The sequence below is a fragment of the Variovorax sp. YR750 genome, assembly GCF_900109805.1.
In the GTDB taxonomy this organism is placed as follows: Bacteria; Pseudomonadota; Gammaproteobacteria; order Burkholderiales; family Burkholderiaceae_C; genus Variovorax; species Variovorax gossypii.
In genome coordinates this window covers 1-55,348 of sequence record NZ_FOBJ01000007.1, presented here as the reverse complement: position 1 = coordinate 55,348, position 55,348 = coordinate 1, and the positions used below count along the sequence as shown (strand labels likewise).

Sequence of the window (55,348 nt, the reverse complement as noted above, 5' to 3'; positions counted from 1 at the left end):
TAGCCGTCAATACTGTGTGTTACGAGTTGGTCTGGCGACTCGTTCTGCGTAGGCGCAAAGCGCTCCCCGATAAGGTGAGCGGCAGGGTGCAACGCACCGATTGAAGCTCCCACATCAGCATCGGACTGCCGCCCGGATCAATGCAACCAGCGCCTCGCACGCCATGCATGCACTATTCAAGATAGCCCTGGTGATCGGCTCCCTGGTTATTGGAGGCTGGCTGCTTCCAATGTTGGTTTGCTCACTTCCCGGAATTTCGGATTCGCTGGTTTGTGGTCACAATTTTTGGATATTGATCCTGCCCTGCGCGCTGCTTGGCGCGATTGCTGCATGGCTCGTTGTGCTGCGAATCCGATAGTGCGTCTTGCAACCCGGAGCAATCCGAACTCAGCGGATTCACCGGTATTGCTTGCATGTGCACTCGGTAGCATCGCAGCAGCTTTCAAGGGGTTGTTCTCATGCAGGTCCTGATTCTCGGCAGCGGCGTCATCGGCACCTCGATCGCGTACTACCTGGCACGCGCCGGGCACGAGGTGACGGTGCTGGAGCGCCAGCCGGCGCCCGCGCTCGAAACCAGCTTCGGCAATGCGGGAGAGGTCTCGCCCGGCTACTCGGCGCCGTGGGCCGGGCCCGGCGTGCCGGTCAAGGCCATCAAGTGGATGCTGATGCAGCACAGCCCGCTGGTCATCAAGCCCATGCTCGATCCGGCCATGTGGCGCTGGGGGCTCGCGATGCTGCGCAACTGCACGCAGGCGCGCTACGAGATCAACAAGAGCCGTATGGTGCGGCTTGCCGAATACAGCCGCGATTGCCTGAAGGCGCTGCGCGCCGACACCGGCATCGCCTACGACGAGCGCATGCAGGGCACGCTGCAGCTCTTTCGCACGCAGCAGCAACTCGACGGCACCTCGAAGGACGTCGAAGTGCTCCAGGCCTCCGGCGTGCCCTACCAGCTGCTCGACCGCGAAGGCTGCGTGCAGTACGAACCCGCGCTCGCGGCGGTGAAGGAAAAGTTCGTCGGCGGCCTGCGGTTGCCGGGCGACGAGACCGGCGACTGCTTCAAGTTCACGCAGGCGCTGGCGAAGCTGGCTGAAGCCGAGGGCGTGAAGTTCCGGTTCGGCGTGAACATCCAGGCTCTCGAGCACGATGCGGTCAAGGGCGTGACGGCCGTGCGCACCGACGCCGGCAGCTTCACCGCGGAGCGCTACGTGGTCGCGCTCGGCAGCTACTCGCCGGCGCTGGTCAGGCCGCTGGGCATCCGGCTGCCGGTCTACCCGGTCAAGGGCTTCTCGATCACCGTGCCGATCACAGATGCCGGCGGGGCGCCCGAATCGACGGTGATGGACGAGACCTTCAAGGTCGCGGTCACGCGCCTGGGCGACCGCATCCGCGTGGGCGGAACCGCGCAGCTCTCGGGCTTCGACCTGCGGCTCAACGAGCGCCGGCGCGACACGCTCGAGCATGTCGTGACCGATCTCTTCCCGCGAGGCGGCAACGTGCGCGACGCCTCCTTCTGGACCGGACTGCGGCCCATGACACCCGACGGCACGCCGGTGATCGGCGCCACCCGCGTTCCCAACCTGCTGCTGAGCACCGGCCACGGCACCCTCGGCTGGACCATGGCGGCGGGCACCGGTCGCGTGATGGCCGACCTGATCGGGGGCAGGGCGCCCGCGATCGACATGGAAGGCCTCACCGTGGCGCGCTACGGCGGCTGACGCTTCGCCCCTGCCCCTCGACGCCAACACAGGGCGGCCCCGAAAAGGCCGCCCTGTTTTCGTTGTGACACAAGGATTCGGGTTTTCCCTTAGTCATGAAGTTGTCTTCTTCGATATTCTTCGTGGCGTTCCATTAATAAATCGTTGTTTCTTTAGTGAAACAAACCTCGATCATACGGACACGATGAAACAGACACGCCGCCATGCCATCGCCGCTGCCATTTCCATGGCCGCCGCTTGCGCCTCCGGACTCGCCTGGGCAGCCGACAGCTACCCAGCCAAGCCGATCACGCTGGTCGTTGCCTATCCGGCCGGTGGCGACACCGACGCGCTGGCACGGCTCTTCGCCGAGAAGCTGTCGACGCGCGTCGGCCAGCCCGTGGTGGTCGACAACCGTCCCGGCGCCAGCGGCATCATCGGCAGCGCCTACGTGTCGAAAGCCACGCCCGACGGCTACACGCTGCTGCTCGCGCCCAGCACCTTCTCGATCGCGCAGCTGGTGCTGAAGACCAACGGCTCGGGCTACGACGTGCTGAACGGCTTCACGCCCATCGTGCAGACGGGCAGCCAGCCGCTGTTCCTGGTGGCCGGCGGCAACAGCGGCTTCGCCGGGCTGAAGGACGCCGTGGCGGCCGGCAAGGGCGGCAAGTCGCTGAGCTACGCGAGCCCGGGCAGCGGCTCGCCGATGCACATCCTGGGCGAGATGTTCGCCCGCGCCTCGGGCGCCAGCCTCGCGCATGTGCCCTACAAGGGCGTGGCGCCGGCCATCAACGACGTGCTGGGCGGCCATGTGCCCGTCACCTTCATCACGCTGGGCCCCGTGGCGCCGTACCTCGCCAACGGCAAGCTGCGCCCGCTGGCCGTGGCCTCGGCCCAGCGCTCGCCGCTCGCGCCCAGCGTGCCGACGCTGGCCGAGCAGGGCTTCAAGGACGTCGAGGTGACCGCCTGGAACGGCCTCTGGGGCCCGCGCAACCTGCCGCCCGAGATCGTGAAGACGCTCAACGGCCACTTCAACGAGATCCTGAAGATGCCCGAGATCGTCTCGCGCATGGCCGTGCTCGGCACCACGCCCGTGGGCGGCGACGCCGACGTGCTCGGCAAGACCAATGCCGCCGACTACGCGCGCTTCGGCAAGGTCATCAAGGAGCTCGGCATCCAGGCCGACTGACCCGCACGACCGATCCACGCACCTCACTCTCATGACCGAACTCAAAGCCATCGCCGACCCGTCCAGCCTGCAGGCGCTGCTGGCCGAACTGCCCGCCAACCTGCTGGCCGGCCGCCGCGTGCTCGTGACCGGCGGCGCGCGCGGCCTGGGCCTCGCCTTCGCCCAATGCATCGCCGCGGCGGGCGCGAGCGTGGTGCTGGCCGATATCCTCGGCGAGCTGGCCGAGACCGAGGCGAAGGCCCTGCGTGACGCCGGCCGCACTGCCCACGCGCTGCCGGTCGACCTGTCGAATCCAGATTCGATCGTGGCCTGCGCCGACGAGGCGATCCGCCTGCTTGGCGGCCTCGACGGGCTCGTCAACAACGCGGCCATCACCAACTCGGGCGGCAAGGACGCGCACCAGCTCGAGATCGACATGTGGGACTGCGTGATGAACGTCAACGTGCGCGGCAGCTGGCTCATGGGCCGGGCCTGCCGCGCCGCGCTGGCCGAGAGCGGCCGAGGCTCGATCGTCAACCTCGCCTCCGACACCGCCCTGTGGGGTGCGCCCAACCTGCTGGCCTATGCGTCGAGCAAGGGCGCCGTCATTTCCATGACGCGCTCGCTGGCGCGTGAATGGGGCGGCGACAACATCACCGTCAACGCCGTGGCGCCCGGCCTCACGCTGGTGGAAGCCACTGAATACGTGCCGATGGCGCGCCACCAGAAATACCTCGAAGGCCGCGCCATTCCGCGCGAGCAGCAGGCCGCCGACGTGTGCGGCGCCACCGTCTTCCTGCTTTCCGGCCTCGCGCGCTTCGTGACGGGCCAGTTGCTGGCCGTCAACGGCGGCTTCGCGATGCACTGAAAGCACGCCCCGATTTTTCCGACCAAGGAGTGAACCCGATGAGCGATCTGTCCGAACAGCAGAAGATCAACGAAACCGCCGCCAGCAGCCTGGCGCAGCCCGAAGGCAGCAGCCTCGCGGAGTGGATGAACACCCGCATCGCGCGCTACGAAACCCGCAAGTACGACTGGGACGCGTTGAAGTTCCAGGCCGACTTCGACCCCAAGTTCCGCCGCGCGCAGATGCGCTACGTGGGCACCGGCGGCACCGGCGTCGCGAAGGACGTCAACACTGTGCCCGCCGAGCACTTCACCTTCTCGACCATGGTTATCCCCGCCGGCCACGAAGGCCCGCCGCACCTGCATACCGACGTGGAGGAAGTGTTCTTCCTGATCCGCGGCAAGCTCAAGGTGGTGATCGAGAAGGACGGCGAGCGCTTCGAGACCATCATGACCGACCGCGACCTGATCTCGGTGCCGCCCGGCGTGTACCGCGAGGAGATCAACATCGGCGACGAGGACGCGCTGATGTGCGTGATGCTCGGCGCGAAGAAGCCGGTGACGCCGACCTATCCGGCCGATCACCCGCTGGCCAAGATCAAGCGCTGAACGGGCAGGCCATGATCGACGCCGCCGCATCCGATGCACTGACCCTGCCGGCCTCCGAGCTGGCACGGCTCGACGCCCGCTTTCCGGCCCGCGATGTCGCGGTCGGCGGCGGCGCCGTGGTGTCGGTGCGCGAATGCGGGCAGGGCCCGGCCATCGTGTGCCTTCACGGCATCGGCTCGGGCGCTGCGTCGTGGATCGACACCGCCGCGTTGCTCGCACCGCTGGCCCGCGTGATCGCGTGGGACGCTCCGGGCTATGGCGCATCGACGCCGCTCGAGGCCGACTCGCCGGCCGCCGCCGATTACGCGGCACGCCTGGGCGCCTTGCTCGATGCGCTGGAAATCGACTCGTGCGTGCTGGTCGGCCATTCGCTCGGTGCCATCACCGCAGCGTCGGCCGCGCGCGGCGATTCTCGAATTCGCCGCCTCGTGCTCGTCAGCCCGGCCATCGGATACGGCGCGCCGGCCCGCGCGGAAGCCCGCGCCAAGGTCCGCACCGAGCGCCTCGCCACGCTCGACGAACTCGGCATCGCCGGCATGGCCGCGAAGCGCTCCGGCCGGCTGGTTTCCGACAGGGCCACCGACCACGCCCGCCAGTGGGTGCGCTGGAACATGGCCCGGCTGAACGACCGCGGCTACCGCCAGGCCATCGAGCTGCTGTGCAACGCAGACCTGCTGTCGGACCTGCCGCCGCCCATGCCGGTGCGCGTGGCCTGCGGCGCGCTCGACGTGGTCACGCCTCCGGCTGCCTGCGAGGAAGTCGCGCGCAAGTGCGGAGTGCGGCTCGAATTGGTGGACGATGCGGGGCACGCCGGCTATGTGGAGCAACCGCAGGCCGTCGCCAAGCTGCTGCGCGAATCGCTCGCCGGCTGACCGCAACCCACACAGAGACATCCGAGAAGGAACCACAGGCATGGCTAACAACAACGACGGCAACGAAGCGATGGAAGAGGGCGCCGACCGCTACAACGTACCCGCGCTGGAGCGCGGACTGCGCGTGCTGTGCGAGTTCAGCCGCGAAAGCCGCACGCTCTCGGCGCCCGAGCTGGCGCGCCGCTTCGACCTGCCGCGCTCCACCGTCTTCCGCCTGCTCACCACGCTGGAGAACATGGGCTTCCTCGAGCGCGCCGAGGGCGGGCGCGACTACCGCCTGGGCCTGGCCGTGCTGCGCCTGGGCTTCGAATACCTCGCTTCGCTGGAACTCACCCAGCTCGGCACGCCGCTGCTCAACCGCCTGTGCGACGAGCTGCGCACGCCCTGCAACCTGGTGGTGCGCGACGGCCGCTCCATCGTCTACGTCGCCAAGGTGGCGCCGCCCACGCCCTTCGCGAGCTCGGTCACCGTGGGAACGCGGCTGCCGGCCCATGCCACGGTGCTGGGCCGCATCCTGCTCGAAGACCTCACGCTGCCGCAGCTGCGCGCCCTCTACCCCGAGGAAAAGCTCGAGACCTTCTCGCCGAGCACGCCCAAGACCGTGAACGAACTTTTCGACATGGTGCAGGCCGACCGCCAGCGCGGCTACGTGCTGGGCGAGGGCTTCTTCGAATCGAACATCTCCAGCATCGCCGCGCCGGTGCGCGACCACAGCGGCCACATCGTGGCTGCACTGGGCGCCACCGTCACCGCCAGCCACATCGAGGAAAGCCGAATCGACGAGATGGTGCAGCGCGTGCGCGTCACGGCCGACGAGATCTCCGGCCTGCTCAATTACTCGCCCGCGCGCACCGCCAACGTGGTGCCGCTTCGCTCCGCATGACCCCGGGACCATGACAACCCAAGCTCTTCCTTCCTTCTTCGCCGCCGATGCGCTGGCCGGCCGCGTGGCCGTGGTCACGGGCGGTTCGTCGGGCATCGGCCTGGCCACCGTCGAGCTGCTGCTCGGCTGCGGCGCCGCGGTCGCGCTGTGCGGCCGCAATGCCGAACGGCTCGACGGCGCCGTGGCCGGCCTGCGCACGCAGTTCCCGGACGCGAATCTTTTCGCCCAGCCCTGCGACGTGCTCGACGCCGCCTCGGTCCGCTCCTTCGCCGCCGCCAGCGAAGCCGCGCTCGGCCCGGCCTCGATGCTGGTCAACAACGCGGGGCAGGGCCGTGTCTCCACCTTCGCCGACACCGACGACAAGGCCTGGACCGAGGAGCTCAACCTGAAGTTCTTCTCCGTCATCAACCCGACGCGCGCCTTCCTGCCGCAGCTTGCCGCGCAGCGCACCGTACTGGGAGATGCCTCCATCGTCTGCGCCAACTCGCTGCTGGCTCGCCAGCCCGAGCCGCACATGGTCGCCACCTCGGCCGCGCGCGCCGGCCTGCTGAACCTCGTGCGCTCCATGGCCACCGAATTCGCGCCGCAGGGCGTGCGCGTCAACGGCATCCTGATCGGACTCGTGGAGTCGGGCCAGTGGCGCCGCCGCTTCGAGGCGCGCGAAGACAAGTCGCTCGACTGGGCCGCATGGAGCGGCCAGCTCGCGAAGAACAAGCACATCCCGCTGGGTCGCCTGGGGCTTCCATCCGAAGCCGCGCGCGCGATCCTTTTCCTCGCTTCGCCCCTCGCGTCGTACACGACGGGCAGCCACATCGACATCTCCGGAGGCCTGTCACGCCATGCATAACCCCAACAACACCGTCACCGTCGGCGCCGTCGTCGCCGCCTTTCTCGAACAGTGCGGCGTCAAGGCGGCCTTCGGCGTGATCTCGATCCACAACATGCCGATCCTCGATGCCTTCGCGCAGCGCGGCACGGTGCGTTTCATCTCGGCGCGTGGCGAGGCCGGCGCGGGCAACATGGCCGACGCCTACGCGCGCTCCACCGCCAGCCTGGGCGTGTGCATCACCAGCACGGGGCCTGCCGCGGGCAACATCGCGGGCAGCATGGTCGAGGCCCTGACGGCCGGCGCGCCGCTGCTGCACATCACCGGGCAGATCGAGACGCCGTACCTCGACAAGGGCATGTCGTACATCCACGAGGCGCCCGACCAGCTCACGATGCTCAAGGCCGTGTCGAAGGCCGCGCTGCGCGTGCGCAGCGTCGAAACGGTGCTCGGCACGCTCAAGCGCGCGGTGCAGCTCGCGCTGACCGCGCCGACCGGCCCGGTCAGCGTCGAGATCCCGATCGACATCCAGTCGGCGCTGACCACGATGCCGGCCGACCTGTCGCCGCTGCCCATCGAGCGCCCGGTGCCGTCCGCCGCCGCGCTCGACGCGCTGGCCGCGCGCCTCGCCGTTGCCCGCCGCCCGATGCTGTGGGTCGGCGGCGGTGCCCGCCACGCCCGCGCCGCCATCCAGCGCCTGCAGAAGCTCGGCTTCGGCGTCGTCACCACGACGCAGGGCCGCGGCACGGTGCCCGAGGACGACGCCGGTTCGCTCGGTGCCTACAACATCCAGAAGCCGGTCGAAGCCCTGTACCAGACCTGCGACGCGATGCTCGTGGTCGGTTCGCGCCTGCGCGGCAACGAGACGCTCAAGTACGAACTGAAGCTGCCCCGGCCGCTGTACCGCATCGACGCCGACGCCGCCGCCGAAGGCCGCTGCTACGCGTCCGAAGCCTTCGTCTGCGGCGATTCCGCGCTGGCCCTCGAAGGCCTGGCCGACCGCCTCGAAGCCGCCGGGTACAAGGCCGACCCGCAACTGCTGGTCGACCTGCGCGCCGCGCACGACCAGGCGGTAGCGGCGCTGCGCGACGGCCTCGGCCCGTACGCCGAACTCGTGCGCCAGCTCCAGTCGGCGGCCGGTCGCAACTTCAACTGGGTGCGGGACGTGACCGTCTCCAACAGCACCTGGGGCAATCGCGAGCTGCGCGTCTTCGAACCGAGCGCCGGCGTGCACGCCACGGGCGGCGGCATCGGCCAGGGCATGCCGATGGCCATCGGCGCGGCCATCGGCGCGGCGGTGACCGGCTCGGGCCGCAAGACCTTCTGCCTGGCCGGCGACGGCGGCTTCATCCTGAACCTGGGCGAGCTGGCCTGCATGGTGCAGGAGAAGGCGCCCATGGTGATCGTGCTCATGAACGACAAGAGCTACGGCGTCATCAAGAACATCCAGGACGCGCAGTACGGCGGCCGCCAGTGCTATGCCGAGCTGCACACGCCCGACTACGACCTGCTGTGCAAGTCGATCGCGCTGCCGCATGCCCGCGTGCAGGACCTGTCGGACCTGCCCGCCCGCCTGGGCGAGGCGCTGGCGACCGAAGGTCCGTTCCTGCTGGAGATCGACATGCTCTCCATCGGCAGCTTCAAGACCACCTTCGCCGGCCCGCCGACCAACACGGTCACGCAGATCCCGGCTCTCGGCACGGCCGGCAAGTGAGCGAAGCCCGTTCCATGTCTAGCCCCACGCGCATCGCACTCGTCGGCTGCGGAGCCATCGGCACCTCGGTGCTCGAACTGCTCCGCGGCGATCCCGCCCTGAAGGTGGTGGCTGTCGTCGTGCCCGCCGACGCCGTTGCCGCCGCGCAGAAGGCGGCACCCGACGCGCAGGTGGGCAGCGCCTTGCCTTCAGCCGGCATCGACCTCGTGGTCGAGACCGCCGGCCATGCCGCCATCGAGCAGCATGTGCTGCCCGCGCTGGCACGCGGCACGCCCTGCGTGGTCGCCTCGGTCGGCGCGCTGTCGGCTGCCGGCTTCGCCGAGAAGCTCGAAGCCGCGGCCATCGCCGGCAAGACGCAGGTGCAGCTGATTCCGGGCGCCATCGGCGCCATCGACGCGCTCGCCGCCGCCCGCATCGGCGGCCTCGACAGCGTGCGCTACACCGGCCGCAAGCCGCCGCAGGCCTGGAAGGGCACGCCGGCCGAACAGGGCCGCGACCTCGGCGCGCTGGCGCAGGAGACCGTGATCTTCGAAGGCAGCGCGCGAGAAGCGGCCTTGCTCTATCCGAAGAACGCCAACGTCGCGGCCACCGTCTCGCTCGCGGGCCTGGGGCTCGACCGCACGATGGTTCGCCTCATCGCCGACCCGGCTACCGCCGAGAACGTGCACACCGTCGAAGCCGAAGGCGCCTTCGGCAGCTTCGAGCTGACCATGCGCAACAAGCCGCTCGCGGCCAACCCCAAGACATCCGCGCTGACCGTGTACAGCGCAGTGCGTGCGCTGCGCAATCGCGTGGCCGCGCTCGCCATCTGAACCCGCTGTTTCCCATGATCTCCTCCGAACTCCTTCCGATCTGCATCGCCGGCGAATGGCGCCTGGGCGGCGGCGACGTCTACGAAAGCCTCTACCCGGCCACCGGCGAGCCCATCGCGCGCCTGCGCGCTGCGAGCCTTGCCGATGTCGAGGAAGCCATTGCCGGCGCCGACCGCGCATTCCGCACCAGCGGCTGGGCGCAGCGCCTGCCGCACGAGCGCGCGGCCGTGCTGCATCGCGTGGCGCAGCTGATCCGCGAAGAGAGCGAATCGCTCGCGCAGAAGCAGCGCCTGGACAACGGCAAGCCCATCAACGAAACCCGCAACCTCGTGGCCAGCGCCGCCGGCACCTTCCAGTTCTTCGCCGCCGCGCTGGAGACTCTGGAGGAAACCATCACGCCGTCGCGCGGCGCCTTCGTCACCATGAGCGTGCACGAGCCCATGGGTGTGGTCGCTGCCATCACGCCGTGGAACTCGCCCATCGCCAGCGAGGCGCAGAAGCTGGCGCCCGCGCTGGCCGCCGGCAATGCGGTGGTGGTCAAGCCCGCCGAGGTCACGCCTTTGATGGCGCTGGAACTGGCGCGCATCTGCGAGAAGGCCGGCGTGCCCAAGGGCATCGTCAGCGTGCTGCCGGGCAGGGGCTCGGTGATCGGCGATGCGATCACCAAGCATCCGCTGGTCAAGCGCGTGTCGTTCACCGGCGGCACGACCACCGGCAAGCACATCGCCCACATCGCGGCCGACAAGATGATGCCGGTGTCGCTGGAGCTCGGCGGCAAGTCGCCGACCATGGTGCTCGACGATGCCGACCTCGACCACGCGGTGAACGGCGTGCTCTACGGCATCTTCAGCTCGTCGGGCGAGTCGTGCATCGCGGGCTCGCGCCTGTTCGTGGCGCGCGGCATCTACGACGAGTTCCTCACGCGGCTGGCCGAAGGCGCCAACGCGCTGCGCGTGGGCGATCCGGCTTCGGAGCGCACGCAGATGGGGCCGCTCATCACCGCGAAGCATCGCGAGGGCATCGAGCGCTACGTGGACCTCGGCGTGTCCGAGGGCGGCCGGATTCGCACGGGCGGCGTACGCCCGCATGGCGACGGCTATGACCGGGGCTACTTCTACAAGCCGACCATCATCGAAGGGCTGGACAACAGCGCCCGCATCAGCCAGGAGGAAATCTTCGGCCCGGTGCTCGTCGCCATGCCCTTCGACAGCGAGGAAGAGCTGATCGTGCAGGCCAACGACAGCGTCTACGCGCTGGCGGCGGGCGTGTGGAGCCGCGACTTCAAGCGCGCCTGGAAGCTGGGCCGCGCGGTGCAGGCCGGCACGGTCTGGGTCAACACCTACAAGCAGTTCTCCGTGTCCACGCCCTTCGGCGGCTGGCGCGACAGCGGCCTGGGCCGCGAGAAGGGCCGCGAAGGCATCTTCCAGTACATGGAGCAGAAGAGCATGTACTGGGGCACCAATGAACAACCGCTCCCGTGGGCGAACTGAAGAGGACCGCACCATGAGCGTACTTGGCATCGACCAGATCACCTACGGCGCGGACGACCTGCCCGCATGCCGCCAGTTCTTCCAGGACTGGGGCCTTTCGCTGAAGTCGGAGGCCGCCGACGAACTCGTCTTCGAGTGCCTCAACGGCTGCAAGGTCGTGGTGGCCGCGCTGGACAAGCCCGGCTTGCCGCCCGCGATGGAAGAGGGCCCGACGCTGCGCGAAGTGGTGTGGGGCGTGGAGAGCGACGCGGACCTCGACCGCTACGCCGCCGCCATCGCGCAGGATCCGGCCTTCTTCGACACCGCGGTGGACGGCGCGCGCCGCATCGGCTGCATCGACCCGAACGGCCTGGCCGTGCGCCTGCAGGTCAGCCGCAAGCATGCGGTGCAGGTCGACTGCGGCGCCATGAACACCTGGAACGCGAAGCTGCGCATCAACCAGCCCGCGCCCATCTACGAACGCGCCACGCCCATCGAGGTCGGCCACGTCGTGTTCTTCGTGAGCGACGTGAAGGCCACCAGTGCCTTCTATGCCGAACGCTTCGGCTTCGTGGGCTCCGACAGCTATCCGAACCGCGGCGCATTCATGCGCTGCGCGGCCGAGGGCGGCCACCACGACCTGTTCCTGCTGCAGATTCCTTCGGGCAAGCGCGGGCTGAACCACGTGGCCTTCACCGTGCGCGACATCCACGAGGTGTTCGGCGGCGGGCTGCACTTCTCGCGCTGCGGCTGGGAAACGCAGCTCGGCCCGGGCCGCCACCCGGTGTCGTCGGCGTACTTCTGGTACTTCAAGAACCCGGCGGGCGGCCTCATCGAGTACTACGCCGACGAAGACCAGCTCACCGCCGACTGGCAGCCGCGCGAGTTCGAGCCGGGCCCCACGGTCTTCGCCGAATGGGCGGTGGACGGCGGCCTCGATGGCAACACGCGCCGCCAGAAGAACGCGGAAGGCCCCAAGGGTGCCTTCCTGACCGAAAAGAAATGACTCACCCGACCGACATGCAACGACGTTTCTCCTTCTCCGTCCTGTTCGCCGCGCTCGCGGCCTTCACTCTCGCCGCGCCGGTGCATGCGCAGCAGAGCGAGGCCCAGAAGCAGCTCTCGAGCGAGCGCTTCACCATCATCTCGCCGTTCCCGCCCGGCGGTCCGGTCGACACGCTGGCTCGCGTGCTCTCCGATGGCCTCGCCAAGCGCTACGGCCAGGCGGCGGTGGTAGACAACCAGGTCGGCGCGGCCGGCAACATCGGCATGGAGAAGGTCAAGCGCGCCAAGGGCGATGGCCACACGCTGCTGGTGATTCCGGCGGGCAACGTCACCATCAACCCGACGCTGATGCCCAACTTCCCCTTCGACATGGCGAAGGACTTCGTGCCGGTCACCATGCTCGCGAAGGCGCCCAACGTGCTGGTCGCGTCGCCGGCCTCGGGCATCAAGAACGCGAAGGACCTGGTGGCTCAGGCCAAGGCCAAGCCAGGCACGTTGTCGTATGCCTCGCCCGGCGTGGGCAGCGGCCTGCACCTGGCGGGCGAGCTCTTCAAGCAGCAGGCCGGCATCGACATGCTGCACGTGCCCTACAAGGGCACGGCGCCCGCGCTCAACGACGTGCTGGGCGGCTCGGTGCCGCTGATGTTCAGCAACCTGCCGGCGACGCTGCCCTTTTTGAAGAACGGCAAGCTGGTCGCCATCGGCGTGACCGAGGCCAAGCGCAGCGCGGCGGCGCCGGATATCCCGACGCTGGCGGAGCAGGGCATCCAGGGCGTGACCGTGACCTCGTGGTACGGCCTGATGGCGCCCAAGGGCACGCCGCCCGCCGTGGTCGAGCAGCTCGCCAGGGACGCGGCCGAGATGCTGTCGAAGCCCGACGTGCGCGAGCGCCTGAAGCTGCAGGGCATGACCGACGCGGCCATGAAGCCCGCCGAGTTCGCCGCCTACATCCGCGACGAGACGGCCGTGTGGGCAAAGATCATCAAGGCCCGCAACATCGTTGCCGAGTAAGCCGGCGCAGGCACGAGGGGACAGACTCATGAAGACCACCAGCGAATCCACCATCGGCATCGTCGGCGCGGGCATCGGCGGCCTCGTCGCGGCCATTGCGCTGCGGCGCGCGGGCCACGACGTGATCGTGTTCGAGCAGGCGAAGCAGTTCGCCCGCGTCGGCGCGGACATCAACCTCACGCCCAACGCCGTGCGCGCGCTCGACGGCCTCGGCGTGGGCGAGGCGGCCCGCGTGACGGCGGCCCGTCCGTCGCACCGCATCAGCCGCACCTACGACACCGGCGAAGAGACTTCGCGCCTTGAAATGGCCGACACCGCCGAGCAGCGCTACGGCGCACCGCAGCTCACCATCCACCGTGCCGACCTGCTGGCGGCGCTGGCCGACATGTTCCCGGCGGAGCAGGTGGCGCTCGGCAAGCGAGCCGAGACCATCGCGCCGGACGACAAGGGCGTGAGCATCTCCTTCTCCGACGGCACCAGCGCCCGCTTCGGCGCGCTGATCGGAGCCGACGGCATCCACTCGTGCGTGCGTACCGCGATGTTCGGCGCCGAAAGCCCGCGCTTCACCGGCATCGTGGCCTACCGCGCCGTGGTGCCTGCCGAGCGCGTGGCTGGCGTGCCCAACCTGGGCGCCTTCACCAAGTGGTGGGGGCCCAATCCGCAGAGCCAGATCGTCACCTTCCCGCTGAACCGGGGCAAGGACGTCTTCATCTTCGCGACCACGCCGCAGGACAGCTGGCACCTCGAGTCGTGGACCGCGCCGGGCAGCGTCGACGAACTGCGCGAGCAGTACGTGGCCTACCACCCCGAGGAGCGCGCCTTGCTCGACGCCTGCGACACGGTGCTCAAGACCGCGCTGTACGAGCGCGACCCGATGCCCGCCTGGACCAAGGGCCGCATGGCGCTGCTGGGCGATGCCGCGCATCCCATGCTGCCTTTCATGGCGCAGGGCGCCGGCATGGCCATCGAAGACGCGGTGGTGCTGTCGCGCCATCTCGAAGGCGTGGCGATGGCCGACGTGCCTGCCGCGCTGCAGGGCTTCGAGACGGCGCGCATCGAGCGCGCCAGCCAGGTGCAGCTCGGCTCGCGCGGCAACAACTGGCTGCGCGAAGGCGGCAACGCCGACTGGGTCTACGGCTACGACGCCTGGGCCGCGCCGCTCGCAACCCCGGCCATGGCGGCCGCCGCCTGATTCTTCAATTCATTCCGCCCCACGGAGGCACACGATGCAAACCCAAGACCGCTACCTGCAACCGCACCAGGCGCGCCGGCGCCCCGCGACCACCTACGAAGACCTGCTGGGCGACGTGATCGAGCGCGCCTTTGCGGACGGCATCCACGACCTGTCGGGTCTGGTGCAGCGCCTGAACGACAGCGGCCTCGCCACGCCGGGCGGCCAGCAGTGGACCGAGGAGCTGTATCGCAAGGAGATGGCCGCGCTGGCGGCCTGAGAGGAACGAACATCATGACCATCGCCATCCAACCCGTTCCCGCTGATCCGGTCGACCACCTGCTCGAGATCGGCCTGAAGGACCTCTGGTACCCCATCTGCCCCTCGCACTTCATCAAGGAGAACCCCATCTCCCTGCGCCGCCTCGGCCGCAAGCTCGCGCTGTGGCGCGACGGCGAAGGCGTGCTGCATGCGCTGGAAGACCGCTGCCCGCACCGCGGTGCGCCGCTGTCGCAGGGCGTGGTGCTGGGCGACCGGCTCTCGTGCCCTTACCACGGCGTCGAAGTGCGTCATGACGGCGTCGTCACCCGCGTGCCCGGCAGCCCGGGCTGCAAGCTCGAAGGCTCGAAGGCCACGCGGCACTTTCACGTGCAGGAGCGCGCGGGCGCGGTATTCATCTACAACTCGAAGGAGCCCGTCGACGTGCCGCCGCCGCTGGTGCTGCCCGAGCAGCTGACCGACGATGCAGAGTACAGCAGCTTCCTCTGCTACACCGAGTGGAAGGGCGACTACCGCTACGTGCTCGACAACGTGATGGACCCGATGCACGGCACATACCTGCACAAGCAGTCGCATTCCATGGCCGAGGGCGATTCGAGCGCCAAGTTCGGCATCCGCCAGACCGACATCGGCTTCGTGTTCGAGAAGGAAGGCCAGCGCAACGTCAACTTCGACTGGACCGAATGGGCCGACACGGGCATTCACTGGATGCGCCTGGAGATCCCGTATCCGAAGACCGGCGGCCCCGGCGGCAACTTCATCATCATCGGCGCCTTCTCGCCGATCGTGAAGGGCATGACGGCCACCTTCTTCTGGCGCGTGCGCAAGCTGGAGCCGGGCTGGCAGCGCGACACATGGCGCTTCCTGTACCGCAACCGCCTGGAAGCGCGCCACTGGCACGTGCTGGAGCAGGACCGCGTGATGCTCGAAGAGATGGAAGCCGACGCCAACCAGCACGAGAACCTGTACCAGCACGACCTGGGCATCGTTCGCCTGCGCCGCCACATGCGCAATCTGGCGCAGGCGCAGCTGGCGGAAGCCGGTGCGAGCGCCGTAGCTGCCTGACAGGGGAGAGAGCTTCGCCATGTCTTCTCCAACGCTCAACGCCCTGGTGCACACCATGCGCTACGAGGCCGACGGCATCGTGAGCGTCGAATTCCGGCCGGCCACGCCCACGGTGGACTTCCCCGCCTTCGAGGCCGGCTCCCACATCGACCTGCACCTGCCCAACGGGCTGGTGCGCAGCTACTCGCTGTGCAACCCGTCGAGCGACCGCCAGCGCTACGTGGTGGGCGTGCTCAACGACCGCAAGAGCCGCGGCGGCTCGCGCTACGTGCACCAGCAGCTGCGCGTGGGCATGACGCTGCCCATCTCGGCTCCGCGCAACAACTTCAGGCTGGAAGAGGGGGCCGAGCGCTCGGTGCTCGTGGCCGGCGGCATCGGCGTCACGCCCATCTGGTGCATGCTGCAGCGGCTGGTGGCCATCGGCAAGCCGGTGGAGATCGTCTATTGCGCCCGTACCCGAAAGGAAGCGGCCTTCTGCGACGCCATCGAGGCATTGGCGAAGGAGAAGTCGGTGCAGCTCACCTGGCACTTCGACGACGAGAAGGGTGCGCCGCCCAACCTCGTCGAGCTGCTGTCGGGCAAGGGCGCCGCCAGCCACTATTACTGCTGCGGCCCCACGCCGATGCTCGATGCCTTCGAGAAGGGTTGCGAGCAACTGGGCTATGCCAACGCGCACATCGAGCGCTTCGCCGCCGTACAGGTGGAGGCAGGCGCCGCCGCGCAGGCCTGCGTGGTGGAGTGCGCGAAGAGCGGAAAGAGCGTGGAAGTGCCGGCAGGCAAGTCGATCCTCGACAGCCTGATCGACGCGGGCCTCAACCCCGACCACAGCTGCAAGGAAGGCGTCTGCGGCGCCTGCGAGACGGCCGTGCTCGAAGGCGAGGTCGACCACCATGACGGCATCCTCACCAAGATCGAACGTGCGTCGAACAAGACCATGATGATCTGCGTCTCGCGCTGCAAGGGCGCGCGGCTGGTGCTGGACATCTGAACAGGGCCCCAGGCCGACAGAAGAAAACCAACCGAGACAAATCAATGAAAAAGTACCTGATCGCGCTGGCTGCGGCCAGCGGGGCTGGCGGAGCGCTGGCCCAATCTTCCCTCACGCTCTTCGGCGTAGTCGATGCGGCCGTCACCTACACCAAGGGCAGCGGCCCCGGTTCGGCCCACAAGACGCAGCTGACCAACAGCGGCAACATGTTCAGCCGCCTCGGCTTTCGCGGCACCGAAGACCTGGGCGGCGGCTACTCGGCCAACTTCTGGCTCGAGATGGGCCTGCAGAACGACAGCGCGCAGGGCTTTCCGTCGAACACCAACAACCAGGCCAGCGGCAACGGCCCGGCGGGCGTGCTGAGCTTCAACCGCCGCTCCACCGTGAGCCTCGCCGGTCCCTTCGGCGAAGTGCGGCTGGGCCGCGACTACGTGCCGGCCTTCTGGAACACCGCCATCTTCGATCCCTTCGGCACGGGCGGCGGCATCGGTGCGAACCAGATCTACTTCTCGGGCCTGGGCGGCCTCGTCGCGCCCACGGGCACGCGTGCGTCGAACAGCATCGGCTACCTGCTGCCGGCCAACCTCGGCGGCTTCTACGGGCAGGTGATGTACGCGATGGGCGAGAACGACTCGAACTCGGTGCTGCCCGGCACGCGTGTGTCGAACAGGCACGACGGCGATCACACCGGCGCGCGCCTGGGCTACCAGAGCGGCGGACTCAACATCGCGCTGGCCACGGGCCGCACGCGTTACGCAAGCGGCGACCTGCGCGTGACCAACCTCGGTGCCTCCTACACCTTCGACGCCTCGCTCATGAACCTCAAGCTCACGAGCGAGCTGTACAAGGAGTCGAAGGGCACGACCGATGCCAAGGGCGTTCTGGTCGGCTTCCAGCTGCCCATCGGGCCCGGCGAGATCAAGGCCTCGTACGCGCGCTACCGGCTGGAGCCGGCCGGCGCGGTGCTGAAGCCCACTTCGTCGAAGCTGGCCATCGGCTACGTGCACAACCTTTCGAAGCGCACGGCGCTGTACGCCACCATCGCGCGCATCAGCAACAGCAACGGTGCATCGCAGGCCCTCTCGGGCGCGATCACCGCGCCGAACCGTGCCTCCAGCGGCACCGAGTTCGGCATGCGCCACATGTTCTAGGCGCACGCCTTCATCACCTTCACCCCGGCAGGACTGGCCATGCAGAGCAGCAGCAACAACAACAGCGGCAAGAGCTTTCGTTGGTACGGCGTCATCACGCTGTTCGTGATCGTCGCCATCTCCTACGTGGACCGCATCAACATCGCGGTGCTCATCACCGACGCGGCCTTCCTGAACCACGTGGGCCTCGCGGCCACCGATCGCGTGAGCCAGGGCTTCCTGGCGACGGCCTTCATGCTGGGCTACGGCGTGTCTGCCTTCGTGCTCACGCCGTTCTGCTCCGCGCTCTTCGGCGTGCGGCGCAGCCTGGTCTACGGGCTGATCCTCTGGGGAGTGGTGACCTGGGCCTCGCCGATGTTCGACAGCTACGGCATGCTGCTGGCGTCGCGCGTGCTGCTGGGCGTGTCGGAGGGGCCGCTCTTCTCGCTGGCCTCCGCGTACATCAAGGCGCATTTCCGAAGCGACGAGAACGGCAAGCCCAACGCCTTCGTCAACATGGGCACGGGGCTGGGGCTTGCCATCGGCTATCCGCTGGTCGGCTGGCTGCTCACGCAGTTCGCGTGGGACAGCTCGTTTCACGTGCTCGGCGTGCTCAACATCGTGCTGGGCATTCCGCTGGTGCTGGCCTTCGTGCGCATGCCGCCGGGGCATGCCGACGGCGTGAAGCCGTCCTCGTTCGGCGAAGCGATGGCGCGCGTGGGCGGCATCGTGAAGGGCGCGCTGCAGACGCGGCACCTGTTCGTGGTCACGCTGCTCACCTCGGCCGCGCTGGCCTATCTCTGGGGCAGCAGCAACTGGCTGCCGACCTACCTGCGCGAGGCGCGCGGCTTCTCGATGCGCGAGATGGGCTGGCTGGCATCGCTGCCGCAATACGCCACCGTGCTCGCGGTGTTCGTGGGCGGCGTGCTCATCGACAAGGTGGGGCGCGAACGCGTGCCCTTCATCTTCATGGGTGCGAGCGTGGGCGTGGCGCTGTCGGTGCTAATGGCCATCAACGCGCGTGACCCGTATGTGGCGGCGTGCTGCCTGGTCGCGGCCAACTTCTTCTGGGGTCTGCAGAGCCCGGCCATTCCGAGCACGGTGCAGTACTGCTCGCGGCCCGAGCACACGGCCAGTGCGTTCGGCGTGACCAACGGCGTGGGCAGCCTCGTCGCGGGCTTCATGCCCGCGCTGATGGGCGGCGTGATCGGCGCGATGTCGCATGGGGCAGGTGCGGGCCCCACGGCCGCGGCTTCGTCGGCCTCCGGTTTCTTCGCGGGCTTCGCGCTGCTGATCGGCACGCAGGTCGTGGTGTTCGGCTGCGGCTTCATGCTGTGGCTGCGCGACCGCTCGCGCAGCGCGCACACAGTCTCTGGTTCACAGCTTTCATAGGCTTTTCGAAGGCTTGTACCTTCGTACTGTCGTGGTCGGGTCACAGTGCGGCGACCCGATTTCCGTCATCTGCGTGAGCAGGTGTTTCGGCGGCGGAACCATCTTCGTATTGCATGGCGTGCGTTGCATGCCATGACGCCATTCGGCCTATCGCGCGCGAACATTTTGAGAAAGAAAAGTTCCGCGATTCGTTGAGCACGCAGCGGCCATCAGCTACAACTGCGTGACATCAATGGACGAGGGAATGCGCGTGAAATCAACGACAAGAGCCGCAGCAAGTCTTGCCATCGCCAATACGGCCAGCACTGTTTCCGCTTCGAGGAAGTGCGTCGCGCCGACGATGCGCATGCACTGACGAAGGCCTTCGCGCTACAAGCCCGCCTCCGCACCCATCACCCCGCGATTGCCGGGAATGGAACCTCTTACGCCACGAATCCTGGGACCGCCGCCTCGCGAGCGGTGTGACCCTGCATGACTGTGTGGTCCTGACGAACGCCTGAGTTCGCCGGGAGGGCACCGTGTTGCCCGTTTCTTCCGATTCCCCCGTTGTTCATCTCACTCATCACCGCGCGCGTCATGCGCATCGCAGGCTATCCGCCGGCGCATGCGGGACGGCGCATGTTTCTTCTTACCAAGAGTACTCAGAGGCGATCATGAAAAGATTCAATACACCCGTGGTCAATCATCTTGCCATCACCGCAGTGACCCTTGCCGTCCTCACGGCTTGCGGCGGCGGCGGAGACAGTGGTGGCGCTTCGTTGGGCGGTGCAGGCGTTGGCCTCAGCGCACCTTCGGACCAGGTCGTTTCCGCTCCCGTGTCCGATCCCTCCGCCAAGGCACCGGACGACGGAGTGCCCAACTCGGCGAACAACGCGGTCGCCGCCGTCGACCGTTCTGCCAGGCCGATGGAACTGCCCGACACCGTCTGGCCCAGCAACTACAAGCTGTGGTTCCGTCCCGATGCCGCGCTCAAGACCTTCGTGGGCCGCGGCGACGTGGAGATAGAAGTGCTCAAGCCGGTCGACGCCATCGTCGTCGCGGCGCACAACCTGAACTTCGCGAAGGGCCGCACCACGCTGCGCAAGGTGTCGAATCCTTCCGAGGCGATACCGCTGATTCCCACGCCGCAGACGCTGGGCGACTTCGTGCAGCTGCGACTGAACGACGGCCAGATCGCGAAGGGCAAGTACCTGCTGCACATGGAGTGGGACGGCAAGATCCAGTTCTCCGACGCCGAGTACTGCCCGCCGGCCGAGGTGGCACGCAACCCGTTCTGCTCGGCTGCCACCGGCATCTTCAAGGTGGGGCTCTCCACGCCCGAAGGCGTGAGCAGCGATGCCATCGTGACGCAGGGCGAGACCAACTACGCACGGCAGTGGTTTCCGGGCTGGGACGAGCCGGCCTTCCGCCATACCTTCGAGATTTCGGCCGAAGTGCCGGGCGACTGGAAGACGGTGTCCAACGGCGCGCAGATCGAGGCGACGAAGCTGCCCGACGGCTACCAGCGCGTGGCTTTCGAGAGGACGCCCTCGATGCCGATGTACCTGACCTTCTTCGGTGGCGGCAAGTTCGACATCCTGGCCGACAAGTTCAAGAACCCGCTCGACGGCAGCGAGATGCCGCTGCGCTGGTTCACTCCGCCGGGCCGCTCCGACTGGGCCAAGTTCGCGATGGAGTGGACCAAGGTGTCGATGGACTACTACTACAACTACACCGGCATTCCGCTGCCGTTCAAGAAGTTCGACACCGTCGCCGCCAACGACAGCTACGACAACAAGCCCAACACCGGCTTCGGCGGCATGGAGAACTGGGGCTCGATCTTCGAGTTCGCCGACTCGGTGCTCACCAAGCCGGGCGACACGCCCACGCTGTACTCGGTGACGGTGGTGACGCACGAGGTGGCGCACCAGTGGTTCGGTGACCTGGTCACGCTCGACTGGTGGGACAACGTGTGGCTCAACGAATCGTTCGCGCGCTGGTTCGAAAGGCGCACCACGATCAAGTTCCACCCCGAGTACTACAGCTTCTCCGACTACGTTCTGGACAAGCACAACGTGATCGTGGCCGACCTGAAGAACACGGCCGTGCCGGTGCAGCGCAACCTCAACGACGCGGGATCGTTCGGCTTCATCAGCCCGTCGATCTTCGTCTACAACAAGGGCAGCCACGTGCTGGAGACCATCCAGAACTACATCGGCGAGGAGGCGATGCAGAAGGGCCTGCGCATCTACCTGAAGGACTACGCCTTCGGCAACGTCACGCCCTCGCGCCTGTGGAGCTCGCTGGAGAAGGCCAGCAACGGCAAGAAGGTGAGCGAGATCGGCGACAGCCTGATCCGCCAGACCGGCATTCCGCTGCTCACGGTGGACGCGCAGTGCGCGGGCAACAGCACCTACGTGAACATCACGCAGGAGTCGTTCCCCAACCAGAACCTGTATCCGGCCTCGACGTGGACCATTCCCGTGACGCTGGCCTACGGCGACTCGATGGAGCAACGCAAGACCTTCGTGATGTCGAACAACAGCACGCAGCTCGAACTGCCGGGATGCACGGCCGTGCTGGCCGGCCCGACCGGGCAGGACTACTACGTGAGCAACTACAGCGCCCAGTCGTGGAGCGCGCTGCTGGCCAAGGCGCAGAACTTCGCGGGCAACAAGCCGCTGCTGCTGAACATCGAGCGCGACGCGTTCCGGCTGCTGGGCGTGGGCCGCATCACGCAGGCGCAGTACGACCAGATCAAGGGCGTGCTGAACCTGCCCGCGCCGCTGCTGGCCAAGACGCAGGTGAGCGAGCAGAAGATGGCGGCGGTGGCCACCGGTGCGGAGAAGGAGGAGTACCCGCATGCGCTGCGCTTCCAGGGCAGCCTGAAGCTGCGCGACAACGAGAAGCGCTGAGCTGCGTAGCCTGAAACCGGCGCGCGCCGCCCGCACCGCGGGCGGTGCGCGCCCTCTGGACAAGGACAGTCATGAACACAGCATTGAAATGGATGGCCGCCGGGGCGGCGGCCCTGTTGCTGGCCGGCTGCGGAGCGGACAGCGGCAGCAGCAGCAGCAGCGCACCCGAGGCCGAGCTGGTCGGTACCTACGCCGTGAAGCAGAACGGCGCGCTCAAGGAGCTCATCAGGATCGAGAAGCAGGGCGACGGCTACGTGATGCGCGACAAGGTACGCACGGCCGAATGGAGCGAGCCCAAGATGACGATGAAGCCCGTGACGCGCGAGCACTGGACCCGCATCACCACCGATAAGGAGAACACCGCCTTCGTCGGCGTGGCGAGCGAGCAGCTCGGCATCTTCAAGGTGCCGGCCGGCTGGCAGAAGAACGGCTTCAAGACCTCGACCGGGTACTTCCTGTTCTATTCGCGCGGGCCGGTGGAGGCGTACAAGCTCTGAGGGCTCGCTCAGGCGGCTGGCGCCACGCTCGCGCCCTCGATGCGGTGGCGCTTCAGCGCATCGGCCACGAAGCCGCTGGCCTTCATCTCCTCGACGAAGGCCGCGAGCAGCGCCTGCGCTTCGGCGCCGCGGCTGGCGGGTGTGCCCATGGCCTGCTGGATGACCATGAACCGCCCCGGCAGCACACGCACGCCGGGCGCGCGCCGTGCCTCGCCTTCGAGCATCTGGCGGATGCCGGCTGCCACTTCGACTTCGCCGGCACGCAATGCCGCCAGCGCAGGTGCCGCGCCCTGGAGGCGCACGATCTCGGCCGCCTTGATCTCGCGCGTGAGGAACAGGTCGTAGGCGCTGCCGGAGCCCACGGAGATGCGATTGCCTTGGGCATCGACCTGTGCGTTGTCCTGGAACGCCGAGGCATCAGGCACGAGGTAGCTGCCCTCGATCAGCACGTAGGGCGCGGTGAACAGCAGCCCCTCGCTGCGCGCCGGGTCGATGGCGAAGAAGCCGATGTCGGCCTTCTCGCTCTTCACCGCGTCGACCGAGGCGGCGGCCTTCTCGAACACCACCAGCTCGATGCCCACGCCGAGCCGCCGCGCGAACTCGCGCGCCAGGTCGATGGATACGCCAACGGGCTCGCCGGTGGCCGCGTCCTTGTTGGCCAGGATCGGGTTGCCCAGGTTGATCGAGGCGCGCAGCGTACCGCCTGGCGCGAAGGTTGAAACGAGGGCGGGCGTGATCGTCGGCTGCTGTGTCATGGCGTTGCGGCATCGATGGATGGAGATGCCGCCAGTTTACGGGGAGCCCCTCAGGACCCGGCGGGCGTCACGATGCCTAGCGAACCCAGCGGCCCGAGCGGCAGCCGCACCGTGACGCGCAGGCCCGGCCCCGTGCCGGTGTCGCCGAGTGCGATCGCGCCGCCGTGCGCATCGACCACCGAGCGCACGATGGCCAGCCCGAGGCCGCTGCCCGTTTGCGTCTGGTCGGGGTCGCGGAAGAAGCGGTCGAAAACGCGCTCGCGCAGCGCCGGCATGATGCCCGGCCCCTGGTCGCATACCGTCAGCACCGCCAGGTCGCCGTCGCGCCGGATGCCCACGCTCACCACCGAGCCGACGGGGCTGTACTTGGTGGCGTTGTCGATCAGGTTGTCGATCATCGAGACCAGGCTGTCGCGGTCGCCCATGATCTCGACGGGTTCGTCGTCCACCAGCTCGATCTCGACCTCGCGCACGTGGGCGAGGGCCGAGAGCGCCGCCAGCCGTTCCTGCACCAGGTCGTCGAGCCGCAGTGCGTGCGGCGCCGAAGCCTGGGCGTTGCTGCGCATGAGCCGCAGCAGCTGGCCCACGAGGCGCTCCGCGCGCGCGTTGCTGCTGAGCACGCGTGCGAAGAGTTCGTCCTGCCGCTCGGTCGGGATGTGCTCGACGAGCAGCGACTGCAGCGCCTCGACGTTGACTCGCATCGCCGCGATGGGCGTGCGCAGCTCGTGCGCCGCATCGGCGATGAAGCTCTGCTCGCGCGCGATGCTGGCGCGCAGCCGCTGCATCAGCGCGTTGAAGTTCCTCACCAGCGGCCGCAGCTCGTCGTGGCGCGGCAGCGTGGACACGGGCGCGAGGTCGTGCGGGCCGCGCGAGGCGATCTCGTTGGCCACCTTGCGCCACGGCCGCAGCGCGAGCCGGATCGACAGCCATGCGGGCAGCAGCAGGAAGGGAATGCTGATCACCAGCGGCAGGATGTAGTAGCCGCGCGACTGGAAGGTGAGCCACATCTGCACGGTGCCGGGCGTGACCAGCGTGACGCGCGTCTTGCCCGTGGGCGACTCGATGGTGCGGGCGCGCCAGCTCTTGCCGTCGGCCTCCACCGTCTCGCCGATGTCGGGGCGGGTGTTGGCGATGCCCGCCGGCAGGCCGCTCGAGCGGTAGACCTCGCGGCCGTTCTGCCAGACGATGACGCTCGGCGACATGTAGGCATCGTCGCCGTTGCCGAAGCCGTTGCGCAGGGCGATGTCCATCGCGCGCAGGCTCTCGTACTGCCTGGCGGGCTGGTCGGTGAGATTGCGCGCGACCACCAGCATGCTGCGCTGCGTGGAGTCGATGACGGACAGGTCGTCGGTGAACGCCGAGCCCAGCAGCAGCCCGACTGCCAGGCTCCACAGCAGCGTCATCATCGCGATCTGCGCGAACATGAGGCGGCGCACCAGCGAAGGCCGCCGGACGCGGCGCCAGCCGCTGCGCAGCAGCCTGCCGGGTGCCGACGCGATGGCCGCGACCAGCTCGCTCATGCACGCTCCAGCGGTTGCTGCGCCGCGAGGTAGATCACGTAGCCGATTCCGCGCACGGTGCGGATGTAGCCGTCGCCGATCTTGCGGCGCAGGTTCGAGACATGCACGTCGAGCACGTTGCTGCCCGGGCCCTGGGCGTGCGCTGTGCCCTGGGAGCCGGACAGCACGAGCTGCTCGAGCGCGCGCCGCGCCACCACGCGGTCGGCCCGCCGCACCAGCAGGCTCAGCAGCCGGAATTCGCTGCGCGACAACGAGACGGGCATGCCGTCGACGCGCACGCGCTGGGTCGGCTCGTGCAGCCAGAGGCCGCGGATCTCGAAGGTCGCGCCGTCGCCGCCGTAGCTGCGCCGGGCGAGGGCCCGCACGCGCGAGAGCAGTTCGGCCAGCGCGAAGGGCTTGACCATGTAGTCGTCGGCGCCGCTGTCCAGGCCCTGCAGGCGGTCGTTCAGGCCGTCGCGCGCGCTGAGGATCAGCACCGGCAGCCGCGTGCCGCCGCGCCGCAGCCGTTCGAGCACCGCGAGGCCGTCGCCGTCGGGCAGGCCCAGGTCGAGCAGCAGCAGGTCGCAGCCTTCGGCCTCGAGGATGCGCAGCGCCTCCTCGACGCGGCGCACCCACACCACCTCCATCCCCTGGGTCTGCAAGGCGACGCGAATGCCGGTGGCGAGATCGAAATCGTCTTCGGCCAGCAGGATCTTCATGGCGGGCAATCTACCCGGCGAAGCTGAAGGAATCCCAAAGAAACGGGGGCGCCGGCGCGGAGGACGGCAGGTGGCAAGGCGACGGAATTTCAGCAGACCTTCATCTATGCGCCGCACCATGCGGGGTGTCCGTCAGACATCGTCAAGAAGAAGAGAGATACCGATGAGCCTTTTCGAAGCGCGCCTCTTCGCCGGGAACTTCCGTTCGCCGCAAGCCCATTCCTCGCTGCTGGCTTCGTATGCGCATGTGCTCGCGCGATGGCCGGTGCCGCACGAAAGCCGCTACGTGGAAACGCGCTACGGCCGTGCGCACGTGCTGGCCTCGGGGCCGGCCTATGCGCCGCCCGTTGTGCTGCTGCACGGCGGGGGCGGCAACGCCACCACCTGGGTCCACAACATCGAACGGCTCGCGGGTTCGCTGCAGGTCTATGCGGTGGACATCATCGGCGACGCCGGCCGCACCGAAGGGAAGCGGCCCCTGACGGAAGACACGTACTGCAACTGGCTCGAGGACGTGCTGATCGGCATCGGCCGGCCCAAGGTGGGGCTGTGCGGTGCCTCCTTCGGCGCATGGCTCGCGGCGGCGTACACGCGCCAGACGATGCGGCGGGTTTCCAAGGTCGCGCTGCTGGCGCCGCCGAATCTCGAGTCGCTGCGCATCGGCACCGTGCTGCGCGCCGGGCTTGCGGCGGCGTTCCCGAGCGAGCGGCAGGTGCGCGCCTTCCACGCGCTGGTGTCGTCGCCGATGGCGCCCGAGCCGCCGCCGTGGGCCATGGACGACCTGCTCGTGCGTTGGCGCTGCCAGCGCGGCAGTCCCCGCCCACCGGGCCGCATGACCGACGCCGACCTTCGCGCGCTGCCGAAGGGCTCCCTGCTGATGCTCGGCGAGGACGAGGTGCTGTACGACCCGATGCGCGCCCGCGCCCGGGTGAACGCCCTGGCGCCGCATGTGCGCGTCGAACTCCTGCCCGATGCGGGTCACACGATCGCCTTCGACCAGGCGGAGAAGGTCGGCGATGCGCTGGTCGAGTTCTTCCGGCGCGACGGCTGGACGCTCTGACGGTGCGCGGTCAACGCGCCGTCAGCGGCTCCAGCCCGGTCTTGGTGATGGTGGGCGCGGCCGCGGGCGAGTTGAGGTAGCGGATCAGCTGCCGCGCCGCGTCGGGCTGCTTGGAGGCGGTGGCGATGCCGGCGGAGAACACCGTCACGCGCTGCACCTCGGCCGGCAGCGGGCCGATGTAGTCGATGCCCGCGATGGGCAGCAGCTCGCTCACCTGCTGCAGGCCGAGCGCCGCGTCGCCGCGAGCCACCACCGAGCCGACGCGCTCGCTCAGGATGCGCTTGCTCTTGGGCTTGACCTGGTCCTCGATGCCGAGCTTCTTGAGCAGCTCGGTCTCGTAGTAGGTGCCGCTCGCGCTCGCCGAGTAGGCGATGGAGGGCGCGGCGATCAGCGTGCGCTTCAGCGCATCGACCGTGCTGATGTCGGGCTTGGGCGCGCCCTTGCGCACCGCGAAGCCGATGGCCGAGCGCACCAGGTCGACCTGGCTGCCGGGCACCACCTTGCCTTGCGCCACCAGCGCATCGAGGGCGGGGCGCGCGAGGATCACCACGTCGGCCGGCTCGTTGCGCGCGAGGCGGCTGGGAATGGAATCGTCGGCGTTGCCCATCGAGGCGCCGTAGGCCGTCTTCACGCTGCGGCCGCTGCTGCGTTCGAACTCGGGGCGAAGGTCGTTGTAGGCGGCGGTGAAGCCGCCGGAGGTCATGACGTGGATGTCGGCGCCGCCCGCGGGCCTGGCGCTGCCGCCGAGGCCGCCGCAGCCGGCGAGCGCGAGGGCCGCGACCAGGGGGAGGGCCGCGCGGCGGGTGAGGGTGCGAAAAGAGGAAAGGGGCTTCGTCACGATGTCTCCAGGAGGAAGAGGGTTGCGGCGTGGTTGCCGTCTGCCTCTGTCATCGTAGAAGCCGGGGCTGTCATTCGGCCTTCAGCGAATTCGGGGTTATCACTGAGCCGCGGGCTCGTCGGGAGTGCTTTTGCCTGCGTCCGTAGCGGGGAGCCGCCCGCGCCTCGCCAGCCCTTCGCGCAGCAGGAACTCGACCTGCGCGTTGGCGCTTCGCAGTTCCTGCGCGGCGAGACGCTCGATCTCGGCCCAGAGGGCCGGATCGATGCGCAGGGGATAGGCTTTCTTGCCGGGACTGGCCATCGGGTGGGTACGGATCTGAGGGCGTGTACGGCTCGCGCCTCAGGTGTAGAGCGTACCGGTGTTCACCACGGGCTGCGTCTCGCGGTCGGAGCACAGCACCACCAGCAGGTTCGACACCATCGAAGCCTTGCGCTCGTCGTCGAGCACCACGAGGTTGCGCTCCGACAGCCCCTTGAGCGCTGCCTCGACCATGCCGACCGCGCCCGCCACGATCTGGTGCCGCGCGCTCACGATGGCCACGGCCTGCTGGCGGCGCAGCATCACCTGTGCGATCTCGGGAGCGTAGGCGAGGTGGGTGAGCTTTGCATCGAGCACTTCGACGCCCGCGCTGGCGAAGCGCTGGTTCAGCTCGGCCTTGAGCGCGTCGGCCACCGTGTCGAGCCCGGCGCGCAGCGTGGTTTCTTCGCTCGGCAGGTCGTCGCCGCTGTCGTAGGCGTAGAGGGTGGCGAGATGGCGGATGGCGGCTTCGGCCTGGATGGCGACGAACTTGTTGTAGTCGTCGATCTCGAACACCGCCTGCGCCGTGTCGTAGACCCGCCAGACCACCGCCGCGCCGATCTCCACCGGGTTGCCGCGCTTGTCGTTCACCTTCAGCGGCGGCGTGTTGAGGTTGCGCGCGCGCAGGGAGATCTTCTGGCCGCTTTGCAGAGGGTTGGTCCAGCGCAGGCCCTCGGAGCGGTCGGTGCCCTGGTATTCGCCGAAGAGCGTGAGGATGATGCCCTCGTTGGGCTGCAGCATGTAGAGACCCGGGACCAGCACCAGGCCGACCACGATCAGCAGGATGCTCATGGGCAGCGGCATCAGGCGCTGCACCATCGCCCAGACGCCGACTGCAATGAGCAGCAGCGCCACCGCGGACACGCCGTAGCCGTTGATGGACCGGTAGGGGCGCTCCTTGCGGACCGGGCGGGAATTGGCGGGGGATTTTTCTTGCACGGGGTCCTCCTAAAAAGTGATATCACTCTAATATCTTTTTGAGGCCAGTCAAGATGTTTTCGATTTCCCGACGACCGCTCCGGATTTCCGTCGTCGCCGCGCTGGCGGCGTGCCTGCTCGGCGCCGCGCCGGCCAGCGCCACTTCGTGCGCCGGCCGCATCTCTTTCTTCGATTCGGTCGCGGAGGCACGGGGCGAGCCACGCGCCCGCGTGCTCCGGGCGAGGGTGGTGCCCTTCGACCTGGGCGTGCCGAACTACACGCCACCGCCGGATTCCTTCATGTTCGAGCCGATCGAGTTCCTCGACGGCAGGCCCGCCGGCAAGGCCGCGGGCCGCTTCATCGGCAACGGCGTGCTGCACTACATGCTCAACGTGGCGCCGCCGGGCCGCATTGAGCCGCTGCCGCAAGGCTCCGAATGGATCGTGCTGGCGTGGGACAACGGCGAGGGCTCGCTGAACGTCGGCCCCTGCGGCTCGATCCTCGAAGTCCGGGGCAGCGCGGTGCATGGCTTCATCCGGGGCGCGCCGACCAGCATCGACACGTCGCAGACCATGCCGCTGCGCGAGCTTCGCCGTTCGCTGCGTGCGCCAAGGTAAAGACGGTTCGCTTTACCCCCGCTTTACGGGCTCGCAACGCAAGCGACAGCCGCCGCGCCTGAAATGCGCGGTGGCCCTCCGGAGGGCCGACACCGAAGGACTCCAGCCATGACGATGAACCGCTCCCTGCAACGCCTCGCGCTCGCCGCAGCCCTTGTCGCGGTGAGCGGCCACGGATTCGCGCAGTTCGGTGGAGGCGGCGGGGGCATGGGCGGCGGCCGACGAGGCGCGCGGCCCGACAGCTCCACCAGCCCGCGCTCCGGCGACGGCCTCAACACGCCGGCCACCGCGTCGGCCAAGGTCCGCGACAAGCTCTACGACCTGCGCGTGCAGCTCATGATCACGCCCGAGCAATCGCCGTTGTGGGACCGTTTCTCGGATGCCGTATGGGACATCGCCAGCCGCACCGGCATGGCCGCCGCGCCGCCAGCGGACGACCTGAGCGCGGTGCAGTTCGCGCAGCAACGCGCGGCGCAGGCGCAAGATCGCGCCCGGCGCATGCAGGCGGTGAGCGACTCGCTGTCGAAGCTCTACGACGCGATGACGCCCGAGCAGCGCCACACGGCCGACCAGAACCTGCCGGCCGTCATCCCTTGAGACTTCGCGGTCAGTCGACGAGATCGAAGCAGCAGCCCGCGTAGTAGGGCTTGTCGCCGCCCTCGACGAAGGGCACCTCGATGGGCTTGCCCTCGTTGCGCCACACGTCGCGCTTCCTGTAGCCGGAGCGCGCCAGGTCGGCCAGCAGCTCGTCGTGGTGCTGTATGCGGTAGGGGCACACCGCGATGCCGATGCTGTTGAGCGTGTAGATCGTGCGCTCGGGGTGCACGGCCGTGGTGTTCATCACGATGCGCCGGGGCTTCACCGACAGCGAGGAAAGGATCGCGTCCATGCGCACCGGCAGGTACTGCAGGCTGCCCGACACGTACAGCACGTCGCAGCCGCTCGCGTCGCGGTAATCGGTGGTGAAGCTCAGCTGCTCGGTCGCCTCGCGCTTGACGGCCATCGCGCGGCCGCTCTCGACCACGCCGGGCACGTCGCACACCGTCCAGCGCAGCGTGTCGGGGTAGCTCAGCACGCGGCGGAAGGCGTAGTACTTGATGCCGACGTGCCCGCCCAGGTCGAACACGCGCGTCATGCCCGCGTCGATGGAGCGGCCCAGCCAGAAGAGGCCGGGGTAGTCGTAGAAGTAGATCTGCGGGCTGTAGAGCTCGCCCGCGTCGGCGTTGGCATAGCCCACGGCCTTGCTGGAGGGCGCTCCGGCCTCGGCCGCGGCGAAGCTCTCGAACGAGCCCATGAACAGGTTCTCGTCGGTGTTGTTCAGGAACTTGCGCTTGTAGGCACTTTCGCGCGGCGGAAACTGCAGAAGGCTGGACAGCATTTCTCTCTCCGGTGGCTGGCCCATTCTGGGCGCAACCGGCGCTTTCGGGCGCTATAGCCCAGTGCCGTTGGGGCAGTTACCCCATGGGGGTTACATACCGCTGGCCAGCGCCGCGGCCGCCGCCCGCGTTTCCACGCCCAGCTTCTCGAAGATGTGCTCCAGATGCTTGTTCACCGTGCGCGGGCTGGTGCCCAGGATCTCTCCGATGTCGCGGTTCGTCTTGCCCTTGGCGAGCCACGACAGCACCTCGGTCTCGCGCGGCGTGAGAGCCGCGTCGGCCAGCCGGGCGGCCGGACCTTCGCGCTGGATGGCGAAGAGCAGCATCGTCTCGCCCAGCGCCGCCGCGCCCAGATTGCGCACCGACAGCCGCATGCCCGTCGCCGTTCCGACGGCGATGGCCGCGCCCGGCGAGAGCGCTGCTTCGAGCGATGCCGGCAGCAGGCCCGGCGCCACCGGCTCTTCGAGCGCGTGCAGCCACAGCGCGGCCTGCGGCGAGCGCCACGCGACGCGCCCGCGCGTGTCGACGAACACCACGCCCATGCCGGCCACGTCCACCGCGTCGCGGGCCATGCGGGTGATGCGCGCGTTGCGCGCGTGCGTGTGCAGCCGCGCCAGCACCTCCTGCGCGCGGATCGGCTTCACCACGTAGTCGACGCCGCCGCACTCGAAGCCTTCGACCACGTGCGTGGTTTCCGAGAGGCCAGTCATGAACAGAACCGGGATGTGCGCCCACGCAGGGTTGGCCTTGATGCGCCTGCAGGTCTCGAAGCCCGAGAGTCCCGGCATCAGGCCGTCGAGCAATATCGCGTCGGGCACTACCAGCTCGAGCCGCTGCAGCGCGGCCTCGCCGTCGGCCGCCACCAGCACGGTGTAGCCGCTGGCCTCCAGCGTGTCGCACAGCATGCCGAGGCTGCTCGGGGCGTCGTCCACCACCAGCACGACGGGGCGTTCGGACGATGGCGATTCAGGAGGCGAGGGTGTCTGCATCTTCGGCCAGTGCGTTGCGGAGTTTGTCGAGTTCGAAGCGCGAGACCATGCCGCGCAGCCAGGTGCAGGTCGATGCCGCCGCGGGCGATGCGGCGGCCAGCCTGTCGAGCACGGTGTGCAGGCCGCGCACGTGGCCCATCTGCGCGAGGCGCATGAGTTCGGCGCGTTCGTCTTCGGAAAGGGCGAGCTGGGGTGGGCGCGGCTGCGCTCCCTGTTCGTCGTTCGCGGCAGGCCCCATGGCGTCGCCCGCCGCGAGCCATTCGAGGCCCAGGTGCCGCTCCAGCGTCGCGATCAGCTCCGACTCGATCACCGGCTTGCCCACGAAGGCCTGGCAGCCCGCCGCGCGCAGCCGCTCGCCCTGGTTCTCGAACATGTTGGCCGAGACGATGATGATCGGGATGTCCCCGAAGCCCGAGGCGCGCACCGACGCGGCGGTCTGCCAGCCGTCCATGTCGTCCATCGTCAGGTCGAGCAGGATGGCCGAGGGCAGTTCCTCGCGCAGGCTGTCGAGGCACTCGGTGCCGCTCGCGGCCTCGCGCACCTCGAAGCCCAGCGGCGCGAGCATGCCGGCGAGCATCTGGCGCTGCACGGGCTGGTCGTCCACCACCAGCAGCGTGCGGCGCGCGCCGATGTAGCCCGACACCGGCTGCCGCAGCGCGCCGGCCTTGCCGGCCTGCGGGCCGGGGTCGGCCACCTCGCGCAGGTACACGCGCACGCTGAAGGTGCTGCCCTGCGACGAGGTCGATGCCAGCTTGAGCTCGCCGCCCATCAACGAGGTGAGCAGCCCGGTGATGGTCAGGCCCAGCCCGGTGCCCGGCTCGCCGCGACGGCGGCCTGCCGCGCCGCGCTCGAAGGGCAGGAAGATTCGCTGGTGGTCCTGCGGCGCCACGCCGATGCCGGTGTCGACCACGTCGAAGCGCAGCACCTCGCGGCGAGCATCCACGTGCAGCGTGACGGTGCCGCTGTCTGTGAAGCGCACCGCGTTCGTCAGCAGGTTGATGAGGATCTGCCGCAGCCACTTCGCGTCGGCATGCACCCAAGGCGGCAGCCGCCCCGCATGCGTGTAGACGAAGGCCAGGCCCTTGTTCTCAGCCTGGGGGCGGACCATGTGCACGAGCTGGTCGAGAAAGGCCGGCAGCGCCAGCGGCGCGGGTTCCAGCTGCAGCCGCCCGGCCTCGATGCGCGCCAGGTCGAGCAGGCCGTCGATCAGGCCCAGCATGTGCTCGCCGCTGCGGTGGATGGTCTGCACCGCCTCTCGCGGCGGCGTCACCGCATCGCCCTTGAGCAGGATCTGCGAGTAGCCCAGGATGCTGTTGAGCGGCGTGCGCAGCTCGTGCGTCATGCCGGCCACGTAGCGGGTCTTGGCCTGGTTGGCGGCTTCGGCGGCTTCCTTGGCGGTCTGCAACGCGGCGTCGGTGCGGCGGTGTGCCTCGATCTCCAGCGCCAGCAGGTTGTTGTGGCGGTTCGATTCCTCTTGCGCCATCTGGCGGCTCTCGCTGCCCAGCACCACCCACCACGCGGCCACCGCGGCCACCACGGAAAGCAGCGCGAACACCTTCAGGAAAGCCGTGGCCATGACCGGATCGCTGGTGCCCGCCAGCGCCTCCTGCGCGTAGACCACGCCCACCACGGTGGCCAGCAGCGCGATGAGCGACGTGGCCACCAGCAGGTAGTGCGCCACGCGGAAGTTGAGCCGCGCCGACAGGGCAGGCGGCAGCAGCGCCTGCAGCCAGCCGCTCATCTGCTCGGCGGCGCGCGAATCGGTCTTGCAGCGGTCGTGGCAGCGCGATTCGAGCGTGCAGCACAGCGAGCAGATCGGCGCGCTGTAGGCCGGGCAGTGCGCCATGTCCTCCGACTCGAAGCTGTTGTCGCATACCGAGCACTTCACGCCCTGGCCCGGCTTCCAGCGCTCGATGTCGTTGCGCGCCAGGTAGTAGCGCCCGCGAGTGCGCCACGCGAGCAGCGGCGAAAGCGCCATGGCCGTGGCCAGCGCGATGAAGGGCGAGAAGGCTCTGGCCCAGTGCCCCAGCGCGCCCGAGTAGGCGAGCATGGCCAGCGCCGCCGCCACCAGCATCGACACCAGGCCCACCGGGTTGATGTCGTACAGGTGCGCGCGCTTGAACTCGATGGTGCGCGGGCTCCAGCCCAGCGGCTTGTTGATGACCAGGTCGGCCACCAGCGCGCCGACCCATGCGATGGCGATGTTGCTGTAGAAGCCCAGCACATGCTCCAGCGCGGCGAACACGCCCAGTGCCATGAGCAATATCGCGATGACCACGTTGAACACCAGCCACACGACGCGGCCCGGGTGGCTGTGCGTGAGCCGCGCGAAGAAGTTCGACCACGCCAGCGAACCCGCGTAGGCGTTCGTCAGGTTGATCTTCATCTGCGACACCAGCACGAACAGCACCGTGATGCCCAGCACCCAGGCCGGATCGCGCAGCACGTACGAGAAGCCGGTGAGGTACATCTGCGTGGGCTCGATCGCATGGTTGCCCGGAATCTCGTGCTGCAGCGCCAGGAAGGCGAGGAACGCGCCGCCCATCATCTTCAGCATGCCCGGCACGATCCAGCCCGGCCCCGCGACCAGCACGGCCGTCCACCAGCGCACGCGGTTGGCGGCCGTCTTCTCGGGCAGGAAGCGCAGGTAGTCGACCTGCTCGCCGATCTGCACCACCAGCGAGAAGGCCACGGTGGCGGCGGCGCCGAACATCAGCGGGTCGAAGCCGCTGCTGTCGGAAGTGCGACCGACCAGCCCGGTGAAGTCGGCGTACAGCTCGGGCTTCTTCACCAGCACCGCGATGAAGGGGCAGACGAACAGCACGATCCAGATCGGCTGCGTCCACAGCTGCAGCCCCGAGATGAGCGTGATGCCCCGCGCCACCAGCGGGATGATGACGATCGACGACACCATGTAGAGCAGCCACAGCGGCCAGTCGAGGTACATCTGCAGCGCCAGCGCGAGGATGGCCGCCTCCAGCGCGAAGAAGATGAAGGTGAAGCTCGCGTAGATCAGCGATGTGAGCGTGGAGCCCAGGTAGCCGAAACCCGCGCCGCGCGTGAGCAGGTCCATGTCCACGCCGTGGCGCGCCGCGTAGTACGAGATCGGCAGGCCCGTGAGGAAGGTGATGAGCCCGACCACGAGGATGGCCCACAGCGCGTTCGAGAAGCCGTAGCTGAGCGCGATGGCCCCGCCGATGGCCTCCAGCGCCAGGAAAGAGGTGGCGCCGAAGGCCGCGTTGGCCACGCGGAACTCCGACCACTTGCGGAAGCTGCGCGGCGTGTAGCGCAGCGCGTAGTCCTCCAGCGTCTCGTTCGCGACCCAGGCGTTGTAGTCGCGGCGGATGCGGAAGATCTTCTGTCCGGAGACGGATTGCATGGCGGGTTCTCGCGGCGGCGGTGGCATGGGGCGGGTACAGCAAGAAGCGCTCCTTGCGCGCCTTCCACCGATGTCTGGCTCGCGAGTCTGCAGGCAGGGCGGGTTCCCGCCGCTACGTTGAATGACGTATTCGCGCAAACCCGAGTGATTTCTAAAGTTCCAGCCATGGTGCTCGGGGCACCGTCCGATGCACTGCGATGGTGCGCGGCCTTCCTTTCCAACAACCTGCCTGGAGTTTCCTGATGTCGCGTGATTCAGATCTTTCCCTCGATGCCCTGGCATTGCGCCGCCGCCGCCTGCTGCAGGGCGCCGCCGCGCTGCCCGTGATGGGCCTGAGCGGCCTGAGCTTCGGCCAGGGCCAGTTCCCCACGGCCAAGGTCAACACGACCAAGCTCGCCGTGACCGACACCGAGGTGACGGTGGGCCAGCTGCACTCGTCCACCGGCACCATGGCCATCTCGGAGACCGGCTCCATCCAGGCCGAGCAGCTCGCCATCGACCAGATCAACGCCATGGGCGGCATCCTGGGTCGCAAGATCAAGGTCATCAAGGAAGACGGCGCCTCCGACTGGCCGACCTTCGCCGAGAAGTCGAAGAAGCTGCTGGTCAACGACAAGGTCGCGGCCGTCTTCGGCTGCTGGACCAGCGCCTCGCGCAAGGCCGTGCTGCCGGTGTTCGAGAAGGAGAACGGCCTGCTGTATTACCCGACCTTCTACGAAGGCCTGGAGCAGAGCAAGAACGTGATCTACACCGGCCAGGAGGCCACGCAGCAGATCATCTGGGGCCTGGACTGGGGCGCGAAGGAGAAGAAGGCCAAGACCTTCTTCCTGGTGGGCTCCGACTACATCTGGCCGCGCACCTCGATGAAGATCGCGCGCAAGCACATCGAGAACTTCCAGAAGGGTTCGGTCAAGGGCGAGGAGTACTACCCGCTGGGCCACACCAACTTCAACTCGCTGATCAACAAGATCAAGGTGGCCAAGCCCGACTGCATCTTCGCGGCGGTGGTGGGCGGCTCGAACGTGGCCTTCTACAAGCAGCTGAAGGCCGCGGGCATCACGGGCGACAAGCAGTTCCTGCTGACGCTGGCGGTGACGGAAGACGAGATGACCGGCGTGGGCGGCGAGAACTTCGCGGGCTTCTACTCGTCGATGAAGTACTTCCAGACGCTGGACAACGCGAACAACAAGAAGTTCGTGGAGGCCTTCAAGGCCAAGTACGGCAAGGACGCCGTCATCGGCGACGTGACGCAGGCGGGCTACCTCGGCCCCTGGCTGTGGAAGGCCGCGGTGGAGAAGGCCGGCAGCTTCGACGTCGACAAGGTCGTGGCCGGCTCGCCGGGCATCGAGCTGAAGACGGCGCCCGAGGGCTACGTGAAGCTCGACGCCAACCACCATCTGTGGAGCAAGGCGCGCATCGGGCAGGGGCAGGCGGACGGCACCTTCAAGGTGGTTGCCGAATCGGCCGAGCTCATCAAGCCGGATCCGTTCCCGAAGGGCTACCAGTAAGCCTGCTTTGCTCCCTCCCCCGCTGGGGGAGGGCAGGGGTGGGGGCAAGCGGCGCTACCACTGGGCATGCCCTGCCTGCCCCCATCCCAACCTTCCCCCAGAGGGGGAAGGAGCCAACACCACAACCCCGGAACAACTAGCCATGACTCTGTCGGACATGCTGAACATCGGCCTCATGCAGGGCTTCGCGGGGCTGAGCCTCTTCGCGGTGCTGCTGCTGATGGGGCTGGGCCTGGCGATCATCTTCGGCCAGATGGGCGTGATCAACATGGCGCATGGCGAGTTCATGACCATCGGCGCCTACTCGATCTACCTGGCCGCGCGCGTCACCGAGAGCCTCGCGCCCGAGTTCATGCCGTACTACTTCCCGATCGCCATCGCGCTGGCCTTCGTCTTCGCCTTCATCGTCGGCTGGATCGTGGAGTGGGTGCTGATACGCCACCTCTACAAGCGCCCGCTCGACACGCTGCTGGCCACCTGGGGCGTGAGCCTGGGGCTGCAGCAGATCTTCCGCACCTTCATCGGCCCGAAGGAGGTGAGCCCCACGCTGCCCGAATGGCTCATGGGCTCGTGGACGCCGCACGAGGGCCTGGACATTCCGATCAACGGCCTGTTCGTGCTGGCGCTCACCGCGCTGGTCACGGGCGGCGTGCTGATCGCGCTGCACAAGAGCCGCTGGGGCCTCAGGGTGCGCGCCACCGTGGCCAACCGCACCATGGCCAACGCCACCGGCATCGACACGAAGAAGACCGACCGCCTGACCTTCGCCATCGGCTGCGGCATCGCAGGCGTGGCGGGCGCGGCCTTCACCACCATCGGCTCGACCGGGCCGACCTCGGGGTCGCTGTACATCGTCGACGCCTTCCTGGTCGTCACTTTCGGCGGCGCGGCCAGCCTCTTCGGCACGGTGGTCTCGGCCTTCGGCATTGCGCAGACGCAGTCGGTGTCCGAGTTCTTCATGACTGGGTCGATGGCGAAGGTGCTGACGCTGTCGCTGATCGTGCTGATCCTGATGATGCGACCGCAAGGCCTGTTCGCCGTGAAAGTGCGACGTTGAACCCGATTCCTCTTTGGAGAACGTTCCGATGAATTTCATCAAGGCCTCGATCCAGCGCTACCAGCTCGGAAGCCTCCTGCTGCTGGTGCTGCTGCTCGCGGTGGTGCTGCCGCTGTCGCTCGACATCTTCCGCCTCAACCTCGTGGGCAAGTACCTCACCTACGCCTTCGTGGCCGTGGGCCTCGTCATGGTGTGGGGCTACGGCGGCGTGCTGAGCCTGGGGCAGGGGGTGTTCTTCGGCATCGGCGGGTACGCGATGGCGATGTTCCTCAAGCTCGAAGCCTCCGACCCGGTGTCGACCAAGATCCAGACCACGCCCGGCATTCCGGACTTCATGGACTGGAACCAGATCACCGAGCTGCCCACGCTGTGGCTGCCCTTCAAGAGCCTGCCGCTGAGCCTTGCGCTGGTGGTGCTGGCGCCGATGGCGCTGGCCTGGCTCATCAGCTTCGCGATGTTCAAGCGGCGCGTGGGCGGGGTGTATTTCGCGATCATCACGCAGGCGATGGCGCTGATTTGCACGGTGCTCATCATCGGCCAGCAGGGCTACACCGGCGGCGTGAACGGCATGACCGACCTGAAGACCCTGCTGGGCTGGGACACCCGCACCGACAGCGCCAAGTACGTCCTCTACTACGTCTGCGTCGGCCTGCTGGTGGCGAGCATCCTGCTGTGCCGCTGGGTCCAGACCAGCAAGCTCGGCACGCTGCTGCTGGCGATGCGCGACAAGGAAGACCGCGTGCGCTTCTCGGGCTACGACGTGTCGAACTTCAAGGTCTTCATCTTCTGCCTCGCGGCTGGGCTCTCGGGCATCGGCGGCGCGATGTTCGCACTGCAAGTGGGCTTCATGTCGCCGAGCTTCGTGGGCATCGTGCCGTCCATCGAGATGGTGATCTTCTGCGCGGTCGGCGGGCGCATGAGCCTGGTGGGTGCGGTGTACGGCGCGCTGCTGGTGAATGCGGGCAAGACGCTGTTCTCGGAGAGCTTCCCGGATCTGTGGCTGTTCCTGATGGCCGGCCTCTTCATCGGCGTGACGATGGCCTTCCCGATGGGGCTCGCCGGCGTGTGGGAAGAAAAGATCCGCCCGTGGTGGAAGTCGCGCCGCCAGGCGCTGCGCGAAGCCGCGGTGAAGCCGCCGGTTGCTTCCACTCCCGCGCCGTCCACTACATCGACCACGCCCGAACCGACGCTGCCCGACGGCGTCGGCAGCCAGCGCGCCTGACCGGAGCTAGCATCCATGAGCAACACCGACTTCGCGCTCGCCGTGGAAGACCTCACCGTCTCCTTCGACGGCTTCAAGGCCATCGACGACCTGACGCTCTACATCGACCGCAACGAGCTGCGCGTGATCATCGGCCCCAACGGCGCGGGCAAGACCACGCTGCTCGACCTGATCTGCGGCAAGACGCGCGCCAGCGCCGGCAGCATCAAGTTCAGGAACACCGAACTCACGAAGATGGCTGAGCACAAGCGCGTGCGGCTGGGTATCGGCCGCAAGTTCCAGACGCCTTCCATCTACGAGAACCTCAGCGTGTTCCAGAACCTGGAGGTGTCGTTTCCCAAGGGGCGCTCGGTGTTCGGCGCGCTGGCCTTCAAGTGCGACGACGAGGTCAAGTCCAGGGTGCAGGCGGTGGCTGGAGAGATCGGCCTTGCCGATCGCCTCGACACCGAGGCCGGCCTGCTGAGCCATGGCCAGAAGCAGTGGCTCGAGATCGGCATGCTGCTGATGCAGGAGCCCGAGCTGCTGATGCTCGACGAGCCCATCGCCGGCATGAGCGCGCGCGAGCGCGAACTCACGGCCGACCTGCTCAAGCGCATCTGCCAGAACCGCGCCGTGATCGTCATCGAGCACGACATGGCCTTCGTGAAGCAGATCGCGCACAAGGTCACGGTGATGCACCAGGGAAAGATCCTCGCCGAAGGGCCGATGGAGAAGGTGCAGGCCGATCCGAAGGTCATCGACGTCTACCTGGGGCACTGACATGAGCAACATCAACCTCAAGGTCGAAGACCTTCACGTCGCCTACGGCCAGAGCGAGGCCCTGCACGGCATCTCGTTCGATGGCCACGCCAACGAGACCGTGGCCATCATGGGCCGCAACGGCATGGGCAAGACCACGCTGTTCAAGAGCCTGATGGGAGTGCTGCCGCTCAAGAGCGGGCGCATCGAGGTGGCGGGGCAGGACGTGTCGCGCGACGAGAGCTTTCGCCGCGTGGCCAAGGGCATCGCCTACGTGCCCCAGGGCCGGATGATCTTCCCGACGCTGACGGTGGAGGAGAACATCCAGACCGGACTGGAGAACTCGAAGACCCGCCGCATTCCCGAGGAAATCTACGCGCTGTTCCCCGTGCTGTGGGACATGAAGAACCGCAAGGGCGGCAACCTCTCGGGCGGGCAGCAGCAGCAGCTGGCCATTGCGCGCGCGCTCGTCACCGACCCCAAGGTGCTGCTGCTGGACGAGCCCACCGAGGGCATCCAGCCTTCGATCATCAAGGACATCGCCAAGGCGCTCAACGAGATCCGCAAGCTGCGCGGCATCACCATCGTCGTGTCCGAGCAGGTGCTGAGCTTCGCGATGGACGTGGCCGACCGGCTCTTCGTGATCGAGGGCGGGCGCCTGGTGCATGAGACCGCGCGCGACAAGACCGACGTCGATCACATCAAGGCTTATCTCTCCGTTTAACCACAACCCAACCAGGAGCCACTGCAAATGACGGACACGCTGATCAAGGTCGACCTGACCAAGCCGCCCACCGAGAACGAGATGATCCACAACCGCTGGCATCCGGACATCCCGATGGCCTGCTGGGTCAACCCGGGCGACGACTTCATCCTCGAGACCTTCGACTGGACCGGCGGCTTCATAAAGAACAACGACAGCGCCGACGACGTGCGCGACATCGATCTGAGCACGGTGCACTACCTCTCGGGCCCCGTGGGCGTGAAGGGCGCGGAGCCCGGCGACCTGCTGGTGGTCGACCTGCTCGACATCGGCGCCAAGCAGGACAGCCTCTGGGGCTTCAACGGCTTCTTCTCGAAGAAGAACGGCGGCGGCTTCCTCACCGATCATTTCCCCGAGGCGCAGAAGTCGATCTGGGACTTCAAGGGCATGTTCACCAGCTCGCGCCATGTGCCGGGCGTGAACTTCGCGGGCCTCATCCACCCGGGCCTGATCGGCTGCCTGCCCGACAAGCCCATGCTCGACATGTGGAACGAGCGCGAGAAGGCGCTCATCGCCACCGACCCTGATCGCGTGCCCGGCCTGGCCAACCCGCCTTTCGCCGGCACCGCCCACATGGGCAAGATGACCGGTGAGGCGAGGGCGAAGGCCGCTGCCGAAGGCGCACGCACCGTGCCTCCGCGCGAGCACGGCGGCAACTGCGACATCAAGGATCTGTCGCGCGGCTCGAAGGTGTTCTTCCCGGTGTACGTCGACGGCGCGGGCCTGAGCGTGGGCGACCTGCACTTCAGCCAGGGCGACGGCGAGATCACCTTCTGCGGCGCCATCGAGATGGCCGGCTGGGTGCACATGAAAGTGTCGCTCATCAAGGGCGGCATGGCCAAGTACGGCATCAAGAACCCGATCTTCAAGCCCAGCCCCATCACGCCGCAGTACAACGACTACCTGATCTTCGAGGGCATCTCGGTGGACGAGAGCGGCAAGCAGCACTACCTCGACGTGAACGTGGCCTATCGCCAGGCCTGCCTGAACGCCATCGAGTACCTGAAGAAGTTCGGCTACTCGGGCGCGCAGGCCTATTCGATCCTGGGCACGGCACCCGTGCAGGGCCACATCAGCGGCGTGGTCGACGTGCCGAACTCGTGCGCCACGCTGTGGCTGCCCACGGGCATCTTCGACTTCGACATCAACCCGAGTGCGGCGGGCCCGATGAAGATGATCGACGGCAGCATCAGCATGCCGCTGTCTCCCGACCTGCGTTGAAAGGCGGCAAGGCATGCCCACCTACGACTACGCATGCGGGAATTGCGGCGGCTTCGAAGCGCTGCGGCCCTCGGGCCTGCGCGACGAGCCCGCCGCCTGCCCCGACTGCGGAAGTGCTTCGCCGCGCGTGCTGTCGGCCGCGCCGCGTCTCGCCTTGATGGCCTCCGGCACGCGCCGCGCGATGGAGACCAACGAACGCTCGCGGCACGAGCCCGTGAGCTCTCGCGACTACGCGCGGCTCAGGCATCCTGCGGGCTGCGGATGCTGCGGTTCGGGCAAGCGCGGCGCGACGGTGACGGCGGCCAACGGGGCCAAGGCCGCGCCTTCGAGGCGGCCGTGGATGATCAGCCACTGAGGCTGCCTGCTGGGGCCAACCCCCATTGACGGGTTTCTTTTCAAGGCCCTGATTGTTTCAATCCCGTGAACGCCGCGGTTCATTTTGTGGGCGTTTTTCGGGGCCGATCAGGATCAAACTTCTCCTCACCAACCAACCGATTGCCCTGAAGGAGATTGAAATGAATGCCTCGAAGATCCTCGCCGCTGCTGCCCTCTCGCTCCTGGCTGCCGCCGGAGCCCAAGCAGAAACCTACGACGGCGTGCACGTCGTGAACTCTTCGGTGACCCGCGCTGAAGTCGCTCCGCAAGCCGCTGCCGCCGCTCGCGCCGGCAACGAATACAGCGAAGCCTCTGGCGCCGGTGCACAGACCTTCACGTCGACCGCCAACCGCGCGACCGTGCAGGCCGAAGCCGTTGCCAAGGCACACGACCCGCTCGCCAGCCTCGACCGCCGCGCGTTCTACCGCGACGAAGTGCCGGCCGCCTACAAGAAGCCCAGCGTGTCGTTCACGCGCCAGGCTGGCCTGTAAGCAGTTCCGGCAAGCCGATGCATGCTTGTCGGCTGAAATTGGGCGAATGAAGAAGGGGCCTGAGGGCCCTTTCTTCGCGTCCGCATCGCTGTCGGTGCAAGGACCTACAGCGTTTCACCTTCCTTGAGCACGCCCGCATTGCGCAGGGCGGAGTCCAGCCATCTGGCCGCCGTGTTGCCTTGCTTGATGGCTTCGATGCGCGCGGCCTCGTCCTCCACCTTCTTCTGCGCCGCCTGAAGAAGCGCTTCCACCTTCTCCCGCTCGACGACGACCACGCCGTCCGCATCGCCGACGACGAGATCGCCGGGGCGCACGGCCACGCCGCCGACCGACACCGGATGCCCGATGCGGCCCGAGGCCAGCTTGGTCGGGCCGTTGGGATTGGTGCCCACCGAGAAGACCGGGAAGCCCATCTCGTCGATCTCCACGCTGTCGCGCACCGCGCCGTCGATCACTACGCCGGCGATGCCGACCTGGCGGCAGGCGTTCATCATGATCGTCCCCATGAGCGCCGCGCTCTGGTCGCCCTTGCCATCGATCACGAGCACGTCGCCGGGCTTCGCGAGCGCGATGGCGGCGTGGATCATCAGGTTGTCGCCCGGCCGCACTTCCACCGTGAGCGCGCTGCCCGCGAGCTTCATCCGGTGGCGCAGGGCCTGGATGCGGCCGTGCAGGGCGCCGCGGCGACCCGCCACGTCGGCGAGGATGGCCGGCTGGAAGGCCGAGGCCTGCCGAACGAGATCGGATGAGACGCGCTCGAAGTCGCGAACGATGTCTGGAAGCTGGTTCATGTTCATGTTCTGGTTCCCGCTCATTCGGCCTTGACGTCCGCGTCCTTCACCACGCGGCCCCACTTGCGCTTGTCCGCCGCGAGGAAGGCGCGGAACTGTTCCGGCGTGCTGCCCACGGGCTCGAGGCCGTCGGCCGCGAGCCGCCTGGAGATCTCGGGCATCGCGAGCACCTTGGCGATTTCGCGCTGGATGCGCTCGACCACCGCGGGCGGCGTGTTCTTCGCGGCGCAGATGCCGGCCCAGGTCACGGGGTCGAAGTCGGGCACGCCGGCTTCGGTCACGGTCGGGATTTCCGGAAAGGCCGCCAGCCGGCGCGGGCTGGCCACCGCCAGCGCGCGCAGCTTGCCCGAGCGGGCGTACTGCATCGAGCTCACGGGCTGGTCGAAGATCATCGTGACCTGGCCCGCGATGAGGTCCGTCATGGCCTGGCCCGTGCCCTTGTAGGCCACGTGCACGATGTCGATGCCCGCGCGGCTCTTCAGCATCTCGCCCGCGAGGTGTCCGCCGGTGGCGGTGCCCGAGGAGGCGAAGTTGATCTCGCCCGGCTTCTGCTTCGCGTAGGCGATGAGCTCCTTCACGCTCTTCACCGGCAGGCTCGAGTTGACCAGCAGCATGTAGGGCGCATTGACGATCTGCGTGACCGGCACGATGTCCTTCTCGGAGTCGAAGGGCATGCTCTTGAGCACGTGCGGCTGGATCGACAGCGTGCCCGTGGTGCACATCAGCAGCGTGTGGCCGTCGGCGGGCGCGGCGAGCATGGCCGACGCGGCGATGTTGCCGCCGGCGCCCGGCCGGTTGTCGATCAGCACCTGCTGCCCGAGCCCTTCGGCCAGCTTCGGCGCGATCAGGCGCGCCACCACGTCGTTGGAGCCGCCCGGCGAGAAGCCCACGAGGATCTTCACCGGCTTCGACGGAAAGGAGTCGGCGGCCCATGCGTGGGTGGCGCCGAGCCAGACGGTGCCTGCAGCGAGTGCAGGCAGCAGCTTGAGAAGGGAGCGGAGTTTCATTGCAGTTCCTGGAGTTCCTGGTCGAAGGCTTGGCCCGAGAGCTCCTCGCGTGCCCGCGCGATGCGCCGGCAGCCTTCCAGCAGCTGTTCGGTGCTGGCGGCGAAGGAGAGGCGGAAATGGGTCGGCACGCCGTAGGCGCTGCCCTGGAGCGCGGCGAGGTCCTGCGAGTCGAGCAGGTGCATCACCCAGTCGTCGCTGTTCTCGATCACGGTGCCCTTGCGGTTGCGCAGCCCGAAGAGGGCGCTGCACGAGGCGAAGATGTAGAACGCCCCGTCGGGCACGTCGCAGCGGATGCCGTCGATGGCGTTGAGCGCCGCGACCACCGTGTCGCGGCGCTTCTGGTATTCGCGCCGATTGGTGGCGATGGTGTCCTGCGGCCCGGTGAGCGCCGCGATGGCGGCGGCCTGCGCGATCGAGTTCGGGCCGGAGGTGCTCTGCGACTGGAGCTTGACCATTGCCTTGATGAGTGCCGAAGGCCCCGCGCCGTAGCCGATGCGCCAGCCTGTCATCGCATAGGCCTTCGAGACGCCGTTCACCGTCAGCGTGCGGTCCTTGAGGTCGGGCGCCGCCTCGGCCATGGTGGCGAATTCGGTGTCGCCGTAGATCAGGTGCTCGTAGATGTCGTCGGTCAGCACCCAGACGTGCGGATGGCGGCGCAGCACCTCGGCCAGCGCCTGGAGCTCGGCGCGCGTGTAGGTTGCGCCGCTCGGGTTGTTCGGCGAGTTGAGCATCAGCCAGCGCGTCCTGGGGCTGATGGCGCGCTCCAGGTCCGCGGGGTGGAGCTTGAAGCCCGATGTGGCGGGGCAGTCGACGAAGACCGGAACGCCGCCTGCCAGCAGCGCGATGTCGGGGTAGGACACCCAGTAGGGCGCCGGCACGATGACCTCGTCGCCCGCAGCCACTGTGCACATGAGCGCATTGAAGATCACCTGCTTGGCGCCCGTGCCGACGATGATCTCGCCCGGCGCATAGGCCAGCCCGTTCTCGGTCAGGAACTTGCCGGAGATGGCTTCCTTGAGCGCGGGCGTGCCGCCCACGTCGGTGTAGCGGGTCTGGCCGGCGGCCATGGCGCGGATGGCGGCCTCCTTGATGTGCTCGGGCGTCTCGAAGTCGGGCTCGCCGGCGGTCAGGCCGAGTATGTCGCGGCCCGCGGCGCGCAGCTCGCGGGCCCGCTGGCCGGCCATGGAGCTGGGAGACGGTTTGATTCGGTTCAGGCGTGGTGCGATGTGAAGCATGCACGCAGTATCAAAGTGCGTGCCTCGCAGGACAAACGAGAAATCGGACCGGCGCGGTATTCCTTTTTTTCCTTGCGACCCATGGGCGTACATTCCGCTGGCATGAACTTCACCTTCAAGCAGCTGGAAGCCTTTCTCTTCAGCGCCAAGCTCCAGAGCTTCAGCGCCGCGGCGGTGAAGCTGCACACCACGCAGTCGGCCATCTCCAAGCGGCTGGCCGAACTCGAGGATTCGCTCGGCGGCCCCTTGCTGCATCGCACCTCGCACGGGCTGGAACTGGCCCACGCCGGCCGGGAGTTGCTGCCGCTGGCGGAAGAGGCTTTGCGGCTGTGGCAGCGCATCGAGCACGACATCAGCGTCGACAAGACGCTGCGCGGCACCTTCAGGGTGGGCGTGACGGAGCTGATCGCGATGACCTGGCTCACGCGCCTGATCCAGCTGCTGCAGAAGCTGCATCCCGAAGTGACGCTCGAGCCGGTGGTGGACGCGGGGCTCACGCTCTTCGAGCGGCTGGAGGCCAACAAGCTCGACCTGACCATCATGCCGGGCATCTTCTGGGGGCAGGCCTTCGAATCGGTGAAGGTGGGGCAGGTCGACCAGGCCTGGATCGCGAGCCCGCGCCTTTCCATTCCCAACCGCGCATTGAAGCCGCACGAGTTCGCCGACTACCCGGTGATCGAGCAGCCCGCCGGCGCCTCGAAGAACAGGTTCTACGAAGCCTGGCGCGCGGAGCACGGCTTCCGCTTCGGCAAGGTCATGCTGACGAACAGCACCACCGTGCTGCGCGAACTCACGATCAGCGGCTTCGGCATCAGCCAGCAGGCGCTGGACTACGTGCGCCCCGACATCCGAAGCGGCCTGCTGCGCATCGTCAGGAGCGACCCGATGCCGCCGCCGCTGGTCTACAGCGCCGTCTACCGGCGCGACAGCTCCAGCCCGGCGCTGGCGCGCATCGTCGAGCTGGCCGTGAAGACATGCGACTTCACCCTGCGGGCGAGCCAACACGAGGTGGCGCCTCCGGCTCCGCCCAGAGGCTCGGGCTCGACCGTGCGGCAACGCGCCGTGCGCCAGGGCGTGGTGAAGAAGCCCGCCAGGAAGACGCGGCGCTAGGTTTCCTGCTGGCTATTGGAAAATATACGCATTGAGTATATATTCGCGGCTCATGAACATGCCGCAGCAAGTACTTCTCCGCGACGCGATGCGTCAACTCAACATGACGCGCGACGCTTTCGCGGAGCGCATCGGCAGTCGGAGGAGGGCGCTCGACGCCTGGCTTCTCCCCGACGAATCCAACGAGTTCAGGGCCATGCCCGAGGTCGCGCGGCGCTTCGTGAGCGAAATCCTGGCTTCGGACGGTCGGCGCAGTGAATATACGCAAAGCGCACATGAGGGTGCCCTGCGGAAATCGATGGCGGTCGAGGGCTCGCACCACCTGCTGTCGGTCAGCCAGTTCAACCGCGACGCCATCGACGAGCTGTTCCAGCTGGCCGACGTGATGCAGCCCATCGCGCGCCGCCGCAAGGTCAGCCGCGTGCTCGAGGGGGCGGTGCTGGCCAACCTGTTCTTCGAGGCCAGCACGCGCACGCGAGTGAGCTTCGGCGCCGCGTTCTGCCGGCTGGGCGGCTCGGTATGCGACACCACGGGCTTCACCTTCTCGTCGATGGCCAAGGGCGAATCGATCTACGACACCAGCCGCGTGATCAGCGGGTACGTCGACGCCATCGTGGTGCGGCACCCGGAGCGGGGCTCGGTGGCGGAGTTCGCGCGTGCCACCAACGTGCCCGTCATCAACGGCGGCGACGGGCCGGGCGAGCACCCGAGCCAGGCGCTGCTCGACCTGTACACCATCCAGCGCGAGTTCTCGCGGCTGGGCAAGCTGGTCGACGGAGCGCACATCGCGATGGTCGGCGACCTGAAGTACGGGCGCACGGTGCACTCGCTCATCAAGCTGCTGGCGCTGTACAAGGGAATGAAGTTCACGCTGATCTCGCCGCCTTCGCTGGCCATGCCGGCGGAGATCGTCGAGGCCGTGAGCCGCAACGGCCACGTGGTCGAGACCGCCGCCACGCCGGCGCAGGGCCTGGCCGGCGCCGACATCATCTACGCCACGCGCATCCAGAAGGAGCGCTTCGCGAACGACGAAGTGCTGGAAGGCTTCGACAACGCCTTCGAAATCAACCGCGCGCTCGTCGAATCGGCCTGCAAGCCCGACGTGGTCGTGATGCATCCGCTGCCGCGCGACAGCCGCCCCGGCTCGCACGACCTCGGCGTCGACCTGAACAACGACCCGCGCCTGGCCATCTTCCGCCAGACCGACAACGGCATCCCGGTGCGCATGGCGATCTTCGCCACGCTGCTGGGCGTGGACAAGCTGGTGAGCCGCTCGATGCGCGACGCGGCCTGGACGCCGCCCTCGCACATCGGGCCGGACGACAGCGTCTTCCACGGCCTCGACTGATCGGGGCCGCCTCTCGCGCGAGCCTCAGGCGTGCGCGAGGATGTTGACCAGCTTGCCGAACGGATCGCGCACGTAGAAGCGGCGCACGCCCCAGGGTTCGTCGGCCGGTCCGTATTCGATGGCGAAGCCCGCGGCCTTCATGCGCTCGAAGGCTTCGTCCACATCGTCGACCTCGATGGACAGCTCGGGCACCGGCGTGCCGGAGCCGCCTTCGGACGCGAAGCTGAGCTGCACCGTCATGTCGGCCTGCGAGCCGTAGGTCTGGATCCAGCCGTGGTCCATCAGCAGGTCGAGACCGAGGATGTCCTTATAGAAGACGGCGGCGCGCGCAGGCTCCGGCGTGGCGAAGTTGGCTACGAGGCGTTTGACTTTCATGGGGAGAGTTTTCTGATCGTGAAGGTCCGGGCGAAGCCGTTGCACTCAGCGTGCAGCAGATCGCCTTCGATGCGGATGTTTATCCACCGTTCTACGTGGCCGTCCGAGCCGGCGATCTCGATGCAATCTGCGGACGCAGCACGCCAGCTGAAAACCGGTGCGGACACCGGGCCGTTCTTCGTACCGATGGTGGCGGCGACCTGACCGCTCGGACTGAAGTGATAGATGTTGATGGCCGTGTCGGACACCAGGGTCAGCGTGTGGTCGAGGGGGATTGCGGTGGCGGTCATGCATTCACCCCTCGGTTGGACAGATCGGTGTCGATCGTTGCTGCTGCGCTGTTTGCCGCGTTCTTGAGCGCGCTCATCGCCAGGAAACCTGGGTATTGTGCGTACTGAGGGTAGGGATGCCGGTGGTAGGCATCCCAGTAGCTCATCACGCGGCGCTCGGTCTTCTTGAGGTACTGCGTGTTTCTCGCCAGGAACTCGCCATAGAGCCCAAGTTCATCGCTTCGGCTATGCGCTTCGATGAGCATGATGATGGGGAGGACGTACTCGCCCAGCAATGCGACTACGTACGGCACGACCCATGGCTGTCTCACCGGCAGCAGGCGCTCGAGGCAGCGTTGGCGTACGAAGCCATCATGGTGCCGTGTGCCCAGGCAGGCTGAGATCTGGTGCGAGAGTTCCGATCCCTCGATCGCGTGGTCGAGCAGAGTTGAGCGGTAGTGGAGCCGATTCGGTATCTCGAGCAACTCGCCCTGTACCTGTACGCAAAAGTTGCCGCTGCCCTGATGATCTTCCTCATGAACGAGTCGTGAGACGACCCGTGCCACCTCGCCATTCAGCGATTGCGGGAAGGCCTTTGTTTCGATCAGGGGGCGCATTCGGCGGCAGGTGGTTCCGGAGGATTGATCGACCGAATATAGATGAGGGGCGCGTGATCCGACAGATCCCTGCGCCGCATCCTTGCGCACGCCGAAGCCCTTGTTTGTCATCTGCGGGTTTCTTGCGCCCTCACGCCCATCTAAGCGAACTCTCACTGCCGCCTAAGCGGACTCTCACCGGCCGGTAATTGCCGCGTCCTAGAGTGAAACATCGTCATCACTCAAGGAGACAGCCATGAGAGTTCGTACCGCAGCCCTGTGCGTCGCAGCCGTGCCCGCGCTGGCACTGGCGTCGATTGCCTACGCGGGCGGCCGCGCCGATCCCGACTATCCGCAGGTCTCGCATTCGAGCCAGTCGCGCGATGCGGTCGCCGACGAAGCGGCGCGCGCCAACAACGGCATCCATGCGACGGAGGTCATGGAATCGCAGGTGCAGCCGTCCGTGTCGGGCATGGACCGCGCGCAGGTGCAGGCCGAGGCGATTCGCGCGAACACGGGCATCCATCCGACCGAGGTCATGGAGTCGCAGGTGGCGCCTCCCGTGGCATCGTCGAACCCGCAGGGCTCGTCGGTCGCGCACGCGATGGGCGAGTAGGACGCGGCGTTGCCGGTCTTCAGTCCCGCGTGAGCACGAAGCGCTTTCGGATGCCGCTCGCGGCCGAAGGCGCCACCCACAGGTCGAACTCGCCGGGCTCCACCGTGGGCTTCATGTCGCGGCCGATGAACGACAGGTCGTCGGCCGTGAGCGTGAACTCGACGACTTCCGATGCGCCCGGCGCGATGCTCAGCTTGCGGAATCCCTTGAGCTCGCGCACCGGCCGCGTCACGCTCGCGGCGCGTTCGCCAATGTAGAGCTGAACCACTTCCTCCGCCTCGCGCGCACCCGTGTTGGTGACGGTGGCGCGCACACGCAACGTGCCCGACAGCGGCATGCGCTCGGTGCTGAGCTCCACGCTGTCGTAGCGCACCGGTGCATAGCCGATGCCGAAGCCGAAGGGGTAGAGCGCCTCGTTCGTCGCGTCGACATAGCGGGTCTTGAAGGCGGTGTCTGGCGCGTTCTCGGGCGAGGGGCGGCCGGTGCGCTTGTGGCCGTAGTAGTAGGGCACCTGTCCGGCCGTCTGCGGGAAGCTCACGGGCAGGCGGCCCGAGGGATTGAAGTCGCCGAACACCACGTCGGCGATCGCGTTGCCCGTCTGCACGCCGAGGAACCATGTGACGAGAATGGCGCGCGCATTTCGCACCGCGCCCTTGAGCGCCATCGCACGGCCGTTGCTCAGCAGCACGACCACCGGCTTGCCCGTGGCGGCCACGGCCTCGGCCAGGTCTTGCTGCGCCTGCGGCAGGCCGATGTCGCTGCGCGAGCGCGCCTCGCCCGACATCTTCTGGCTCTCGCCGATGGCCAGCAGCACCACGTCGGCATCGCGCGCTGCGGCCACCGCGGCGTCGATGCCACCGGGCAGCGCCGACTCGATGCCCGAGCCGCGCACCACGTTCACTGAAGAATTCGGGCCCAGCGCCGAGCGCAGCCCCTGGTCGATGCCCACCGGCGCCGACTGCCCCGGGAACAGGCTCCACGCGCCCATCAGGTCGATGGTGCCTTCGGCGAAAGGGCCGATCAGCGCGATCTTCGTGCCGGCCTTGGGCAGCGGCAGCAGCATGCGATCGTTCTTCAGCATCACGATGGAGCGGCGCGCGCTCTCTCGGGCCAGCGCGATGAACTCGGGGTTCTCGGGGCGCTGCGAGGCGGGCAGCCCGTCGAGGCCGCGCATGGGGTCGTCGAACAGGCCCAGCTTCTGCTTGACGCGCAGCACGCGGCGAACCGCATCGTCGAGCCGCGACATCGGCACCTCGCCGGAGGCCACGAGATCGGGCAGGTAGCGCATGTAGAGGCCGCTCTGCATGCTCACGTCGGTGCCCGCCATGAAGGCCTGCTTGGCGGCCTCGCGTGGATTGGCGGCGTAGCCGTGCTCCACGAGTTCCTCGTCGGCCGTGTAGTCGGAGACCACGAAGCCACGGAACTTCCATTCGTCGCGCAGCACGCCCGTGAGCAGCGCGGGATTGGCGGTGGAGGGCACGCCGCCGATCTCGTTGAAGGCGCTCATCACCGACAGCGCGCCCGCGTCCAGCGCCGCGCGGAACGGCGGCAGGTACACCTCGCGCAGCGTGCGCTCCGAGATGTCGCTCACGTTGTAGTCGAGCCCGCCCTCGGCCGCGCCATAGGCCGCGAAGTGCTTGGGCGTGGCCAGCATCGAGTCGGGCCGGGAAAGATCCGCGCCCTGGAAGCCGCGCACCCGCGCGGCCGAGAACTGCTTCGCGAGGAAGACGTCCTCGCCCACGCCTTCGAGGCCGCGGCCCCAGCGCGCGTCGCGCGCGATGTCGACCATCGGCGCAAAGGTCCAGCGGAAGCCGTCCGCCGTGGCCTCCACCGCCGCCGCGCGGGCGGTGCGCTCGGCCAGCGCGGGCTCCCAGCTGGAGGCCTCGGCCAACGGCATCGGGAACATCGTGCGAAAGCCGTGGATCACGTCCGCGCCGAAGATCAGCGGAATGCCCAGGCGCGACTCCCTGATCGCGATCTGCTGCAGCCGCCGCTTGCCCTCGAGGCCCGCGTTGTTGAACAGGCCCGTGAGCCGGCCGGCCCGTACGTCAGCCGTTTCCTGTTGCGCGTTGCGCCAGCCGGCCTGCGGGTTGTTGGGCGTGTCGATGTCGGCGGGGCCGTACAGGCTGAGCTGGCCGGCTTTCTCCTGCACCGTCATGCGGGCGATCAGGGCTTCGATGCGGGCGTCTGCGTCCTGCTGTTGTTGCTGCTGCTGAGGTGCAGCAGTCGTCGCATCGGGTGCGGCCGATGCGGAGGGCAGGAGGAGCGCGAGGGAGAGGAGGGCGCAGGCGGGGGCGAGAGAGCGCGCCGGATGGCGCGGGAGTCGGACGTGCATGGGCTCCTATTCTGCAGACATCGGAAATCGCCCTTGGGTGGTGGGTCTTGGTGCCGGTTGTTGCTGGATGTGACGCACGGCATCGTCAGGCATTGATCGGGCGCCAGAGCCGGTTCATGGCCTGCTGTGGCGCAAGCCTTGCGGCCTGTGCCAGAGGCAGGGGAGAGAGCGGCAGCGCGAGCATCGATGCCAAGGCTTGGAGAGCCTCGCGGCGGGTGGGGGCTTGTGTTGGTGTCATTGCAGGTTGATTCATTTGATTGCGACCGCACTGGCCGGTGCACCGGGCACGGCTACGCGGAACTTGAGGCCGTCGAGAAACTTGTCCCAGAGCGCGATGGCCTCTTCGTCGTTGAGCGAGGAGGCTGGTGCCGCGCCCACTCGGTCCGAAGCCACCTTGGTGGACATGGCTACGTTGAGGTTGCCAGGGCGCGCAACGCTGCCGCCGTTCTCGCCGATGAACATCCACTCGAAATCGTGGAAACCCTCGGCGGCGCGCACCAGCGATTCCTCGCCATTCCAGCCATGGACCTTCTTCTTTCCCTCGCGCAAGGTCGTGAGCTTGGGGTAGCTGCTGCCGGCCTCGCGCTTGCGGTCGGCGATGAGCTTGAGCAGGCCGTAGCTGTTGCTGGGGGAATTGGTGTTGACGGTCTGGTTGCTTTCGACGCTGAACACCACGTCGGGCAGGGCGGCCATGTGCAGGCCGACCTGAGTCAAGACATTGCCCTTGGCTCCGTCGATTCGGGTGAAGCCGTATTCATGGCAAAGGCCCTGATCCGTGGGAACCTCGTCGGGCTCGCGTGCGCGCAGATTGCTGGCGAGCTCGACAGCATCTCGAAGGATCGAGTCCGGGGTCACGTTGTAGCTCTTGGCCGTCGCGTCGCCTCCAACAAAGATGTGCGGGCCTACGACGTAGTAGACGTCAAAGCTCTCCAGTCCATACTTGGGCGCGAGGTCATCGTCGTAGGACCGAATCAACCAAGTGTTTGGTGCTGGTCCGGGACCAACGAAATTGATCCTGGCCGTCTTGTCCTTTGCGAGGATTCTTGCCTGTTCGGCGACCAACACTTTCTCGATGTCATTGGCTTGATTCGGCAAGGTCGGAAAGTCGCGTCCGAACGCCAGCCTCGAATCTATCGGTGCGGTCAGTACATAGCGTCCGAAGCACAGCATCTTGGTGCGCTCGAACAGTTTCTCGATGCGTCGGTTCATGGGCAGTGGTGTATGAGTCGTGTCGAGATCTGTCTGCTGCTTTATCTCTTGATGGCGATCGCCTCGGCTGGTGCACCCGGCACGGCCACTCGGAACTTGAGGCCATCGAGCAGCTTGTCCCACAGCGCGACAGCTTCTTCGTCGTTGAGCGAAGAGGCTGCGGCGGCGCCCACGCGGTCTGATGCCACCTTGGTGAACATCGCCGCTTGCAGCAATGCCGGGCGTGCGACGTTGCCGGTTTCGCCGATGAACATCCATTCGAAGTCGTGCGAACCATCGGCTTCGCGGACCAGCGACTCCTCGCCGTCCCAGCCGTGGACTTTCTTCTTGCCCTCGCGCAGCGTCGTCAGCCTGGGATAGCTGCTGCCGGCGTCTCGCTTGCGGTCGTTGATGAGCTTGAGCAGGCCGTAGCCATTGCTGCCCTTCGTGCTCTGGCTCTGGTTGCTCTGGACGCTGAACACGACGTCCGGCAGGTCCGCCATGTGAAGGCCGGCCTGGGACAGCGCTGGGCCTCGAGAGCCATCGACACGGGTGAAGCCGTATTCATGGCAAAGGCCTTGATCCGTGGGGACTTCGTTGGGCTCGCGTGCGCGCAGGTTTCTGGCCGTTTCGACCGTGTCGCGAAGAATGGACTCCGCCGTGGCGCCGTTGTCGGTGCCTCGGCCGTTTATGAAGATGTGCGGTCCTATAACGTAGTAGATGCGAAAACCCTCCAACTCCAGTTCTTTCGCAAACTTGTCTCCGTAAGAACGGATCAGCCATGTATTCGCAGTCGGACCCTTGCCGAAATAGGTAATCTCGGCCGTCTTGTGGCCTGCCAGAATCTTCGCGCGGTCATCCTCCATAACTTTCTCGATGTTGTTCGCCTGGTTAGGGAATGTCGGGAAGTCGCGCCCGAACGCCAGTCTCGAATCGACCGGTGCGGTCAGCACATAGCGCCCGAAGCAAAGCAGCTTGGTGTACTCGAACAGTTTCTCGATGCGTCGGTTCATGCAGGCAATCCTCGTCTTCAGTGGTTGGTAGGTGAGTTCAGTTCTTCTCCGACCACCACTGGGTGTCGAAGTCGGCGGCGATGCGCACGATGCCGTAGAGCGTGGCTGCGCTGGCATTGGCGTCGCTGTAGCTGCCCTGGTGGTCGTATCCGGCCTGCACGAACTTGGCTTTCGCGCGCACCTTGGCGGCACTGCGTTCCACAGGCACAGTTCCGTCGCTGGGTGTCATCGGTGGCTGGAGCTTGAGCTTGAGTACCTCGCCGCTGTCCCCCTTCACTCGCAGCGTGCCTTCGCCGTTGTCGCCCTTGGGCCCAGACAGAAGCGTCCATGTCAACGGGTCGCCTGCGATGACGGGATCGCCATCTACCACGCGCCACACGAGATCGTTCCAGGCTGGTTGCAGCGGGTCACTGCCGTAGTGGGCGTAGGTGCGTTGATGGAAAGTGTTTCCGATGGCATCGGCAAATTCCATAGCCCGCTTGATGCGGCGCATGGTTGCCTTCGGTCCGATCTGCTCTTCCGTCTTTCCGCCTTTCTCTGGCGCTCGATGGCTCTGCCCCGCCGGATCAATCCAATCCGGATTGATCAACCTCCACCACTTGTCCCTGTCGAGCGTGTAGATCTCGCTCACCGCGTCACTGCTGGGCCATTTCGCCAGGAACTTGCCGTTGTCGTCCTGCACCTGCAGCCACTGCGTGCCGTAGGCGGCCGCCGGCAACAGCTCCAGGCCGCCTTGCGCATTGGCCAGCACCGCCGTCACTTCCTCGCCGTTGTCGCCCAGGACGCTTTGCGTGATGCCGCCCACCAACTGGGACTTCAGATGCCACCAGGGCTTGTTGCTGCCCTCGAAGCCCGCGCGCATGCGCTTGTACGCGGCGGCGGCGCCGGTGGTGGGCATCACCCCGTGCACCACGCCCAGGATGCGATGCCTGATGGCGCCGTAGTCCACGTGCATCATCGCCCGCGCCAGGATGCCGCCCATGCTGTGCGTGACGACGATGACGCCGGGGCAGTCGAAGCCGTTGTGGTTGTAGGTGTCGATCAGCAGCTCGATCTTCTTCGCGAGCTGCCTGCCTTCCTCGCCGTTGCTCCGAAGCCAGTTGTAGCCGAAGGCGTGCACCGGATACCAGCAGTTGCCGATCTTGCGGATGTCGTCCTCGCTCAGCGGCTGCGCGTCGTGGACGCCGAAGCTCGACGGCGCCCGGCCGATCAGCGCCTCCGGGTTGCTCTTGTCGAGCCATGCCGGTGAGACGACGTACTTTTTGCCTTCCCGTCGAAGCATGTCGTTGAGCTGGCGCTCCATCAACTGCAGGAT

General features: G+C 67.5%; 56 protein-coding genes (1 of these 56 cut by a window edge). 35 read left to right on the top strand and 21 right to left on the bottom strand.

Annotated elements, in window-relative coordinates; all coding sequences use genetic code 11:
- The 19 genes from BMY35_RS15705 to BMY35_RS15615 form a co-directional block, all read left to right on the top strand.
- On the top strand, window positions 1-104 hold the 3' end of the coding sequence (locus BMY35_RS15705) for a hypothetical protein (RefSeq protein ID WP_143080691.1). Its footprint begins 172 nt before the window's first position; the window shows 104 of its 276 coding nt (coding positions 173-276); its start codon lies beyond the left edge, outside the window; its stop codon occupies window positions 102-104.
- A 354-nt stretch (window positions 105-458) separates the two neighbouring features.
- The gene (locus BMY35_RS15700; RefSeq protein WP_093200624.1) at window positions 459-1,718 is read left to right on the top strand and encodes a D-amino acid dehydrogenase; all 1,260 of its coding nucleotides are present in this window, start codon (window positions 459-461) and stop codon (window positions 1,716-1,718) included.
- A gap of 184 nt (window positions 1,719-1,902) precedes the next feature.
- Window positions 1,903-2,886: a Bug family tripartite tricarboxylate transporter substrate binding protein gene (locus BMY35_RS15695; RefSeq protein ID WP_093200621.1), complete on the top strand. Its 984-nt coding sequence runs from the start codon at window positions 1,903-1,905 to the stop codon at window positions 2,884-2,886.
- Between the two features lie 31 nt (window positions 2,887-2,917).
- On the top strand, window positions 2,918-3,733 hold the full coding sequence (locus BMY35_RS15690; protein WP_093200619.1) for an SDR family oxidoreductase: 816 nt from the start codon (window positions 2,918-2,920) through the stop codon (window positions 3,731-3,733).
- Between the two features lie 38 nt (window positions 3,734-3,771).
- Window positions 3,772-4,320, top strand: a complete 549-nt coding sequence (locus tag BMY35_RS15685) for a cupin domain-containing protein (protein ID WP_093200616.1) — start codon at window positions 3,772-3,774, stop codon at window positions 4,318-4,320.
- A gap of 11 nt (window positions 4,321-4,331) precedes the next feature.
- Window positions 4,332-5,192 carry an alpha/beta fold hydrolase gene (locus tag BMY35_RS15680; RefSeq protein WP_093200613.1) on the top strand — a complete coding sequence of 287 codons (861 nt, stop codon included), beginning with the start codon at window positions 4,332-4,334 and terminating at the stop codon, window positions 5,190-5,192.
- Between the two features lie 40 nt (window positions 5,193-5,232).
- On the top strand, window positions 5,233-6,075 hold the full coding sequence (locus tag BMY35_RS15675; RefSeq protein WP_093200611.1) for an IclR family transcriptional regulator: 843 nt from the start codon (window positions 5,233-5,235) through the stop codon (window positions 6,073-6,075).
- A 10-nt stretch (window positions 6,076-6,085) separates the two neighbouring features.
- Window positions 6,086-6,922 (top strand): SDR family oxidoreductase, encoded by an 837-nt coding sequence (locus BMY35_RS15670; protein WP_093200608.1) that lies wholly within the window; start codon window positions 6,086-6,088, stop codon window positions 6,920-6,922.
- Complete coding sequence (locus tag BMY35_RS15665; RefSeq protein WP_093200606.1) at window positions 6,915-8,615, top strand: thiamine pyrophosphate-binding protein; 1,701 nt, start codon at window positions 6,915-6,917, stop codon at window positions 8,613-8,615. Before BMY35_RS15670 ends, BMY35_RS15665 begins: the two co-directional genes overlap by 8 nt.
- A gap of 14 nt (window positions 8,616-8,629) precedes the next feature.
- Window positions 8,630-9,427: an aspartate dehydrogenase gene (locus BMY35_RS15660; protein ID WP_093200603.1), complete on the top strand. Its 798-nt coding sequence runs from the start codon at window positions 8,630-8,632 to the stop codon at window positions 9,425-9,427.
- A gap of 14 nt (window positions 9,428-9,441) precedes the next feature.
- On the top strand, window positions 9,442-10,917 hold the full coding sequence (locus BMY35_RS15655) for an aldehyde dehydrogenase (protein WP_093200601.1): 1,476 nt from the start codon (window positions 9,442-9,444) through the stop codon (window positions 10,915-10,917).
- A 13-nt stretch (window positions 10,918-10,930) separates the two neighbouring features.
- On the top strand, window positions 10,931-11,902 hold the full coding sequence (locus BMY35_RS15650) for a VOC family protein (protein ID WP_093200598.1): 972 nt from the start codon (window positions 10,931-10,933) through the stop codon (window positions 11,900-11,902).
- 14 nt (window positions 11,903-11,916) lie between these two features.
- Complete coding sequence (locus tag BMY35_RS15645; protein ID WP_093200595.1) at window positions 11,917-12,912, top strand: Bug family tripartite tricarboxylate transporter substrate binding protein; 996 nt, start codon at window positions 11,917-11,919, stop codon at window positions 12,910-12,912.
- 28 nt (window positions 12,913-12,940) lie between these two features.
- Window positions 12,941-14,104: an FAD-dependent monooxygenase gene (locus BMY35_RS15640; protein ID WP_093200592.1), complete on the top strand. Its 1,164-nt coding sequence runs from the start codon at window positions 12,941-12,943 to the stop codon at window positions 14,102-14,104.
- Between the two features lie 34 nt (window positions 14,105-14,138).
- A complete protein-coding gene (locus BMY35_RS15635; RefSeq protein ID WP_093200589.1) occupies window positions 14,139-14,363 on the top strand; it encodes a recombinase-like helix-turn-helix domain-containing protein in 225 nt (74 codons plus the stop codon).
- Between the two features lie 14 nt (window positions 14,364-14,377).
- Complete coding sequence (locus tag BMY35_RS15630; RefSeq protein ID WP_093200587.1) at window positions 14,378-15,427, top strand: aromatic ring-hydroxylating oxygenase subunit alpha; 1,050 nt, start codon at window positions 14,378-14,380, stop codon at window positions 15,425-15,427.
- A gap of 19 nt (window positions 15,428-15,446) precedes the next feature.
- Window positions 15,447-16,415 (top strand): PDR/VanB family oxidoreductase, encoded by a 969-nt coding sequence (locus BMY35_RS15625; protein ID WP_093200584.1) that lies wholly within the window; start codon window positions 15,447-15,449, stop codon window positions 16,413-16,415.
- A 44-nt stretch (window positions 16,416-16,459) separates the two neighbouring features.
- On the top strand, window positions 16,460-17,566 hold the full coding sequence (locus tag BMY35_RS15620) for a porin (protein ID WP_093200582.1): 1,107 nt from the start codon (window positions 16,460-16,462) through the stop codon (window positions 17,564-17,566).
- Window positions 17,567-17,605: 39 nt separating this feature from the next.
- Window positions 17,606-18,937 (top strand): MFS transporter, encoded by a 1,332-nt coding sequence (locus tag BMY35_RS15615; RefSeq protein ID WP_093200579.1) that lies wholly within the window; start codon window positions 17,606-17,608, stop codon window positions 18,935-18,937.
- A 213-nt stretch (window positions 18,938-19,150) separates the two neighbouring features.
- On the opposite strand, the gene BMY35_RS38785 is transcribed toward BMY35_RS15615, so the two are convergent.
- Window positions 19,151-19,285, bottom strand: a complete 135-nt coding sequence (locus tag BMY35_RS38785; RefSeq protein ID WP_256228536.1) for a hypothetical protein — start codon at window positions 19,283-19,285, stop codon at window positions 19,151-19,153.
- A 305-nt stretch (window positions 19,286-19,590) separates the two neighbouring features.
- On the opposite strand from BMY35_RS38785, the gene BMY35_RS15610 reads away from it, so the two are divergent.
- Both BMY35_RS15610 and BMY35_RS15605 read left to right on the top strand, forming a co-directional pair.
- Complete coding sequence (locus BMY35_RS15610) at window positions 19,591-21,831, top strand: M1 family metallopeptidase (protein WP_093200576.1); 2,241 nt, start codon at window positions 19,591-19,593, stop codon at window positions 21,829-21,831.
- A gap of 71 nt (window positions 21,832-21,902) precedes the next feature.
- On the top strand, window positions 21,903-22,328 hold the full coding sequence (locus BMY35_RS15605; RefSeq protein ID WP_093200573.1) for a hypothetical protein: 426 nt from the start codon (window positions 21,903-21,905) through the stop codon (window positions 22,326-22,328).
- A gap of 8 nt (window positions 22,329-22,336) precedes the next feature.
- Here BMY35_RS15605 and BMY35_RS15600 read toward each other — a convergent pair whose 3' ends face one another.
- From BMY35_RS15600 to BMY35_RS15590, 3 genes are read right to left on the bottom strand one after another with little or no spacing between them, the layout of a single operon-like run.
- Entirely contained in the window at window positions 22,337-23,083 is a 747-nt protein-coding gene (locus BMY35_RS15600) for a transporter substrate-binding domain-containing protein (protein ID WP_093200571.1), read from the bottom strand.
- Between the two features lie 50 nt (window positions 23,084-23,133).
- Window positions 23,134-24,603, bottom strand: coding sequence for a sensor histidine kinase (locus BMY35_RS15595; protein WP_093200568.1), 1,470 nt, complete (start codon window positions 24,601-24,603; stop codon window positions 23,134-23,136).
- Window positions 24,600-25,301, bottom strand: a complete 702-nt coding sequence (locus BMY35_RS15590; RefSeq protein WP_093200565.1) for a response regulator — start codon at window positions 25,299-25,301, stop codon at window positions 24,600-24,602. Before BMY35_RS15590 ends, BMY35_RS15595 begins: the two co-directional genes overlap by 4 nt.
- A gap of 163 nt (window positions 25,302-25,464) precedes the next feature.
- Here BMY35_RS15590 and BMY35_RS15585 point away from each other — a divergent pair, with 163 nt between their 5' ends.
- On the top strand, window positions 25,465-26,361 hold the full coding sequence (locus BMY35_RS15585; protein ID WP_176947655.1) for an alpha/beta fold hydrolase: 897 nt from the start codon (window positions 25,465-25,467) through the stop codon (window positions 26,359-26,361).
- 10 nt (window positions 26,362-26,371) lie between these two features.
- On the opposite strand, the gene BMY35_RS15580 is transcribed toward BMY35_RS15585, so the two are convergent.
- The 3 genes from BMY35_RS15580 to BMY35_RS15570 all read right to left on the bottom strand — a co-directional run bounded on the left by BMY35_RS15580 (window position 26,372) and on the right by BMY35_RS15570 (window position 28,435).
- Window positions 26,372-27,199 (bottom strand): substrate-binding domain-containing protein, encoded by an 828-nt coding sequence (locus BMY35_RS15580; RefSeq protein ID WP_093200560.1) that lies wholly within the window; start codon window positions 27,197-27,199, stop codon window positions 26,372-26,374.
- A gap of 99 nt (window positions 27,200-27,298) precedes the next feature.
- Window positions 27,299-27,499: a type II toxin-antitoxin system antitoxin gene (locus tag BMY35_RS15575; RefSeq protein ID WP_093200558.1), complete on the bottom strand. Its 201-nt coding sequence runs from the start codon at window positions 27,497-27,499 to the stop codon at window positions 27,299-27,301.
- A 39-nt stretch (window positions 27,500-27,538) separates the two neighbouring features.
- A complete protein-coding gene (locus BMY35_RS15570) occupies window positions 27,539-28,435 on the bottom strand; it encodes an SPFH domain-containing protein (RefSeq protein WP_093200555.1) in 897 nt (298 codons plus the stop codon).
- A gap of 53 nt (window positions 28,436-28,488) precedes the next feature.
- Here BMY35_RS15570 and BMY35_RS15565 point away from each other — a divergent pair, with 53 nt between their 5' ends.
- The gene (locus BMY35_RS15565) at window positions 28,489-29,031 is read left to right on the top strand and encodes a hypothetical protein (protein WP_093200553.1); all 543 of its coding nucleotides are present in this window, start codon (window positions 28,489-28,491) and stop codon (window positions 29,029-29,031) included.
- 108 nt (window positions 29,032-29,139) lie between these two features.
- A complete protein-coding gene (locus tag BMY35_RS15560) occupies window positions 29,140-29,628 on the top strand; it encodes a Spy/CpxP family protein refolding chaperone (protein WP_093200550.1) in 489 nt (162 codons plus the stop codon).
- Window positions 29,629-29,638: 10 nt separating this feature from the next.
- Here the strand turns inward: BMY35_RS15560 and BMY35_RS15555 are convergent, their stop codons facing one another.
- From BMY35_RS15555 to BMY35_RS15545, 3 genes are all read right to left on the bottom strand, one after another.
- Window positions 29,639-30,409 (bottom strand): TIGR04325 family methyltransferase, encoded by a 771-nt coding sequence (locus tag BMY35_RS15555; protein ID WP_093200547.1) that lies wholly within the window; start codon window positions 30,407-30,409, stop codon window positions 29,639-29,641.
- Window positions 30,410-30,499: 90 nt separating this feature from the next.
- Complete coding sequence (locus tag BMY35_RS15550; RefSeq protein ID WP_093200545.1) at window positions 30,500-31,396, bottom strand: response regulator transcription factor; 897 nt, start codon at window positions 31,394-31,396, stop codon at window positions 30,500-30,502.
- Complete coding sequence (locus tag BMY35_RS15545) at window positions 31,374-34,775, bottom strand: hybrid sensor histidine kinase/response regulator (RefSeq protein ID WP_256228533.1); 3,402 nt, start codon at window positions 34,773-34,775, stop codon at window positions 31,374-31,376. Before BMY35_RS15545 ends, BMY35_RS15550 begins: the two co-directional genes overlap by 23 nt.
- A 242-nt stretch (window positions 34,776-35,017) precedes the next feature.
- Here BMY35_RS15545 and urtA point away from each other — a divergent pair, with 242 nt between their 5' ends.
- The 8 genes from urtA to BMY35_RS15505 all read left to right on the top strand — a co-directional run bounded on the left by urtA (window position 35,018) and on the right by BMY35_RS15505 (window position 42,150).
- Window positions 35,018-36,283 carry an urea ABC transporter substrate-binding protein gene (gene urtA, locus BMY35_RS15540; RefSeq protein ID WP_093200540.1) on the top strand — a complete coding sequence of 422 codons (1,266 nt, stop codon included), beginning with the start codon at window positions 35,018-35,020 and terminating at the stop codon, window positions 36,281-36,283.
- 142 nt (window positions 36,284-36,425) lie between these two features.
- Window positions 36,426-37,340 (top strand): urea ABC transporter permease subunit UrtB, encoded by a 915-nt coding sequence (urtB, locus tag BMY35_RS15535; protein ID WP_093200537.1) that lies wholly within the window; start codon window positions 36,426-36,428, stop codon window positions 37,338-37,340.
- A 28-nt stretch (window positions 37,341-37,368) separates the two neighbouring features.
- A complete protein-coding gene (gene urtC / locus BMY35_RS15530; protein ID WP_093200535.1) occupies window positions 37,369-38,562 on the top strand; it encodes an urea ABC transporter permease subunit UrtC in 1,194 nt (397 codons plus the stop codon).
- A gap of 15 nt (window positions 38,563-38,577) precedes the next feature.
- Window positions 38,578-39,321, top strand: coding sequence for an urea ABC transporter ATP-binding protein UrtD (gene urtD, locus BMY35_RS15525; protein ID WP_093200532.1), 744 nt, complete (start codon window positions 38,578-38,580; stop codon window positions 39,319-39,321).
- Between the two features lies 1 nt (window position 39,322).
- Window positions 39,323-40,024 carry an urea ABC transporter ATP-binding subunit UrtE gene (gene urtE, locus BMY35_RS15520; RefSeq protein ID WP_093200530.1) on the top strand — a complete coding sequence of 234 codons (702 nt, stop codon included), beginning with the start codon at window positions 39,323-39,325 and terminating at the stop codon, window positions 40,022-40,024.
- Window positions 40,025-40,051: 27 nt separating this feature from the next.
- Window positions 40,052-41,284, top strand: coding sequence for a formamidase (fmdA, locus tag BMY35_RS15515; RefSeq protein ID WP_093200527.1), 1,233 nt, complete (start codon window positions 40,052-40,054; stop codon window positions 41,282-41,284).
- Between the two features lie 13 nt (window positions 41,285-41,297).
- Entirely contained in the window at window positions 41,298-41,639 is a 342-nt protein-coding gene (locus tag BMY35_RS15510) for a zinc ribbon domain-containing protein (protein ID WP_093200525.1), read from the top strand.
- 160 nt (window positions 41,640-41,799) lie between these two features.
- Window positions 41,800-42,150, top strand: a complete 351-nt coding sequence (locus tag BMY35_RS15505) for an alpha/beta hydrolase (protein ID WP_093200522.1) — start codon at window positions 41,800-41,802, stop codon at window positions 42,148-42,150.
- Window positions 42,151-42,254: 104 nt separating this feature from the next.
- Here BMY35_RS15505 and BMY35_RS15500 read toward each other — a convergent pair whose 3' ends face one another.
- The 3 genes from BMY35_RS15500 to BMY35_RS15490 are packed head-to-tail and all read right to left on the bottom strand — an operon-like array spanning window position 42,255 to window position 45,183.
- The gene (locus BMY35_RS15500) at window positions 42,255-42,941 is read right to left on the bottom strand and encodes an RraA family protein (RefSeq protein WP_371287172.1); all 687 of its coding nucleotides are present in this window, start codon (window positions 42,939-42,941) and stop codon (window positions 42,255-42,257) included.
- Between the two features lie 20 nt (window positions 42,942-42,961).
- Complete coding sequence (locus BMY35_RS15495; RefSeq protein ID WP_093200520.1) at window positions 42,962-43,948, bottom strand: Bug family tripartite tricarboxylate transporter substrate binding protein; 987 nt, start codon at window positions 43,946-43,948, stop codon at window positions 42,962-42,964.
- A complete protein-coding gene (locus BMY35_RS15490) occupies window positions 43,945-45,183 on the bottom strand; it encodes a pyridoxal phosphate-dependent aminotransferase (RefSeq protein WP_093200517.1) in 1,239 nt (412 codons plus the stop codon). The genes BMY35_RS15495 and BMY35_RS15490 overlap by 4 nt, the downstream gene beginning before the upstream one ends.
- 81 nt (window positions 45,184-45,264) lie before the next feature.
- Here BMY35_RS15490 and BMY35_RS15485 point away from each other — a divergent pair, with 81 nt between their 5' ends.
- Window positions 45,265-46,293, top strand: coding sequence for a LysR family transcriptional regulator (locus BMY35_RS15485; RefSeq protein WP_256228528.1), 1,029 nt, complete (start codon window positions 45,265-45,267; stop codon window positions 46,291-46,293).
- Between the two features lie 52 nt (window positions 46,294-46,345).
- Window positions 46,346-47,641, top strand: coding sequence for an aspartate carbamoyltransferase (locus tag BMY35_RS15480; RefSeq protein WP_093200512.1), 1,296 nt, complete (start codon window positions 46,346-46,348; stop codon window positions 47,639-47,641).
- Between the two features lie 24 nt (window positions 47,642-47,665).
- On the opposite strand, the gene BMY35_RS15475 is transcribed toward BMY35_RS15480, so the two are convergent.
- The 3 genes from BMY35_RS15475 to BMY35_RS15465 are packed head-to-tail and all read right to left on the bottom strand — an operon-like array spanning window position 47,666 to window position 49,013.
- Window positions 47,666-48,016 (bottom strand): VOC family protein, encoded by a 351-nt coding sequence (locus BMY35_RS15475; RefSeq protein ID WP_093200510.1) that lies wholly within the window; start codon window positions 48,014-48,016, stop codon window positions 47,666-47,668.
- Entirely contained in the window at window positions 48,013-48,306 is a 294-nt protein-coding gene (locus BMY35_RS15470) for a hypothetical protein (protein ID WP_093200507.1), read from the bottom strand. The genes BMY35_RS15475 and BMY35_RS15470 overlap by 4 nt, the downstream gene beginning before the upstream one ends.
- A complete protein-coding gene (locus tag BMY35_RS15465; RefSeq protein WP_143080688.1) occupies window positions 48,303-49,013 on the bottom strand; it encodes a hypothetical protein in 711 nt (236 codons plus the stop codon). Before BMY35_RS15465 ends, BMY35_RS15470 begins: the two co-directional genes overlap by 4 nt.
- Window positions 49,014-49,137: 124 nt before the next feature.
- On the opposite strand from BMY35_RS15465, the gene BMY35_RS15460 reads away from it, so the two are divergent.
- Window positions 49,138-49,497 carry a hypothetical protein gene (locus BMY35_RS15460; protein WP_093200502.1) on the top strand — a complete coding sequence of 120 codons (360 nt, stop codon included), beginning with the start codon at window positions 49,138-49,140 and terminating at the stop codon, window positions 49,495-49,497.
- 19 nt (window positions 49,498-49,516) lie between these two features.
- Here BMY35_RS15460 and BMY35_RS15455 read toward each other — a convergent pair whose 3' ends face one another.
- The 5 genes from BMY35_RS15455 to BMY35_RS15440 all read right to left on the bottom strand — a co-directional run.
- A complete protein-coding gene (locus BMY35_RS15455) occupies window positions 49,517-51,832 on the bottom strand; it encodes a glycoside hydrolase family 3 N-terminal domain-containing protein (RefSeq protein WP_093200499.1) in 2,316 nt (771 codons plus the stop codon).
- A gap of 85 nt (window positions 51,833-51,917) precedes the next feature.
- A complete protein-coding gene (locus BMY35_RS38535; RefSeq protein ID WP_218152998.1) occupies window positions 51,918-52,070 on the bottom strand; it encodes a hypothetical protein in 153 nt (50 codons plus the stop codon).
- Window positions 52,071-52,081: 11 nt separating this feature from the next.
- Window positions 52,082-53,041 carry a T6SS immunity protein Tli4 family protein gene (locus BMY35_RS15450; RefSeq protein WP_093200496.1) on the bottom strand — a complete coding sequence of 320 codons (960 nt, stop codon included), beginning with the start codon at window positions 53,039-53,041 and terminating at the stop codon, window positions 52,082-52,084.
- A 41-nt stretch (window positions 53,042-53,082) separates the two neighbouring features.
- Window positions 53,083-54,033, bottom strand: a complete 951-nt coding sequence (locus BMY35_RS15445) for a T6SS immunity protein Tli4 family protein (RefSeq protein WP_093200494.1) — start codon at window positions 54,031-54,033, stop codon at window positions 53,083-53,085.
- A gap of 37 nt (window positions 54,034-54,070) precedes the next feature.
- The coding region (locus tag BMY35_RS15440; RefSeq protein WP_093200491.1) for an esterase/lipase family protein at window positions 54,071-55,348 on the bottom strand (1,278 nt) is incomplete at its 5' end.

Coding starts and splice junctions, on each gene's coding strand:
- BMY35_RS15700 (WP_093200624.1), top strand. CDS start 459: ATGCAGGTCCTGATTCTCGGCAGCGGCGTCATCGGCACCTCGATCGCG.
- BMY35_RS15695 (WP_093200621.1), top strand. CDS start 1,903: ATGAAACAGACACGCCGCCATGCCATCGCCGCTGCCATTTCCATGGCC.
- BMY35_RS15690 (WP_093200619.1), top strand. CDS start 2,918: ATGACCGAACTCAAAGCCATCGCCGACCCGTCCAGCCTGCAGGCGCTG.
- BMY35_RS15685 (WP_093200616.1), top strand. CDS start 3,772: ATGAGCGATCTGTCCGAACAGCAGAAGATCAACGAAACCGCCGCCAGC.
- BMY35_RS15680 (WP_093200613.1), top strand. CDS start 4,332: ATGATCGACGCCGCCGCATCCGATGCACTGACCCTGCCGGCCTCCGAG.
- BMY35_RS15675 (WP_093200611.1), top strand. CDS start 5,233: ATGGCTAACAACAACGACGGCAACGAAGCGATGGAAGAGGGCGCCGAC.
- BMY35_RS15670 (WP_093200608.1), top strand. CDS start 6,086: ATGACAACCCAAGCTCTTCCTTCCTTCTTCGCCGCCGATGCGCTGGCC.
- BMY35_RS15665 (WP_093200606.1), top strand. CDS start 6,915: ATGCATAACCCCAACAACACCGTCACCGTCGGCGCCGTCGTCGCCGCC.
- BMY35_RS15660 (WP_093200603.1), top strand. CDS start 8,630: ATGTCTAGCCCCACGCGCATCGCACTCGTCGGCTGCGGAGCCATCGGC.
- BMY35_RS15655 (WP_093200601.1), top strand. CDS start 9,442: ATGATCTCCTCCGAACTCCTTCCGATCTGCATCGCCGGCGAATGGCGC.
- BMY35_RS15650 (WP_093200598.1), top strand. CDS start 10,931: ATGAGCGTACTTGGCATCGACCAGATCACCTACGGCGCGGACGACCTG.
- BMY35_RS15645 (WP_093200595.1), top strand. CDS start 11,917: ATGCAACGACGTTTCTCCTTCTCCGTCCTGTTCGCCGCGCTCGCGGCC.
- BMY35_RS15640 (WP_093200592.1), top strand. CDS start 12,941: ATGAAGACCACCAGCGAATCCACCATCGGCATCGTCGGCGCGGGCATC.
- BMY35_RS15635 (WP_093200589.1), top strand. CDS start 14,139: ATGCAAACCCAAGACCGCTACCTGCAACCGCACCAGGCGCGCCGGCGC.
- BMY35_RS15630 (WP_093200587.1), top strand. CDS start 14,378: ATGACCATCGCCATCCAACCCGTTCCCGCTGATCCGGTCGACCACCTG.
- BMY35_RS15625 (WP_093200584.1), top strand. CDS start 15,447: ATGTCTTCTCCAACGCTCAACGCCCTGGTGCACACCATGCGCTACGAG.
- BMY35_RS15620 (WP_093200582.1), top strand. CDS start 16,460: ATGAAAAAGTACCTGATCGCGCTGGCTGCGGCCAGCGGGGCTGGCGGA.
- BMY35_RS15615 (WP_093200579.1), top strand. CDS start 17,606: ATGCAGAGCAGCAGCAACAACAACAGCGGCAAGAGCTTTCGTTGGTAC.
- BMY35_RS38785 (WP_256228536.1), bottom strand. CDS start 19,285: ATGCGCATCGTCGGCGCGACGCACTTCCTCGAAGCGGAAACAGTGCTG.
- BMY35_RS15610 (WP_093200576.1), top strand. CDS start 19,591: ATGAAAAGATTCAATACACCCGTGGTCAATCATCTTGCCATCACCGCA.
- BMY35_RS15605 (WP_093200573.1), top strand. CDS start 21,903: ATGAACACAGCATTGAAATGGATGGCCGCCGGGGCGGCGGCCCTGTTG.
- BMY35_RS15600 (WP_093200571.1), bottom strand. CDS start 23,083: ATGACACAGCAGCCGACGATCACGCCCGCCCTCGTTTCAACCTTCGCG.
- BMY35_RS15595 (WP_093200568.1), bottom strand. CDS start 24,603: ATGAGCGAGCTGGTCGCGGCCATCGCGTCGGCACCCGGCAGGCTGCTG.
- BMY35_RS15590 (WP_093200565.1), bottom strand. CDS start 25,301: ATGAAGATCCTGCTGGCCGAAGACGATTTCGATCTCGCCACCGGCATT.
- BMY35_RS15585 (WP_176947655.1), top strand. CDS start 25,465: ATGAGCCTTTTCGAAGCGCGCCTCTTCGCCGGGAACTTCCGTTCGCCG.
- BMY35_RS15575 (WP_093200558.1), bottom strand. CDS start 27,499: ATGGCCAGTCCCGGCAAGAAAGCCTATCCCCTGCGCATCGATCCGGCC.
- BMY35_RS15565 (WP_093200553.1), top strand. CDS start 28,489: ATGTTTTCGATTTCCCGACGACCGCTCCGGATTTCCGTCGTCGCCGCG.
- BMY35_RS15560 (WP_093200550.1), top strand. CDS start 29,140: ATGACGATGAACCGCTCCCTGCAACGCCTCGCGCTCGCCGCAGCCCTT.
- BMY35_RS15555 (WP_093200547.1), bottom strand. CDS start 30,409: ATGCTGTCCAGCCTTCTGCAGTTTCCGCCGCGCGAAAGTGCCTACAAG.
- BMY35_RS15550 (WP_093200545.1), bottom strand. CDS start 31,396: ATGCAGACACCCTCGCCTCCTGAATCGCCATCGTCCGAACGCCCCGTC.
- BMY35_RS15545 (WP_256228533.1), bottom strand. CDS start 34,775: ATGCAATCCGTCTCCGGACAGAAGATCTTCCGCATCCGCCGCGACTAC.
- urtA (WP_093200540.1), top strand. CDS start 35,018: ATGTCGCGTGATTCAGATCTTTCCCTCGATGCCCTGGCATTGCGCCGC.
- urtB (WP_093200537.1), top strand. CDS start 36,426: ATGACTCTGTCGGACATGCTGAACATCGGCCTCATGCAGGGCTTCGCG.
- urtC (WP_093200535.1), top strand. CDS start 37,369: ATGAATTTCATCAAGGCCTCGATCCAGCGCTACCAGCTCGGAAGCCTC.
- urtD (WP_093200532.1), top strand. CDS start 38,578: ATGAGCAACACCGACTTCGCGCTCGCCGTGGAAGACCTCACCGTCTCC.
- urtE (WP_093200530.1), top strand. CDS start 39,323: ATGAGCAACATCAACCTCAAGGTCGAAGACCTTCACGTCGCCTACGGC.
- fmdA (WP_093200527.1), top strand. CDS start 40,052: ATGACGGACACGCTGATCAAGGTCGACCTGACCAAGCCGCCCACCGAG.
- BMY35_RS15510 (WP_093200525.1), top strand. CDS start 41,298: ATGCCCACCTACGACTACGCATGCGGGAATTGCGGCGGCTTCGAAGCG.
- BMY35_RS15505 (WP_093200522.1), top strand. CDS start 41,800: ATGAATGCCTCGAAGATCCTCGCCGCTGCTGCCCTCTCGCTCCTGGCT.
- BMY35_RS15500 (WP_371287172.1), bottom strand. CDS start 42,941: ATGAACCAGCTTCCAGACATCGTTCGCGACTTCGAGCGCGTCTCATCC.
- BMY35_RS15495 (WP_093200520.1), bottom strand. CDS start 43,948: ATGAAACTCCGCTCCCTTCTCAAGCTGCTGCCTGCACTCGCTGCAGGC.
- BMY35_RS15490 (WP_093200517.1), bottom strand. CDS start 45,183: ATGCTTCACATCGCACCACGCCTGAACCGAATCAAACCGTCTCCCAGC.
- BMY35_RS15485 (WP_256228528.1), top strand. CDS start 45,265: ATGGGCGTACATTCCGCTGGCATGAACTTCACCTTCAAGCAGCTGGAA.
- BMY35_RS15480 (WP_093200512.1), top strand. CDS start 46,346: ATGAACATGCCGCAGCAAGTACTTCTCCGCGACGCGATGCGTCAACTC.
- BMY35_RS15475 (WP_093200510.1), bottom strand. CDS start 48,016: ATGAAAGTCAAACGCCTCGTAGCCAACTTCGCCACGCCGGAGCCTGCG.
- BMY35_RS15470 (WP_093200507.1), bottom strand. CDS start 48,306: ATGACCGCCACCGCAATCCCCCTCGACCACACGCTGACCCTGGTGTCC.
- BMY35_RS15465 (WP_143080688.1), bottom strand. CDS start 49,013: ATGACAAACAAGGGCTTCGGCGTGCGCAAGGATGCGGCGCAGGGATCT.
- BMY35_RS15460 (WP_093200502.1), top strand. CDS start 49,138: ATGAGAGTTCGTACCGCAGCCCTGTGCGTCGCAGCCGTGCCCGCGCTG.
- BMY35_RS15455 (WP_093200499.1), bottom strand. CDS start 51,832: ATGCACGTCCGACTCCCGCGCCATCCGGCGCGCTCTCTCGCCCCCGCC.
- BMY35_RS38535 (WP_218152998.1), bottom strand. CDS start 52,070: ATGACACCAACACAAGCCCCCACCCGCCGCGAGGCTCTCCAAGCCTTG.
- BMY35_RS15450 (WP_093200496.1), bottom strand. CDS start 53,041: ATGAACCGACGCATCGAGAAACTGTTCGAGCGCACCAAGATGCTGTGC.
- BMY35_RS15445 (WP_093200494.1), bottom strand. CDS start 54,033: ATGAACCGACGCATCGAGAAACTGTTCGAGTACACCAAGCTGCTTTGC.